Below are 57671 nucleotides of genomic sequence, written 5' to 3' on the forward strand. Positions count from 1 at the left end.
TTCTTTTCAATGGCGCGGGCAATGCGGCCGGGCTGCTTCTCTTCACCGAGAAACCCGAAGATGCGGATCAGATCGCTGACTTTGGCGCGATTGACGACATCGGCCGCCGAGACGCCGGAAGCGGACATGCGCATATCGAGGGGGCCGTTCTTCTGGAAGGAAAAACCGCGCTCGGCCTCGTCGATCTGCATGGAAGACACGCCGATATCAAGAACGACGCCATCAAGCCCGCCTTCAGGCGCATGCTTCGCGAGCTCGGAAAACTGAGACTGAATAAGCGAGAGCCGGCCGCCATTGGCGGCAACCATGGCCTGGCCGCCGGCGATCGCAGTCGGATCGCGGTCGAGTGCGATGACATTGGCGCCCTGATCGAGAATTGCCTGGCTATAACCGCCGGCGCCGAAAGTACCATCGAGAATGATCTTGCCGGGCGCAGGCTCCAGCGCGGCAATGACTTCGCGAAGCAGGACAGGGATGTGACGCTGAGGTCCGCCATCGGCATCAGAAGATCGTCCGCCAGAATTCGCCGCCATCCCGTGTCCCCGTCCTAGGCGGGGCGAGCAGCCGAAAAACCGCGCCCCGCTCTTGCTTCCGCCTGCGCCGCCAAAAACGCATCCGGTTGCCAAAGCTGAAAATGATCCGCCCGCCCAACGAAGGTGACCTCGGTGGATATGCCGGTGAATTCCCGCACAAAATCCGTCACCATCAATCGACCTTCCTGGTCGAGCTTCATGAAAACGCCGCCGCCGTGAACCAGCAGCGACATTGCGTTCGCCTCTGGCGAGAAAGCATCCATGGACGCAATCTGCCGCTCGTAGCGCTCCAGCAAATCCGGACCGCCGACACTGATTGCCGGAAACGCAAAATCCTGGAGACAATAAAGCTCCTGAATGCCGCGCTTCGCCAGCACCGAACGAAACGGAGACGGAACCGAGACGCGCCCCTTGGCGTCGATCCTGTTCGTCACGTTCGATAAAAAGCGGTCCATTACTCAACTCGCCAAAACCGCATGCCGCAAAGCGATCCATCCGCTCCGCAGCCGACACCGGTACGCACGACACATCGCCAAGCGCCAGGGCAACATGCCCTGCAGCAGCCCCTCGTAGGCTCCTCACTCGTTTCAGCGATTGCGGGTCAAAAACACGACCCAATGTGGTGTGCATTTGGGATATCATGGGACACTATGGGCGTCAATGGGAGAAGCCGGCACGATACCGACTTCGCATCGGAAATTCATAAGCCGTTAAGTTTAACGAATGGTTTACTTTGCGAACTCATGTGCCAGCAAAAACAATTAAAGCTTGGGCCGACATGCCTATTTTTCGCTTGAGAAACAGACGCTTGCCGATCCTCGTCGGACACGCGCCATTTAAATCGCAAAAGGCGCTCTGATGCCGCCGCGGCAACGGCAGCCTGGCTGGTATCACGGCCATCTGTATGATTTAGCGATAGACCAGTTGCAGCGGCTCGATGTGATGCCGAAGCACTGCACATCTTGCGTCTCAGCCAGAACCGTCATTCTCAGCAAACAACAACGCCGCCACGGCTTGACTTTTTAAACTTTCAATTGATTTTGATTTCTGAAGTTGTGTTTTTCATTGTGAGATAATAATGCCGAATTACGTGGCGGGCTTACCTGCCTTCTTAAGTTATTTTTTGATTGGCCTGGTCTGCCTGGCAGCTTTTTCCGCCATCTACACCCGCCTTACTCCCCACAGCGAAGGGGAGTTGATCAAGGCCGGCAACATCGCCGCCGTCGTCGCTTTTTTAGGGGCGTTGATCGGCTTCAGCCTGCCTCTGGCCTCGGCTGCGGCCAACTCCGTAAGCCTTCCCGATTATGTGGTCTGGGCGGTAATCGGCCTGCTGGTTCAGATTTTTGCATTCTACCTCGCCAAACTCAGCATGACCGACCTGCACCTGAAAATCATCGAGGATAATGTCGCGGCCGGGCTCTGGAGCGGCGGCATCGCTGTGGTCATCGGGATTCTGAACGCCGCCTGCATGGCGTATTGAGGAACAGACATGTATTTGGACGTGACAGAACATCCGCGTCTCGCCCTCGGTACGATTGCCGCAATAGGCCTTTTTATAGCTTTTTCACCGGAGGAAGAGGTCCTTTACACCTCGGTTGACAAATGCCTCGCCTCCGGTGTCTATCCCAAGGCTTGCCAGGCGGCATCCGAAGACGCCAGCCAGCACCACCTTGCCACTGCACCGAAATTTCGCAACATGGTCGCATGTGAAATGGAATACGGCGCGGGAAACTGTTCTGAGCTAAGGCAAAATCTCAATTCCAATAACGCCACCGGCACGAGCGTATTCGCACCTTCACCGGCAGGATTTGTCATGCCTCGGTCCATCGAAAACTTTGCAGACTATAGCGAATATCGTCGCCGTCAGCAAAACAGCAAGTCGGGCTCCTCTGGCGCGATGTCCGCCTATCGAAAACGCAACGGTGACCTCGTCACACCGGATGTGAGTGCCAGCGAACAGAACGGCGGCTCATTCGGAGGCGGCCCAGGCGGCGCGCTGGTGAGTGACGTGAAGACGCTCAACGCCAAAACGAACGTCAAGGGCCGTGGCGGATTCGGCGGCCACTCCTTTTCCGGAAGCTGACATGCGCCGCATCACAGTCCCACCGCGTCCAGATTGGCGTGAGAAGGCCAATGCTGTCGGTTTCTCCTTCCATGAAATGCACGGCGAACCTTACTGGGTGGACGATGCGGCCTATTGCTTCAGCCTTGATGAAATCGAACGCGATATCGAAGAACCGAGCCAAATCCTGCACGACATGTGCATGGATCTCGTCTCCGACATCGTAAACAGCGAGGAGGCGCTAACCCGTCTTGCCATCCCGCGCGATTATCACAACGTGATCCGAAATTCCTGGCAGCGGGGCGACCGCCACCTGTATGGCCGCTTCGATCTTGCCTATGACGGACATGGCCCCGCAAAGCTGCTCGAATATAACGCCGACACGCCCACTTCCGTCTTCGAAACGGGATATTTCCAATATAACTGGCTGACGGATCAGGTCGCCCTTGGGACGCTCCCGGCGCAAACCGACCAATTCAACTCGGTTCAGGAAGCCTTGATCGAAGCCTTTGGGCAATTCTCGCGAGACAGGATTTTCCATTTCGCGGCGGTCAGCGACAGCGCCGAAGATTGCGGCACGACGATTTACCTCATGGACTGTGCCATTCAGGCTGGCCACCGCGCCCAATTTCTCGATATCAGAGACATCGGCATCGATGCGAGCGGGCGTTATGCTGACCTCCAAAGTCGCGTCATCGAGCGCTGCTTCAAGCTTTATCCGTGGGAATTCATGTTACGGGAATCCTTTGCCGCCCATCTGCCTGCGCAGGACAGCATTTTCGTGGAGCCGGCCTGGAAAGCCGTACTATCGAACAAGGGCCTACTGCCCATGCTTTGGCAGCGGCATCCCAATCACCCGAATCTGCTGCCGAGTTTCTTTCCCGACGATCCGGCAATATATGAATTACGCGATTACGTGGTGAAGCCGCTTCTCTCGCGTGAGGGCGAAAATGTCAGCCTTTACCGAAACCGGCGCGAGATTTTATCGGCCCCGGGCAGTTACGGCAAAGAGGGGTATGTTTTTCAGGCCTACGCGCCATTGTTCAAGAGCGAGTTCGGATACGCCGTGCTCGGAAGCTGGATCGTCGCCGACCGACCCTGCGGGCTAGGCATTCGCGAGGACGTGTCGCCCATCACGGCAAATCTCTCCCGCTACGTTCCCCATATCATCGAGGGCTGATCCCCGCCGAAAAAGTCGGCAGGAAAATTCGCCAGTTGGCCTGTAAGCCGGGTTCTGTATGGCCCCGGTTTGACCCGGAACGTGGCAGCCATTCATCTGGGACGGCATTTGCATGCCGCCTCGCGCAACCCACCCGGATGACGGGCCTGGAAACCGGCTGTGAACGGGCTTTCGCCCATCCCGTGTCATCCCTATTCGGTCTTGCTCCCGGTGGGGTTTACCTTGCCGCCGCTGTTACCAGAAGCGCGGTGGGCTCTTACCCCACCCTTTCACCCTTACCATGCGATGCATGGCGGTTTGCTCTCTGTGGCACTTTCCCTGGGGTCGCCCCCGCCGGACGTTATCCGGCACCGTATTTCCGTGGAGCCCGGACTTTCCTCACCTTACCGTCTTTCGACATTGGTAAAGCGCGGCTGCCCGGCCAACTGGCATGGGCTCCATAACCATGTTCCGGGGCGAAAGCCACCGAAAAGCGCAGGCAAGGACTAAAGAAATGCGGGTTTGAAATCCGTTGAGAAGGCCCCGTCGGCGATTTCTCCGTCCCGCAGCAGCACAGCGCCAAGCCGACCGATCTCATCGGAGCTCTTGGCCGCCGTGCCGTTACCGCCGGTCAGAACCGCGATGCGCGACGAGGCGGTGAAACCGATGGCCGGATAACTGCTCCGCGTTTTGGAGACGACGCAGGCGGCCATCGAGACACGCGAGAGATCAATGGAAGGCACGAGCGTTCCGACGATGTCAGAGAGATGATCCCGCACGCTTTCGCGTCCACCGGAGCGAAACCATTCCCGGATTTCCGGATCACTGCCGAGCCTCTTGTCATCGGGATCGCCGCCGATCTTCAGGTAGAATTTGCCATCGGGATAGCGCACCGGCGGCAGCAGATAGATATGTTTTGTCGGCTCTCGCGGCTCATAGATCAGCGACGGCATGTCCGCATATTGCCCAAGGTCACCCTCGCCTATCTCGAAGAAAGCGACGGTGCGTGCATAGACATCAAGAGCCACCGGCTGCGGCAGCAGATCTTTGGTGATCGAGAAGCCGCCGGCCGCCACCAGCACCCGGTCTGCGGTATAAACCGCACCTGAAGCCGTCTGAACCGATGCCCGGCCATCCTCTTCCCGCGTCGAGACGACGATATCGTCGATAAGCGAGACACCTGCCTTTTCAGCGAGAATAGCCTGCGCCTTCACCAGCGCACGTGGATTGACGTATCCGGCATTCTTCCTCTCGAATACTCCCTCGCAACCCGGCTCGAAGGAGAAATAGGGAAAGCGGTTTTCGAGGCTTTGACCGTCCAGCAGTTCCGTCGAAACGTCGAGCCGCGCCGCCGCCTTGCGGACATCGTCAACAAAGGAATTGTCACCGCCCCGCTGAGGCCCCACCATCAGGCAGCCGACCGGAGCATAAAATTCAACGCCGCTTCTGGCCGCAATATCGGCATAACGCGCGATCGAGCGGTTGGCGAGCAGCGCCCAGTCTGCGTCACCATCGATGGTGCGGGTAATCCGCGCTTCGTCATAGTGGCTGGCGAAAACACCCTGATGCGATTCGATGTCGGCAGGTTCACCGGGACCGATCAGCGCGACGCCATCCACCGTTTCCGCCAGATGGCGGGCGGCGGCCGCACCCATCATGCCGCGACCCACGACGATATATTTGAAATGCTCCGACATGCCGCCCTCTTTACCCGCTCACTTCCGTCGCAACCTTTTAGCCGCTTCGTCCGTAAATGTCAGACGAAAACCGGCGACATTTCAGCGGCGAATTCATCCTCGGTCAGCTGGCCGTTCAGAAGCAGCACAGCACCCAGCCGTCCGATCTCGTCCGAAGACTTGGCGGAGACGAAATTGCCGCCGGTCAGAACCGCGATATTGGAGGATTGCGTAGAGCCGATATAGGGATAGCCGCTACGGGTAATGGAGGCGACACAGGAGCCGGAGGTCACGGGGCAGCCGGCAAGCGCCGGCATCAGGGATAGCGCCCGCTTTTTCAAAAATTCCACCTCACCCGGCGTACCGTCCGAGTGGAACCAGTCTACCGCTTCGGTGAGCGTTTCAAGCCTGCCCTTCTCGCTTTCTCCGCCGATCTTCAGATAGACCTTGCCATCGGGATAACGCACCGGCGGCAGGATATAGACGATGTCGTCCTCGGTTTCCGCGAGCACGATGGTGGAAGGCATCGCACCGAACAGGGCCTGCCTCGCCTCATCCAGCTCGAAAAACACGATGGTGCGGCCCGTTGCCGCCATATCGACCGGCGATGGAAGAAGTTCCGCCATGTTGGTAAAACCGCCCGCCGCGACAATGACCTTTTCGGCGGTATGGACGGCCCCTTCGCGGGTCGAAACCTCCACGCCATGGGAGGTGTCGCGAATATGCGCCGCCGTCTCACGCAGCAGTTTCGCGCCCTGCACCTCGGCAACGGCGCACTGCGCTTTCACCAGGGCGCGTGGATTGACGTGACCGGCATTCTGCGCCTCGAAATAACCGTCGTGATCGGCCGGCAGGGAGAACATCGGAAACCGGTCTACCAGCACATCACGGCCCAGCGTCTCTACGCCGAGACCAAGACGGTCGGCCGAGGAAAGGGCGCGCGAGACATAATCTCCCGCAAGACCCTTGCCGTTGCCGGTGAAGAGGCAGCCTGCTTCGGTGAAAAAGCGGATGCCGCTTTTGGCCTCAATTTCCCCATAACGGCGGATGGAGCGCTGCGCCAGATCCGCCCAGACCGGATCGCCGTCAAACCCACGGGTGATGCGCGCCTCATCGTAATGACTTGAAAACACACCTCGATGGGTCTTGCGATCGGCGGGCTCGCCCGGTCCGATCAGCGCCACGCCATCCGTTTGTGCTGAGAGATGCCGCGCCGCGGCGGCTCCCATCATCCCGGCCCCGACGACGATATATTTGAAATCCGGCATGTCATGCTCCGTATCAGCTTTGCTTCTGACTACAGCATGCTAGGCCGAACCGGAATCGCTTTTCGCAATTTAACAGACAATACAAACCGGCCTCAGCCGGCCAGCAGCGCCTGCACCTTGCCGCAATAACGCTTGGAGACCGGGTTCATGCGGGTGGCGCCGTGGCCGGCATTGTAACGCAGGATCGTGCTGCAGACCTGGCCCCCGCCCAGCTGATGCGCCGTCGCCAGATATTGCATGCCCCAGCGAATATTGGTCTCGGGATCGTAGAGCGCCTTGGTGGTGCCGCGATAGCCCATCATCCGCGCCGTTGCCGGCTTGATCTGCATCAGCCCGACCTCGCCTGCGCTGCCGCGGGCCTTCGGATTGAACTTGCTTTCGACCGAAACCACGGCATGCGCCAGATTGGTGGGAACGCCGTAACGCTTGGCATATTTGACGATCAGATCGGAATAATCGTTCCTGAGCGAGGAAGGCAGGCTCTTTTCGGGGATGGGATAACCGGGCTTGCGGAAGAAGGTCTCCAGCGTCACGGTTTTGGTCTTGACGTCCTCGTCTTTGGCAAAAGCAATCCCCGCCTGCGAAGCGAGCATAACAACGCCCGCCACGACAGCAACAACAACCCTGTTCATATGTAGAAAAATTCTCCAGATCGGATGACCGAAACAATGAAGCGACACAAATAGTCTGCGCCCGGAAAGTCGATAACGACCTTCCGCTGTCCAGTCTCCTTGATTGATATTGACGGTAAGTTCCCCTGAAGAACGACACCGCATGCAGTGACGTTCTTAAACTTCCTCAATGCGGATTAACTGTGGCACAAGAAAAAAAGCGACTTGAACACGCTGGAAAAGCGGGAATGCTTTTCCAGAATCGGCGGTTAAGCGCCCGAAAATCTCGGCAGGCTGGCGATCAGCCGGTGCAGCGTGTCAATGGTGGAGAAATCCGCGATGCCATCCACCAGAGCGGGGCGGAAATGCCGCTGGAAAGCAGCCACGGCGCCTTCGGTTTTTTCGCAATAAGCGCCTGTTATTTCAACGCCATAACCATAAATGGACAGCATCGACTGCAGCGCTTCGACCGGCTGGCCATGGTCCCCGCGCTGAAAAAAGCGCCCGCCACGGATCGGCGCAGGCTCCACCCAATGGCCGACACCCTGCTGCGACAGGATGTCCCACGGGAATTTTTCACCCGGATCGACCTTGCGGATCGGGGCGACATCCGAATGCGCCAACACCCTTTCAGGGGCGATATTCCAGCGCTGGCCGCAATCGCGACACAATTCGATGACGGCTTCGATCTGCTTTTTCGGAAATTCCGGCAGGCCGCCTGGATGGCCCTGGTTGGCGATCTCGATACCAATAGAGCGGGAATTGATGTCTTCGTCCCCCGCCCAGGTACTTTTGCCCGCATGCCAGGCACGGCGGGTTTCCGGCACGAGCTGGATGACGCGCCCGTCCTCGAAGACGAAATAATGGCTGGAGACCTGGCTTTCGGGATTGCAGAGCCATGACAGCGCACCATCGGCCGTCGTCATGCCGGTATAGTGCAGAAGAATGATATCAGGACCGGCTACACCCAGCCTTTCGCCATGATTAGGCGAAGGCGCAACGGCCGCGCCCCCGAAATCCGGGGTAAAATCCGGCAGACATTCACTCATGCGACGCGGCGTTCTTTCTCAATGGCCGCATAAGCGGCGTTGAGAGCCGCCATACGCTCATTCGCGGCCGCATGCAATTCCATGGGAACGCCGCGGGCGATGAGCTTGTCGGGATGGTGTTCGGCAACCAGCGTGCGGTACCGCTTGCGGATATCCAGAAAATCGTCCGAAGGTGAAACACCGAGTACGCGGTAAGGGTCGCGCCCGTCCATGTGGACGTGCCGCGCCATGATCGTTTCGAAATGATCTTCGGTGATACGGAAGATTTCCGCGATCCGGCCGAGGAAGGCCAACTCCCGCTCGTGGATCAGCCCGTCGGCCTTGGCGATGTGGAACAGGCCGTCGATGACACTTTCCAGCATCTCGCAATTGGCGTGCCCGGAACCACAAAGACCCGCCAGCCGCTCCGCATAGGCTTCGTAACCGGCAACGTCCTGACGCGCGAGGTTATAAAGACGAGCGACGTTCTTGGCTTCTTCTTCCGGGAAATCGAAAATCTGCCGGAAAGCGCGAACCTCGGCATCGTTGACGACCCCATCGGCCTTCGCCATCTTGGCGGAAAGTGCAATGATGGCCACGGAAAAGGAAACCTTGCGGCGGGTTTCCGGATCACCTTCGAAAAGGGTGCGGATGGCTTCCACCACGCGCCCGAGTGCACCGCCTGCCGCGTCGCCGATTGCGCCGAGCAGCCGTTCCCACAGGGATGAAATTTGCAGACACGCGAAATCGAACATCATGCGACAAGCATGACGGGATATTGCCGCGAATGCAATATGTCCAGCGGTCCGGCGGCATTAACTTTTATTCATCTTTGCGACAGTTTTGCTTCAGGAACAAGAGTGCGGCAGACGATGGGACCACGGTTTTCCACAGACGGCGGATAGCCGGCCACCGGCTATGCCGATTGAAACGATTATATTCCACCACTTTGCTCAAGCCGCTGAAAAACCGCGAGAAATCCGCGTTTTTCTTCATAAATTCACTTTACACCTACACGCGGCTGTCGCATCCATTTGCCAGACATGTCTTTGGGTATATGTGAAAAGGAGAGCCATGATGGCCAAACAGAAAGTCGCAATGCTGACCGCGGGTGGCCTTGCGCCCTGTCTCTCTTCGGCCGTGGGCGGCCTGATCGAGCGTTACAGCGACATTGCGCCCGAGATCGACATCATCGCTTACCGCTCGGGTTATCAGGGCGTGCTTCTGGGTGACCGTATCGAAATCAACAAAGACATGCGGGAAAAGGCGCATCTGCTGCACCGTTACGGCGGCTCGCCGATCGGCAACAGCCGCGTCAAGCTCACCAATGCCGCCGATTGCGCCAAGCGCGGTCTGGTCAAGGAAGGCGACAATCCGCTGCGCGTCGCCGCTGACCGGCTGGCGGCCGACGGCATCACCATTCTCCACACCATCGGCGGTGACGACACCAACACGACGGCTGCGGACCTTGCCGCCTATCTCGGCGCGAACGGCTATAACCTCACCGTCGTCGGCCTGCCGAAGACGGTGGATAATGACGTGGTGCCGATCAAGCAGTCGCTCGGCGCCTGGACGGCCGCCGAAGTCGGCGCCTCCTTCTTTGACAATGTCAGCAACGAGCAGAGTGCGGCACCGAAGACCTTCGTCATCCACGAAGTCATGGGCCGCCATTGCGGCTGGCTGACGGCCGCCACCGCCCGCGCCTATATCCAGAAGACCAGCGGCAATGAATATGTCGAAGGCCTGATGATGAACACGCAGATGAAGAACATCGACGGCATCTACCTGCCGGAAATGGCCTTCGACATCGAGGCGGAAGCCGAGCGCCTGAAGGAAATCATGGACAAAAACGGCTACGTCACGCTGTTCGTCTCGGAAGGCGCCGGCCTTGATTCGATCGTTGCCGAACGCGAAGCGTCCGGAGAGGCCGTCAAGCGCGACGCCTTTGGTCACGTCAAGATCGACACCATCAATGTTGGCGGCTGGTTCCAGAAGCAGTTCGCCAGCCTCATCGGTGCTGAACGCTCCATGGTGCAGAAATCAGGCTATTTCGCCCGCTCCGCCGCCGCCAATGGGGACGATCTGCGCCTCATCCAGGGCATGGTCGATCTCGCGGTCGAAAGCGCGCTCAACAAGGTCTCCGGCGTCACCGGCCATGACGAAGACCAGAATGGCAAATTGCGGACGATCGAGTTTCCGCGTATCAAGGGCGGAAAGCATTTCGACCTCTCTGCAAAATGGTTTACCGAAGTGATGGAACACGTCGGTCAGCCGTTCACAGCGGCCTGATTTTACGATAGTCTAAAATAAGACGGCGACAGGGAGGGCAAGGAGGAAGAGAATGTCTGGACAGGCCTGGCTGATTTTTTGTGCAGCATGTGCCGTTGTGTTCGCACTCCCCTCTCCCCTTGTATTCTCTGTTGCCTCCTATGCCGCCATCCGCGGCAAAAAGACGGTCTTCGCCTCCGCTGTCGGCGGCGCGCTCGGCATCGTCACGGCCATGACGATTTCGGCCATTCCGGTGGCCGGTCTCGCCTACCTGCCGCAATCCTTCGTGGAAATCGTGCAATGGGCCGGCATCGGCTGGCTGATGCTGTTTCTGTTGTGGACCTTCGCCACGCCGGCCGCCCAGGCGGCCAATGCCGATAATGACAATCTGCCGGGCAAATCCTGGAGCGGCATTTTCCGCGATTGTTACGCCATTGCCGCTTTGCGCCCGCGCTACTTCACTTTCTTTCTGGCGCTGTTGCCACAATTCGTTTCCACGTCAGGCAACACAATTGAAACGCTCGCCATGGCGCAGGCCGCCATCCTGCTTCTGGCGCTTGTGATTCTGACCGCGCAGGCGCTGTTTGCCGGCCCGACGCTCGCGCTGGTGCGCCGCATGTCGGGCGACAAGAAAATCCGGCCGAAATACCGCACTCACTTCATTTCCGGCCGCGCTGTCAGCGCCGGATACAGGCGCATCGCAGCCTGAAAAACCGGGCCGCCACGTCCCGGCTTGCCGCTATCCTTACAATAGGTTAATGAAGGCTCGACGGGACACTGCCTGCTTCGCTCGACGCGGGGGTATCGAAAGACAGGCATAACGAAGGCGGCAACATGCGAAATTCGGGCAAATTCCGCGGAAGAAGTGCACTTCTTCTGTCTTCCACCGTGGGTCTGGCACTGGCATTGAGCGCATGCACAAGCGTCGAATATACTGCGAAGGAAGGGCCTAACGGCCCGAAGATCGCGACGGTCAATCCCGCGACCACTCCTGCGCAAACATCGACGCAGCCGGCAACGGCCGAAGCCGCAGCGGGCGCAACCTCGGCAGCATCAGCGGTGCAGACCGCCGAAACCGCAACCTCTTCCCAGCCAGCAGCACTTCCCACTGCCGTCGCCGTCAAGGGCGGACGCGTGGCCCTGCCGCCGGCGTCCGAAATCGCAGCCGCCGCAGCCATCACCGCCCAGATGCAGCCGCACCAGACGGAAGTGGCTCAGGCCGCAGGGGCGACATCCGCACCCACCGCCGTTGCAGCACTCGCGCCGACAGGCGCCGCTCCCGCGGCAGCAGCCATCGAAACGGCGGCCAAGCCGGCTGCCCACAATGCCGCCGCCGATCTGCCGCAGGTGGTTGCCATCAAGGGCAGCTTCCCTCCCGCACCGCCGCCGCCCGGCTCGCCCTCCATCGGCACCGAACTGACGGCGGAACGCAAAGTCATTCCGCTACCGAAGCCGGACAGCACGGTTCTGGCCTATGCCGCCGGCCCCACCAATGCCGCACTTGCCGCCATCCGGCAGAACGAATCAATGACGGCGCCGCTCAATTCCGCGCCGGCTGGACGCGAAAAGCTGAGCGGCCTTATTACCAAATACGCCACCATGTATGATGTGCCGGAAGATCTGGTTCACCGCGTGGTGCAGCGCGAGAGCCGATACAATCCCGGCGCCTATAGCAGCGGCAATTTCGGCCTGATGCAGATCCGGCACGCCACGGCCCGCTCCATGGGCTTCGATGGCCCCGCCTCCGGCCTCTTCGATGCCGAAACCAATCTCAAATACGCCGTGAAATATCTGCGCGGCGCATGGGTTGTGGCTGGTAACGACCGCGACAATGCCGTCCGGCTTTACGCACGCGGTTATTATTACGATGCCAAGCGCAAGGGCATGCTGCACGTTCTGCGCAAGTGATGGCCTCTGGCGGCGCTGGGAGCGCCGTGCAGCTAAGCAGCCTTTCCAAATAAACGCCGCGACGTTTTTTTCGTCATCCTCGGGACCAGCCCGAGGATGACGCCGTATCCAATGGAAGCTTATCGGCAATCCGAGATACGGGCTGGTTTTCCACCGTCTCCTTTATTCCCCGTCTTTGCCCACAGCCCCTGTCATCAAATTGTAGTGTCACGGCTGTAGACGCCTCTCAATCGACTGAGAGGTGAACATATGACGAGTGCGGCACCCAAGACCGGCTTCAGCAAGAACACAAAACTGAAGTCCGCATTGCTCCAGCACAAGGCGCTCTCAAAAAGCGGATTGTCCGAGCGCTTCTTCGGCGTCCTCTTTTCCGGCCTCGTCTATCCACAGATCTGGGAAGACCCTGAGATCGACATGGAAGCGATGGAGCTTGGCGAAGGCCACCGCATCGTCACCATCGGCTCAGGCGGCTGCAACATGCTGGCCTATCTCTCCCGCAACCCTGCCAGCATCGATGTGGTTGATCTCAACCCGCATCACATTGCGCTGAACAAGCTGAAGCTTGCCGCGTTCCGCCATCTGCCGGCCCATCAGGATGTGGTGCGCCATTTCGGCCGCGCCAACACCCGCAGCAACAGCCACGGTTACGACCGCTTCATCGCCGAGCACCTTGACGCCACGACCAAGGCTTACTGGTCGAAGCGCACCCTTTCCGGCCGCCGCCGCATCTCGGTGTTCGACAGGAACATCTACCGCACCGGCCTGCTCGGCCGCTTCATCGGCGCCGGCCATCTCATGGCCCGGCTGCACGGCGTGAAACTCACCGAAATGGCCAAGACCCGGACGCTGGATGAACAGCGCCAGTTCTTCGACAGCAAGGTCGCACCGCTGTTCGACAAGCCGGTGGTGCGCTGGCTGACGAAGCGCAAAAGCTCGCTTTTCGGCCTCGGTATTCCGCCGCGCCAATATGACGAGCTGGCCAGCCTTTCCGATAACGGCACGGTTGCCTCGGTTCTCAAGCAGCGCCTGGAAAAGCTCGCCTGCAACTTCCCGCTCAGCGACAATTATTTCGCCTGGCAGGCCTTCGCGCGCCGTTACCCCGAGCCGCATGAAGGCGCACTGCCTGCCTATCTCAAGCCGGAATATTATGAGACGATCCGCAACAACACGGCGCGCGTCGCAGTGCACCACGCCACCTATACCGAGCTTCTCTCGCGCAAGCCGGCAAGCGCCGTCGACCGCTACATCCTCCTCGACGCACAGGACTGGATGACGGACGTGCAGCTCAACGAATTGTGGTCGCAGATCAGCCGCACCGCCGCCTCGGGCGCACGCATCATCTTCCGTACTGCCGCCGAAAAGAGCGTCATCGAAGGTCGGCTTTCCCCTGATATCCGCAACCAGTGGGTCTATCTCGAAGAGCGCTCCAACGAGCTCAACGCCATGGACCGCTCGGCCATCTACGGCGGCTTCCATATTTACGAGAGGGCTATGGCATGAAAACCATCGGCGAAAATGTGGGTCTTGCAGACAGCGCGCATGCGAGCCTGATGGACCGCATGTATCGCCACCAGCGGCATATCTACGATATTACCCGCAAATATTACCTTCTCGGTCGCGACAGAACCATTTCCGGCCTCAACGTGCCGAAGGGCGGCACCTTGCTGGAAGTCGGCTGCGGCACCGGCCGCAACCTGCTGCTGGCCAGCCGCAAGTTTCCGGACGCGAAACTGTTTGGCCTCGACATTTCCGCCGAAATGCTGCTGACCGCATCCGAGAATTTCGCCGGCAAGGCGGAACGCCCCATTCTGCGCGTGGCCGATGCCACCGCCTTCCGTGCTTCGGAATTCGGCCAGTCCGAGGGCTTCGACCGCGTCATGATCCCCTATGCGCTGTCGATGATACCGGACTGGGAAAAGGCGATCGAACAGGCGCTCACGGCGGTAAAACCAGGCGGTTCGCTGCATATTGTCGATTTCGGCCAGCAGGAACAGTTGCCGAATTGGTTCCGCACGCTTCTGCAAGCCTGGCTCACCCGCTTTCACGTTACGCCCCGCGCCAATCTCCGCTATGTTCTGGCCAATATGGCCGGCCGTTTTGACGGTAACCTCGAATTCGAGGAAATCGCCCGGGGCTATGCGTGGCGGGCTGTCATCACACTTCCGGTCGTTGAAGCGCAGCAGCCGAAAATCCACCGCATATTGGCCGACGCCTGATTCCCGGGGGCGGTGCGAATCTTTGGGGGCCAAAGGGGGGTCGACCTCAAGGCTCCTGCCGGGCCAGATTTCGGCGTTAAAACCGCAAACCGCTTCGAATCCAGCGACTTGCGGGGTGCAAAAAGCACGTTGCCCCTTGCCATATCAGTTTGTTTACCATGTTATGCGTAAATCGGGAGATACGGCGCACCATTTTGCGGCCGTGGGATGGGCAACATTTTCATCAGGATTCCAATGCGGCTGCGTTTATCGGCACTATTGTCGGCTTTGCTGTTGATCGGCGGCTGCACCTCCACCAGCTATGACCTGCTGGAAACCGCATCCGTTTCCAAACCGAAATTTTCCGATACCGATCCGCAGGATTTCGGCATGAACAACCCGCACCGTCATGAGGTGCACGGCATCGACGTGTCCAAATGGAATGGTGATGTCGACTGGCAGACCGTCCGCAAGTCAGGTGTTTCCTTCGTCTTCATCAAGGCGACAGAGGGATCGGACCGCATCGATCCGAAGTTCGGCGACCATTGGCGCAGCGCGGCAGCTGCGGATATTCTGCACGCGCCCTATCATTTCTATTATTTCTGCTCGACAGCGGATGCCCAGGCGGACTGGTTCATTCGCAACGTGCCAAAGGATGCCGTCACCCTGCCGCCGGTTCTCGACGTGGAGTGGAACCCCTCCTCGCCCACCTGCAAGACGCGCCCGGCGCCGGGCGTCGTTCGCACCGAGATGCAGCGTTTCCTTGATCGTATCGAGGCCCATTATGGCAAGCGCCCGATCATCTATACCTCCGTTGATTTCCACCGCGACAACCTCGTCGGTCAGTTCAAGGATTACCATTTCTGGGTGCGTTCCGTTGCCGCCCATCCGGCCAAGATCTACGAAGATCGCAAATGGGCCTTCTGGCAATATACGGCAACCGGCGTCGTGCCCGGCGTAAACGGTCCAACCGACATCAATGTCTTTGCCGGCACGGAGAAAAACTGGCGGAAATGGATTGCTTCGGCCAAATAAGACGGCCAAGAAGCAACACTTTCGAAAAATCGGCGTTGTTCTGCAACGTCAGATCGCACGGTCCGTTTTTTTGTCGCAAACATATGGGTAAAGCGGGCTAACAACCTATCGAGGAAATTCCCATGCCCACGTTCCGGTCGCGCAGCATCGTTTTTGCCGCCGCTTTGTCGCTTCTTTCCACCGCCTCCGCCTTTGCCACCCCGCCCGTTGCCTCGCCTGAGGATCCCAAGCAGGTTGCCTGCGGCGGCGATCTCGGCGCATTCCTTGAAGGCGTGAAAGCCGATGCGCTCGCCAAGGGCATTCCGGCCGATGCTATTCAGAAGGCGCTTGCGGGCGCGCAGATCGATCCGAAAGTGCTCTCGCGTGACCGCGCCCAGGGCGTCTTCCGCCAGACCTTCCTGGAATTCTCCCAGCGCACCGTCAGCCAGGCCCGTCTGGATATCGGCCGCAAGAAGCTGCAGGAACTCTCCTCCACCTTCGCCCGCGCCGAAGGTGAATATGGTGTACCGGCCGGCGTCATCGCCGCCTTCTGGGCCATGGAGACGGATTTTGGCGCCGTTCAGGGTGATTTCAACACCCGTAACGCGCTGGTGACCCTTTCGCATGATTGCCGCCGCCCGGAACTCTTCCGCCCGCAGCTGCTGGCATTGATCGAAATGGTCCAGCATGGCGATCTCGATCCCGCTGCCAACACCGGTGCGTGGGCCGGTGAAATCGGCCAGGTGCAGATGCTGCCCAAGGACATCATCGCCTTCGGCGTCGATGGTGATGGCGACGGCCACATCAACGTCAAGAGCAGCGCTCCGGATGCGATCCTGACGGCTGCGAAATTCATCCAGCATCTCGGTTTCAAGAAGGGCGAACCCTGGATCCAGGAAGTGTCGCTGCCGGAAAACCTGCCTTGGGAAAAGTCCGGCCTTGGCGGCCCGCTGACCGCCGGTGACTGGTTCGCGCTGGGCGTGACCCCGCGCGACGGCAACAAGAACTTCGCCACCCTGCCCGCGGCCCTCATCATGCCGCAGGGGCGCAAGGGACCAACCTTCATCACCTATCCGAACTTCAACATCTATCTGGAATGGAACCAGTCGTTCATCTACACGACCTCGGCCGCGTATTTCGCCACCCGCCTGATGGGCTCCCCCGTTTACAACAAGGGCAATCCGGAGCCCGGTTTCGATGACGCGACGATGAAGGAGCTTCAGACCAAGCTCGAAGCGCGCGGACACAATGTCGGCAAGGTGGATGGCATTCTCGGTTCCGGCACCCGCGTCGCCATCCAGAAGGAGCAGCAGCGTCTCGGACTGCCCGCCGATGGCTGGCCGTCTACCGCACTTCTGCAGGCGCTTTAAGCAATCTTAACGGCGCCTTCCGGCCTTTAATCTATCGGCCGGAATCAAGGCATAAAGTGTTAATCTCGACCTGATGACTGGGGATAACACCCCGGTCATTTACTTTTTTTAAACATATGAAGCACTGCGTGATAGGAAAATAATCTTTTATTTTCAATTAATTACAGAAAATCCCTTTTTATATCGCCTGGCGACGTGCTGCACTGCATCACAAAAACCGCTTTTCAACTGCCACAAAACGGTCATATTATCGAACCTGTCAACAAGAGGAGGCACCCATGGGACTTACAAAATCTCTCAATGCCTTGGCAGTCGGTTTGGCGTTTTTGTTCGTAGCGATGATGCTTTTCATCTGACGCGACGTGAAGACCAAACGCAGATAAGAACCGTAGATGACACGAGTTTAAAAAGCGCAGGCCCCGAGGGACCTGCGCTTTTTTCATGTCGGTAATCTGCTGCTTTAAATCAGGCGGCGCTGCGGCGCAGACGCTCCAGCCCGAGATTTTCAAGCACCGCGTCGACCAGCGGGGCGCGGTTCATGGTGTAGAGGTGGAACTCATTGACGCCGCGCCGCTGAAGATCGGCGATCTGTTCGGCGGCAACCTCTGCAGCCACGCGGGCACGACCTTCCAGATCGTCGTCATAGCCTTCAAAACGCTCATCCAGGAAACCGGGAACGCTGGTGCCGCAACGGCCGGCGAAACGCTTGAGCTGGGTGAGGTTCTGGATCGGCATGATGCCCGGAACCACCGGTATGGTGATCCCCGCCGCCGTCACCCGCTCCATATAGCACTCGAACACGTCGTTATCGAAGAAGAACTGCGTCAGCGCACGCGTCGCGCCATTATCCGCCTTGCGCTTCAGCATATCGATATCAACGGCATCGCTCGCGCTCTCGGGATGTTTTTCCGGATAGGCCGAAACGGAAATCTCGAAATCGCCGATCTCGCGCAGTCCTTTCACCAGAGCCGCCGCGTTCTCGTAACCTTCCGGATGCGGCTGGTAAGCCGTGCCGATGCCGGTGGAGGGATCGCCACGCAGCGCCACGAAATGGCGAACGCCGGCGTTACGGAACTCTTCTATGACCTGATGCACGTCCTCACGGCTGGCATCCACGCAGGTCAGATGTGCTGCGGTCGACAGATGGCTGTCACCGATCATGCGGCGCACCGCATCCAGCGTCGGCGCTTTGGTGGATCCACCGGCGCCATAGGTGACGGACACGAAATCCGGATTCCACTTCTTCAGCTCGGCAACCGTTTCCCAGAGCTGGGTTTCCATCTCGGCATTCTTGGGCGGGAAAAATTCGAAAGACAACCGGATATCGCCATCACGGCGTGCGGTTTCCGACCTCAACATATCATGCCCTCCCGGCAGCAAGTAAAACGGCCTCTTGCACCACATCGTCTGCCATCAGCAGCCGCTGGTCTCGGGCAACCCAGATCGTCACGTCCAGAGCTTCGTCGGACGCTTTTTCAGAATGAAGATCGACGGCGCGGTCCGGAGCAAGTCCGGCCTTTTTCAGCCATTCTTCCATCAGCGGATGCGAGAAACCGAGCCGCACATGCGCATGTTCATCGCGCAGATATTCGAAGGAATGCGGCGCAAGGTCGATGACGATCAGCCGCCCACCGGGACGCAGCATGCGCGCGGCTTCCGAAAGCGCGATTTCCGGCTGGTCGAGGAAATGCAGGACCTGATGGATAACAATCAGATCGAAATCCTGTCCCTCCAGCGGCAGATTGAGAATATCGCCATGACGGACCGAGGCATTGACCACGCCCGCCTTGTCGAGATTGGCACGCGCCACCGACAGCATGTCACGGCTGGCATCGACGCCGATCGCGCGGCGATAGATGCCGCTCAGAAGCTGCAGGATACGGCCGGTGCCGGTGCCCAGATCGAGAAGCGAATCGACAGGCGTGGTGCCCACCAGCTTCAGGAGCGCGCCTTCCACGGCCTCGTCACTGACATGCAGGCGACGCAGCTCGTCCCAGGCGGAAGCATTGCGGCTGAAATAATCCTGCGCCCGCTCCGCCCGCACCCGCTTGACAGTGGCAAGCCGTTCACTGTCACGCTGGAGAACGGCGTCAGACGGCGACGCGGCGCCAAGCAGCTGCCGAACGACGCCTGCGGGCTCGCCATCCTGCCGCAAACGGAAATAGGCCCATGCGCCTTCCTGATAACGCTCGATCAGCCCCTCTTCCGTCAAAAGCTTGAGGTGACGGGAGATACGCGGCTGCGACTGGCCGAGGATTTCGGTAAGATCGGTAACCGTCAGATCGCCTGCCGCCAGAAGCGCAAGCAAGCGAAAGCGTGTCGTCTCACCCGCCGCTTTCAACAGATCCACCAATTTGTCCAGACCGAACGTCACTCTGCCGTGCCTCGCAAGCTAATCAAGATATAAAGATATCTTTATGTCGATGTGGCGTTCGATGCAAGCGTAAAGTGTCGTGCGAGACGATCATGTCCACTTATTGCACGGAAAAAGGCCCGCTTTACGGCGGGCCTTTCTTGAAGAGATGATGAAAGGATCAGCGTGTCAGGCGCTTGTAGCTCACGCGGCCGGGCTTGATGCTTTCCGGGCCGAGGCGGCGGACCTTATCCTTTTCGTAGTCTTCGAAGTTGCCTTCGAACCATTCCACGTGGCTGTCACCCTCGAAAGCGAGGATGTGTGTGGCCAGGCGGTCGAGGAACATGCGGTCGTGGCTGATGATAACGGCGCAGCCGGCGAAGGCTTCCAGCGCTTCTTCGAGCGCTGCCAGCGTTTCCGTATCAAGGTCGTTGGTCGGTTCGTCGAGCAGCAGCACGTTGCCGCCGGCCTTCAGCATCTTGGCGAGGTGCACGCGGTTACGCTGACCACCCGAGAGGTTACCGACCTTCTGCTGCTGATCGCCGCCCTTGAAGTTGAAGGCGCCGCAATAGGCGCGCGAGTTCACTTCGAACTTGCCGAGCTTGATGATGTCGTTGCCGCCGGAGATTTCCTCCCAGACGGTCTTGTCACCCGCCAGCGTATCGCGGCTCTGGTCGACATAACCGAGCTGAACCGTCTCGCCGACAGTTACCGAACCGCTATCCGGCTGTTCCTGACCGGTGATCATCTTGAACAGCGTGGACTTACCCGCACCGTTCGGACCGATGACGCCGACGATGCCGCCGGGCGGCAGCTTGAAGGAAAGGTTTTCGATCAGCACGCGGTCGCCATAGGACTTGGTGAGGTTCTCGGCCTCGATGACAACGCGGCCAAGACGCTCGGCAACCGGAATAACGATCTGCGCGTCGCCGGGACGGCGGTTTTCAGCTGCTTCCACCAGTTCGTCATAGGCCTTGATACGGGCCTTGGATTTCGTCTGGCGTGCCTTGGGGCTGGAGGCGATCCACTCGCTTTCGCGGCTGATGGCCTTCTGGCGCGATGCATCTTCGCGGGCTTCCTGCTGCATGCGCTTGGCTTTCGCCTGCAGGTAAGCGGAGTAGTTGCCTTCATAGGGAATGCCGCGGCCACGGTCGAGCTCGAGAATCCAGCCCGTGACGTTGTCGAGGAAGTAGCGGTCGTGGGTGATCATCATCACGGCGCCGGGATAGTCGCGCAGGTGCTTTTCAAGCCACGCAATGGTTTCCGCATCAAGGTGGTTGGTCGGTTCGTCGAGCAGCAGCAGGTCCGGCTGCGACAGCAGCAGGCGGCACAGCGCCACGCGGCGGCGTTCACCACCGGAAAGGCCTGTTACGGCTGAGTCACCGGGCGGGCAACGCAGGGCGTCCATCGCCATTTCGACCTGGTTTTCGAGGTCCCACAGGTTCTGGCTGTCGATGATGTCCTGGAGCTTCGCGCCCTCATCCGCCGTTTCGTCGGAATAGTTCATCATCAATTCGTTGTAGCGGTCGACGATTGCCGTCTTGCTCGCCACGCCTTCCATGACGTTTTCCATCACGGTCTTGTTTTCGTCGAGCTTCGGCTCCTGCTCGAGATAACCAAGCGTCGCGCCTTCGGCCAGCCATGCCTCGCCGGTATATTCCTTGTCGAGACCGGCCATGATCTTCAAAACAGTCGACTTACCGGCGCCGTTCGGGCCGAGGATACCGATCTTGGCGTCGGGGTAGAAGGAGAGATGAACGTTCTCCAGAACCTTCTTCGCGCCATAGGCCTTGTTCAGCCCGGCCATGTGATAGATGAATTGACGTGCCATTGTAGCGAATGCTCCACATCGGATTTTTAAGAGTACGTATCGGGAAATTTGCCGCTATGTAGGGTAATTAGGACCTTGGGGCAACCTCTGGCACGATTATGACCCCATGATTATGACAAGGGATGTTATGGCAGGACAGGCGCGATCATGAATGAAACGACCGACGACTTGGCCTTCAGCCGTATTGAGAGACTGGAAGCCCCCTCCGGCGCATCCATCGCCTTTCGCCACCAGCCCTCCGCCCTTTCCCCGGCGCGCGGCGTGCTGATGATCTGCCACGGGCTGGTTGACCATGCAGGCCGCTATCGCCGGTTCGCGGATGTGATGTCGAAGCAGGGTTTCGAAGTCTATGCACACGACCATCGCGGCCATGGCCGCACGAGAGCGGCAGATGCGCCTCTCGGCCGTTTTGGCTGGAAGGACGGCGCGGAAAAGGTCGTTGCCGATGTCATGGCGATGCGCCGGATGGTTGGCGAAAGGCACCCCGGCCTGCCGGTGATCCTGTTCGGCCATTCCATGGGTGGCCTCGTGGCGCTTAACACCGCCGTCAGCCATCCGGATGCCTTCGACGGCCTGTCGATCTGGAATTCCAATCTCAATCCCGGCCTCATGGGCCGTGTCGCACAGGTTCTGCTGCGGCTGGAAAAAATGCTGAAAGGCTCTGATGTGCCGAGCGCCATTCTGCCGAAGGCAACCTTCCGCGCATGGAATGCCCGAATGCCGGAAAGGCGCACCCATGCCGACTGGCTGAGCCACGACAGGGCGGCGGTGGACGCCTATGTGGAAGACCCGCTCTGCCAGTTCGAGGCCAGTGTTTCCCTGTGGCAGGATGTTTTCCAAATGTCCTATCGCGCACCGAAACTCATCGAGCGCCTGCCAAAAGCCTTGCCGCTTCTGCTTGTCAGCGGCGATCAGGACGCCGCCACCAATGACGGCCAAGAGATCGTCTGGCTGGCGGAGCATTTCCGGGAGGCAGGCTTCAGCCATGTCGAGCACACGATCTACAAGGGCATGCGGCACGAGACCTTGAACGAGATCGGCTGGCAGGCCGTGGCGGTGGATTTCGCCGCCTGGTGCGGGCGCGTCGTCGGCGATTGAGGCGGCCTTTGCCGAAACGGAATAAGTCCATGAGATAAAATCACATGCGACGCGGCAAGCAGCGGTCTATAAACCGGCAGACACAAATACCGGGGGACAGATGACCGACATGCCGAACAGGAAACCGCCGCTATCAGGCATTCGCGTCATCGAGCTGGCGCGTGTTCTGGCCGGTCCCTGGGCGGGGCAGATGCTGGCCGATATGGGCGCTGATGTCATCAAGGTGGAAAACCCCGAGGGCGGCGACGATACCCGCGCATGGGGCCCGCCCTTCGTCGAAGATGCCGATGGAGAAAACCTCTCCGCCGCCTACTATCACGCCACCAATCGCGGCAAACGCTCCATCGTTGCCGATCTGAAGACGCCCGAGGGTTGCGAGCTGGTGCGCCGGCTGGTGCGCACCGCCGATGTCGTCATCGAGAATTTCAAGCGCGGCGGGCTTGCCAAATATGGCCTCGACTACGAGAGCCTGCGGGCGCTCAATCCGAAGCTGATCTATTGCTCCATCACCGGCTTCGGCCAGACCGGGCCTTATGCCGATCTCGCCGGATACGACTATATCGTGCAGGGCATGTCCGGCTTCATGTCGATCACGGGCGAAGCGGATGGCCAGCCGATGAAGGCGGGTGTTGCGGTGGCCGATATCTTTACCGGCATCTATTCCGTGTCAGCCATTCAGGCGGCCCTGATCCACGCCATTCGATCAGGCGAAGGCCAGCATATCGACATGGCGCTTCTCGATGTGCAATCGGCCGTGCTCGCCAACCAGAACATGAATTACCTGATTTCCGGCAAGCCTCCCGTCCGACTCGGCAACGCCCACCCGAATATTTCCCCCTATGAGGTGGTGCCGACGGCCGATGGCTTCCTCATCCTTGCGGTCGGCAATGACGGCCAGTTCCGCCGCCTCTGCAATATTCTCGGCATCGGTGCGATTGCCGATGACGAGCGTTACGCGACGAACAAGGCCCGCGTGGCCCATAAGGTCGAGGTGCGGCAGATCGTGTCCACGGAAACCTTGAAATGGCAGAAGCGCGATCTTCTGACCGCCTGCGAAAAGAACGCCGTCCCGGCCGGGCCGATCAACTCCATCGAGGAAATGTTCGCCGATCCACAGGTTCAGGCACGTGGCCTTCGCATCGATCTGGAGGCCGAAGACGGCACCGTCATCCCCGGTGTCCGCACACCGATTATCATGTCGCAAACGCCGCTGCGCTATGAACGCCCGAGCCCGAAGCTCGGCGAACATCAGGCGCAGGTGCTGGCCGAACTGGAAAACATCGAAAGGACCACGACGCCATGACTGCAGCCGGAATGAAAAGAACAGGCGGGCAATTGATCGTCGAAGCGCTGAAGGCCAATGGCGTCTCCCGCGTTTCCTGCGTTCCGGGGGAAAGCTATCTCGCCGTGCTGGATGCGCTTTATGAAAGCGGCATCGAAACCGTGGTCTGCCGCCAGGAAGGCGGTGCCGCCATGATGGCCGACACCTGGGGCCGGCTGACCGGCGAACCAGGCATCTGCATGGTGACCCGTGGTCCGGGCGCAACCAACGCCTCGGCCGGCCTGCATATCGCAAGGCAGGATTCCATTCCGATGATCCTCTTCATCGGCCAGGTGCAGCGCGAAGCGCGTGAGCGCGAGGCCTTTCAGGAAGTGGAATATCGCCGCGCCTTCACCGAATTCGCCAAATGGGTGGGCGAGATCGACGACGCCCGCCGCATTCCCGAATTCGTCACCCGCGCCTTTGCCGTAGCAACCTCCGGCCGTCCCGGCCCGGTGGTGCTGACGCTGCCCGAAGACATGCTGGTGGAAGAGGTCGAAGCGCCCCAGGCGAAGCCCTACACACCCGTCGAGGCACATCCTGGCCCGTCGCAGATGGCCGCCTTCGCAAAAATGCTTGATGAGGCAAAGCGCCCGGTCTTCATCATCGGCGGTACGCGCTGGTCCGAGGAAAGCGTCGCAGGCTTCAAGGCTTTTGCGGAAAAGCACAAACTTCCCGTCGGCTGTTCCTTCCGCCGCCAGATGCTGTTCGATCATCTGAGCCCCTCCTATGCGGGCGATGTCGGCATCGGCATCAACCCGGCGCTGGCCAAGGAGATCAAGGAATCCGACCTCGTGGTTCTGCTCGGCGGCCGCCTCTCCGAAATGCCGTCTTCCGGCTATACGCTGCTCGACATCCCCTACCCGTCGCAGAAACTCGTCCATATCTATCCGGAAGCGGAAGAACTTGGCCGCGTCTATCGACCGGATCTGGCAATCTGCGCCGCGCCGGATGATTTCGTTAGCGCCCTCTCCTCACTCACGCTTTCTGCAAATGCCGCATGGGCGGACCGCACCGCCGCCATGCATGCGGCCTATCTGAATTGGTCCACGCCACCGCAGACCGGCCCCGGCGCGGTGCAGATGGGTCCGATCATGGACTGGATCGAGGCCAATGTGCCCGAGGATGCGATCTTCACCAATGGCGCGGGCAACTATGCTACCTGGGTGCATCGCTTCCACCGCTTCCGTCGCTACAACACGCAATCGGCGCCAACATCAGGCTCGATGGGTTACGGTCTGCCAGCGGCGGTTGCCGCCAAGCATCTGTTCCCCGAGCGTGAGGTGATCTGCTTTGCAGGTGACGGCTGTTTCATGATGCACGGACAGGAATTCATCACCGCCGTGCGTTACGGGCTGCCGATCATCACCGTGCTGGTCAATAACGGCACCTATGGCACCATCCGCATGCATCAGGAGCGGGAATATCCCGGCCGTGTCAGCGGCACCGATCTCGTCAATCCGGATTTCAACGCCTTTGCCAAGGCCTATGGCGGCCACGGCGAAACGGTGGAAAAGACCGAAGACTTCGCCGCCGCCTTCGAACGGGCCCGTGCAAGCGGCAAGCCGGCCATCATCGAAGTAAAGCTGGATGCGGAAGCGATCACGCCGACACGTACCCTGACGCAGATCAGGACCCGCACCTGACATTGCCCTCCGATATTGGTGATAGACACGGCTCCGGCATGGTGTAAATCCTGACTGAGACTCACAGCTTAGGATACGACATGCCGGACGCAGCCCCTCCCGTCATTACTCCACGCGGCGCGAAGATCGAACCCTCGGCCGGCGCGCCTTTCGAGGCGGTGCGCGTAGCCCGCGACGTGCTGCACACATCCCGCACGGCAGCGCTCGCCACTCTCGATCCCGTCAGCGGTTATCCCTATACGACCGCAACCAATATCGGCATCGAGCCGGATGGCACGCCGTTCTTCTTCGCGGCCGGGCTGACGCTGCACGCCCGCAACATGGAGGCCGACCCGCGCATCTCGCTGACACTCGCCCCCTTCGGCAAAGGCGATGCGCTGACGCTGCCACGGCTGACACTGGTGGGCAAGGCGGAACAAATCGGCCCGGATGAAGTTCCACTCGCCATCGGGCGCTACATTGCCCGTTATCCCAAGGCCAAGCTCTATCTCTCCCTGCCCGATACGCGGCTTTACCGGCTGCGGACAGAGGGCGTGCAGATCAATGGCGGCCCGGCCCGCAACGCCAGCAACATCACGCCAGCCGATCTGCGCACCGATCTATCAGGTGCGGAAGAGTTGATGGCGGCGGCGGAAAGCGAAGCGACCCGCCTCAACGCCATCAAGGGCGAAGCGGCCCGGCTTGCCGTTCTGGCCGGCGCAAAATCAGGCCGCTGGACGATCACCTCCATCGACCCGGATGGCATCGATCTCGCCTCGGCCAGCGATCTGGCGCGGCTGTGGTTTGCTGAGCGGGTGACGACGTTGAAGCAATTTGAGAAGGCGCTTGCTTAGCCGGTGAGGTGACAGGCGCAAGCGATTCAAAAACCATGAAATTGCTTCTACTTGGCATTTTGTGGCCATGTCGCCCCGTCGCCCCGGACTGGATCCGGGTCCAGCGCGATCAAGTCTTTGATCGCAAAAGACTCTTTTTACGGCGCAGGCGCGGCGTGGCTGGATGCCGGGTCAAGCCCGGTATGACGGGGAGAGTTTTTTGACCCCATCCCATCAAAAAAGGCCGGGCTGCAATCCGCAACCCGGCCTTTTCTCAGAAATCAAACCGTTGCTCAGAGAGCAGCGGTCACGATGAACTCGACCTTGTAGTCCGGCGTTGCCAATGGTGCACCGCTGGTGGCGCGGGCCGGCGGGTTTGCCGGGTCGATCCAGCCTTCCCAGACGGCGTTCATTTCGCCGAAGGTGGACATGTCGGAGAGATAGATGATCGTCTGCAGGATCTTCGACTTGTCGGAACCGGCAGCGGCCAGCAGGCGGTCGACTTCAGCGAGAGCAGACTTGCTCTGTTCCGTAACGCTCGTGCCTTCGCCAACCTGGCCGGCCAGATAAACGATGTTGCCGTGAACGACGGCGCCGCTCATGCGCTTGCCCGGCTCGATACGCTTGATGGTCATGAAAAACTCCTGTTGATTGGCATTAAAAATCTAGATGCGCGGAAAATCAGCCGCGCAGGTGATGGGTCTTTTCGTAGATGGCCGTTGAGCGCGCGCCGGAGCGGCAATAACCAAGCATCGGGCGCTGCAATTCGTCCAGCGCATCCACCATGCCCGTAACGGCATCGGCGTCGACGCCGTAACGTCCAACCGGCACATGCATGATGGTGAGGCCAAGCTGCTCGGCACGCTCGGCAATATCGGCAAAAAGCGGCTGGCCCTCTTCTTCGCCGTCAGGGCGGTGGCAGACAATCGACTTGAAGCCGAGCGCCTTGATCTCGTCCAGATCAGCAACGCTGATCTGTCCCGTTACCGAATATTCGTCGTCTATGCGCCTGATATCCATGTCATACCTCCGCTGAAACCGGCGTCCGCGCCGCTGGCTGTCATCCTTAAATCCGCATCCGATGTAAGCGGTCAAACCCCATGCGTCAATGATGCGCGGCCTTCATTCGGTACGGCTCAGAGGATGGAAAAGCGCAGGCCGAAGGAACGGCTTTCGCCCGGCTGAAGAATATTGAACTCGCCCGCCGCCTCAAGCTCGCTACGCCCCACCCAGCGATGCGAAACCGGCTCGATGCCGAGCACATTGGCAGGCTCCTGCTGGTTACGCCACATTTGCAGATAGGGCAGCGTCTCCGTGCGAAAACGCACGGTCAGCGTCTTCCCGCCGATGGCCGCAATCGGGCCAAGCTTCAATTCCGCCCATTCGTCCTTGCCGGCGGAAACACAGAAAACATTGCCCGGCTCCTCGCCAAAACGCCAGCCATGGCCGCCGCCCTCCAGCATCGCGCCTTCGAGCCGCACGGCATCATCAAACAGGCGGGCGCCGACATTCATGTGATACATCAGGAACACCGGGATCGGCCGGTCTGACGTATTGACGATCCTGTCATCAAGGCTGACTTCGCCGCTTTCGCCATCGATGCTCCATGTCCGTTCCAGCAGCGCTGTGCCGCCATCGGCAAGCTTCACGGGAACCTCGACACGCGCCAGCGCATTGGACTCTTGAACATCGAAGACGATGATCGTCGCGGGATGCGAGGAGATGGAGCCATGCAGCGGATATCGACGCCCCTCACCGTCGCCATCGATCGGTTCGGGATGGCGGATATGGTCGGGACCGCAGGTGAACAGAAAGCCTTCCAGCGAATGGTCGATACGCGCATCGCCATCATCGGGAATGGCGCGGCCGGGCGCGATATCAATGCCATCGACGACGCAGGCGCCGATATCGAAAACGGAGGTTTCATCGAGGAAAATGCGTGGCGACCTGCCAGCCTGAAACGAACGCAAGATAACCTCCCTGTGGCACTAAAAACGCATGGTTCACGGAAACGCTACTAACCGTGACGGAAATTAAGATTGCATTAACCGCGAATTCACCTTTTTCACAATAGGGTCAAGATTGCGGTGTGTTTATCGGTGAACAAGCAAGGGATAGCAGAATCGTGAAACAGTTTCTTAACGCAGCTCTGGGTCTGACGGTCGCGCTGGTGGCGGTTTTCGCCCCGCTGCAGGCTGGTGCGCAGCAGCGTTATGGCGACCAACAGCAGACAATGCTGGTCACTCCGGACGGTCGTGTGCTCGACTTCATGCCGGAGCGCGGTGATATCGTCATCAGCCGTGATGCGATGGGTCGCACGGTGTTTTACGACCAGTACGGCAATCTCCTGGCCACCGAAATGCCCTCCGGTTATCAGCAGCGTCAGCAGGCACGCCAGCGCGACACCACCTATTATCCGCCCGCCCCCGGCGGCCAGTATCGCGAGCCGCAGCGCGACTATGGCTATCAGGACAATGGCAGCGTGCGCGATTACCGCGAATATCGCGGCGACGGCTCCGACGACAATTTCTATACCGGTTCTGTTCCCGCGCCCGGCGCGGTTGAAAGCGGCCCACTCGGTCAACCGATGCCCGGCGAGAGCACCACGGCCGCCGTTCCGCAGCCGGATCACCTGATTGAGCGGCATACGCCGGTGACCACACCGGTCAACCGCTCGCGTCAGGAAATCGTCGCGCTGCAGACCTTCCTCGATCGCGAGGGCATCTCGCCCGGCGTTATCGACGGCAAGATGGGCGACAACGTCAACAAGGCGATTGCCGCCTGGCAGGACATGACAGGTGAAAAGCTCGATCCGAACAATTCCGATGATATTCTGGAGCGGCTGCGCGCCTCCGGCGGCATGCCGATCGTGGATTATACGATTACCGCCGCCGACGCCGCCGGTCCCTATGTCGCCTCCATTCCGGACGACTATGCCGCAAAATCACAATTGCCGGCCCTCTCCTTCACCTCCACGTCCGAGGCGCTGGCCGAACGCTTCCACATGGATGAGAACTACCTGAAGGAACTGAACCCCGGCATCGATTTCTCCGTGCCCGGCACCATCATCAAGGTGGTTAATCCCGGCGAGACGAAGAAGGGGCAGGTCGCCCGTATCGTTGCGCACAAGGGCATCAAACAGGTCTTCGCTTATGGTCAGGACGGCAATCTGATCGCCGCCTACCCCGCCACCATCGGCTCCACGGATACGCCGTCGCCGAGCGGCACGCATACGGTGGAGCGCATCGCGCTCAATCCGGGCTACACCTATAATCCGAAGATCAACTTCAAGCAGGGCCAGAACGACAAGATCCTGCAGATCCCGCCGGGTCCGAACGGCCCGGTCGGCACGGTCTGGATTGCCCTGTCGAAGCCGACCTACGGCATTCACGGCACGCCGGAACCGTCCAAGATCGGCAAGACCAACAGCCACGGCTGTATCCGCCTGACCAACTGGGATGCGACCGAACTGGCGAAAATGGTCCGTCCCGGCGTGGTGGTCGAATTCGCGGAATAGATTGACTGGAACAAAAAAAGAAAAAGCCCGGCGGTTTGGTCCGCCGGGCTTTTTTCGTTGATGGAGTTTCAGTCGCGCTTTTCCGTCAGGAAATATAGAAGGGCCGCCACCGGCAAGGCGAAGCCGATCCACGAGGCGGCCTGCCATTCGCCGACAGCATAGGCCCAGCCGCCCACGGCGGAACCGATCGCACCGCCCATGAAGAACGTCGCCATGTAGATGCCGTTCAGGCGGCTGCGGAATTCCGCTCCGAGCGTAAAGATCGCCCGCTGGCCGAGCACCAGATTGGTGGTGACGCCGAAATCCAGAACGATGGCCGCGACGACCAGAATGGCGAGCGCCAGATGTGAGCCTTCAGGCGCCAGATGGGTGACGACGAAGGAGAGCGCCACCGCCACCAGTGCAAAGAAGGTGGCCGCACGCGTCCAGCCGCGATCGGCCATCCGCCCGGCAATCGGGGCGGCCACGGTGCCGGCCGCACCGGCCAGTGCAAAGAGCGCAATCTCGCCCTGACTCAGATTAAAATGCGGCCCGCTCAGATAAAGCGGCGTCGTGGTCCAGAACAGGCTGAAAGCCGCAAACAGGAAGGCGTGATAGATCGCCCGCCGCCGCAGGATCGGCGTGTGAAGCGCCAGCCGGCCCATCGAGGCCATCAAGGCCCCATAGCTCAGCCGCGCATCGGGCATGCGGGTGGGCAGAAGCCGGAAAAGCACCACGGCAAGAAGCGCCATGACTGCCGCAGACGTCAGAAAAACACCGCGCCATGACACCACTTCCGACAGGAGGCTGGATACCGGCCGCGCCAGCATGATGCCGGCCATCAGCCCGCTCATGACATTGCCGACGACCCTGCCGCGAATGGCGTGCGGCGCCATATGGGCGGCATAGGGAACGATGACCTGTACCGCGACCGAACTGACGCCGACCAGGAAGGCCGCAATCAGAAACGGGGCCGCATGCGGCGCGAATGCCGCTCCCACGAGGGAAAGCACCGCCATCGCGACGGAACTGACGACCAGCTTGCGGTTTTCAACGAGATCGCCAAGCGGCACGACAAACAGCAGACCGATACCGTAACCGATCTGAGTCAGGGTTACGATAAGGCCGGTAGCGCCGACGGAAAGACCAAGTTCCGCCCCGATAATGCCGGCAAGCGGCTGGCCATAATAAAGATTGGCGGCAATCAGTCCGCAGGCTGTCGCCAGGAGGAAAGTCAAAGCCGGGGAAATGGATGTTGCCTCAACATCATCCCCTTCAATTACACGCGTCGTCATCATTTTCTCCAATATGGAAACAATCGTTTCCTAAATAATCACAAAAATCACTCGGCAAGCTTCATGGCGATATCCACCACGGCCACCATGTCTTTGAGGCTGCGCCCCGTCTTTCCCACCACGCGCATGCCGTACATCATGCACAACATCGCCCGGGCGAGATCATCGGGATCAGCCTTTGAACCTACGGAACCATCCTTCTGCCCTTCGGCAACGAGACGGGCGACGATGCGCTCCCTCGCCTTCACAGCCCGCTCGACCACAACTGCAATGTCGTCATCCAGAGCCGCCAGATCGGCAGCAGCACCAACCACCAGACATCCGTCAGAACCGACACCGCCATGCGACCGTTCCGCATAGAACATCAGGCCTGCCCTAAGGCGCTCGTAACCGGTATCGAAACCGGCCACCGCTGCCTCGAAACGCTCGGTCTGTACGGTCCTGTAGCGCTCCATCGTGGCGATGAACACGGCCTTCTTGTCCTTGAAGGCCTTGTAAAGACTGCCCTGCGCCAGTTCCATCGCATCGGTGAGATCGCCAACGGAGGTGGCGTGGTAACCGCGTCTGGAAAAGACACGGATCGCGCCATCAAGCGCATGATCGAGATCGAACTCGCGTGGCCTGCCGCGATGGCGCTGTTCCTGAGAATTGGGTTGGGCGATATTGGTCATGGCCGCAATATAGGAAACGATCATTTCCAAATCAAGCAGATAATTTGTCGCCTGCGCCCGGTTAGTCGGATGAAGCCGGGCGTCTCGCTATTTCCCGATACAACGCCTCGGCAGAAACGCCTATTTCAGCTGCGAGGCCCTTCCATTGACCCTTGGGCGGAAGCCTGCCTTCGTTGACGGTGATCCATGCATCGAGCCGCGCGCTGACCGAGCGCAGCGCCAATATTTCCGCACGCGTTCTGACATTTTTCAACTCGACGGAAATGTGACTTATCCATTCCAGCGCGAATGCTGGCTCGCGTTCAAGCAATTGCCGCAGCGTGCCGATTGGCACGAACAATGCGCGCCCTGCTGTCATCGCGATGGCGTCGCAGTGATATTGCTTCGAGAAGACCGAGGCTTCGGCAAGAATCGTCAGGGGTCCCGCGCGCTGCAACACTGCACTATGTCCATCCGCCTGAAACCGCATCAGGTGGACGTAACCCTTGGCGACCAGCGCCAGCATGTGAATGGGATCGCCCTGATGAAAAAGGTATTCACCTTTTTCAAAGGATCGGGAGATGGACGCCCTCGGGCGAAGCTGGTCAAAAATCGAACTCGACATGATTTCTATCATGTCCGGCAAACCGGCCGGCTGGCAAGCTCAGGGGATCGCAACAGCTCGGACAGCACCCATGAAATTCACGGTTCCTGTATTCCTCACCGCCCTTATCCCCCTCTCCGCCATGGCGGAAGAGCAGCATCGCCACCAGTCTCCCTATGCGGGCCAGCAGAGCCGAACCATCAAAAGCCTGTCGGCCGAGGATATGGCCGAACTGGAACAGGGAGGCGGATGGGGCTTTGCGAAGGCCGCCGATCTCAACGGCATGCCGGGTCCCTCACATGTCGGAAAGATGGCGACCGAACTGGCGCTGACGGTGGAGCAGAACACCGCCGTCGAGCAGCTGTTTCAAACCATGCGAAAAGATGCCGCGACAGAAGGCAGGCAAATGATCGCCGGCGAAGCGGCGCTGGATGCGAGCTTCCGTAACGGCGCAATCGATGCGGATCAACTGCGCGCGCAGCTCGACCGTATTGAAGAAAGCCGCGCCAGGCTGAGATACATCCACCTTGCCGCTCATCTCGAAACGGTGAAGCTGCTGACCAAGGAACAGATCGCACGTTACAACAAGCTGCGCGGCTATGCGCCTTAACGAGCCGGAAAATGTCCTCTGGCCTTAAGCAGGCGGATGGAGCCGCCCTGCCCTGGGGGCAGCTCTCAGGCGGCCTGGTGGGTGAAAAGGCGCGCAGGTTGCGTGCCGAGCCGCAGAAGCCGTTGCGGCAGAAGGCCGACGACCTCCGTCGCGAAGGCTTTCGCATTCTCCACGGCCTTGTCGATATTGCTGACCTTGTCCTTGTCGAGACAGAGAAGCGTGCCGCCGTAATCGAAAATATCGCGATAGGCCGCTCTCTCGACAATCGGTGTATTGAGAACCGAGACGTTCTTTTCCGCGAGCAGCATCTTGACGAGCAGTAGGGAGCGTGTCGCCACCATGGCATTGACCCGCGTCAGCACGATGGAATGGGCTATCGCCTTGCCCATCTTGCGGTTCAGGAATTCGATATGATCGAGAACCTCGGCGGCGCCGCGCGCATCCATGGCTGAGCCCTGTACCGGGATCAGTACATGATCGGAAATACCGAGCGCCATCGTCAGAAGCGGCGTTTTCGCTCCCGGAAGGTCGATGATGAAACAGTCGGTGTTGGCCTTGTTTTCGCGAATATGGCCCTCGAGCGAGGCCATCGTCACATGCGAAATCACCGAAAGATTTTCGATCTCGCCTGATAATTCGTGCCAGCGGGAAATCCACAATTGCGGATCGGCATCCAGCACCGTCACACGGTGGCCGCTGCGGGCCAGTTCGGTTGCCAGAAGCAGTACGGCGGTGGTTTTTCCCGCGCCGCCCTTGGTGTTGGCAAAAGTAATGACAGGCATGATATCCCCGATTGATCAGAGCCGTTTCATGCTCATTCACGCACCGAAGCAATTCATGGTGCTTTCCGTAATCTTAACGAACAGGGTTAATAAAAGGCTAAGAACGGTTATGCCGCGTAACGAAAAGCCCGCGATGGAGTATTGCGGGCTGTCGATAAATAGCGGCGTCCTCTTCGAGCTTACCTCGCACGGCGTGAAGGCGCGGCATGTTTCTTCTCCCCGCCGGGGAGAAGCCTCTCGACCTCTCACAAGCCTGACGAATAAAGGTTATCTCTAAAAGCAGTCCTCGAACAGCTTCCTGGTATTCTCAAGCGTCATCGGCACCGGATTGCCACCGCAGCTCGGATCCTTGATCGCTTCCGCCGCCAGCTCATCGATGCGATCAGGCTTGATGCCCATGGCGGTCAGGTTATCAGGCACGCCGAGCTCCTTGCGAAGCTCCAGCACATAGTCATAAAAGCCGTCAAAGCCGCCGGAAATGCCGAGATAGGCGGCCGCACGCGCAATCTTGTCTTCGATGGCCGGGCGGTTGAAGCGCAGTACTGCCGGCATCACGACGGCATTGGTCATGCCGTGATGGGTGTTGTAGACCGCGCCGATCGGATGCGAGAGCGAGTGAATGGCGCCGAGGCCCTTCTGGAAGGCAACCGCGCCCATCGCCGCCGCCGCCATCATATTGGTGCGTGCCTCGATATCCGTGCCATCCTTATAGGCGCGCGGGAGGAATTCCTTGACAAGACGCAGACCCTCAAGCGCCACGCCGGCGCTCATCGGATGGAAGAACGGCGACGAATAGGCCTCCAGGCAATGGGCGAAGGCATCCATGCCCGTTCCCGCCGTGATGACCTTCGGCATGCCGACCGTCAGCTCCGGATCGCAGATGACGACGCCGGGCAAGAGCTTCGGATGGAAGATGATCTTCTTCACATGGGTCTGCGAATTGGTGATGACGCTGGCGCGGCCAACTTCCGAACCGGTGCCGGCAGTCGTCGGAACGGCGACGATTGGGGCGATCTTCGAGGCGTCCGCCCGCGTCCACCAGTCACCGATATCCTCGAAATCCCAGACCGGGCGCGTCTGCCCGGCCATGAAGGCGATGGTCTTGCCGAGATCGAGACCTGAACCGCCGCCAAAGGCGACAACGCCGTCATGGCCGCCATCGCGATAGGCTTTGACGCCCGCTTCCATGTTTATCTCGTTGGGGTTCGGATCGACATCGGCGAAGATCGCCCGGCCGAGGCCAGCCTCTTCCAACACGTCGAGCGCGTGGGCGGTGATCGCCATATTTGCTAGGCCGCGATCCGTGACGAGCAGCGGTTTCCTGATGCCAAGCGTCTTGCAGGCTTCCGCCAGTTCCTTGATCCGGCCACGTCCAAGCTTGACGGCGGTGGGATAGCTCCAGTTGGCGACGATATTCATTTCGTGACTTTCTTCAGATGGTAGGATTTCGGTCGGGTCAGGTTCTGGAAACCAAGCACGGAAAGCGAGCCGCCACGGCCGGTTTCCTTCACGCCGGTCCAGCAAAGGGCGGGGTCGAGATAATCGGCGCGGTTCATGAACACGGTGCCGGTTTCGATTTCGCGGCCGATGCGCCCGGCGCGTGCCGCATCCTGCGTCCAGAGCGAAGCGGTCAGCCCATATTTGCTGTCATTCATCAGTGTGATGGCTTCATCGTCATTCTTGACTTTCATGATGCCAAGAGCTGGGCCGAAAGTTTCTTCGGTCATGAATTCCATGGAATGATCGACATTAACGAGGATTTGCGGCGCGACATACGCGCTCTCGCCGTCATCGGCAGGGAACAGCTTCGGATCGACCAGAGCCTTGGCACCCTTTGCGACGGCGTCTGCGATCTGCGCGCGCACCACCTTGGCGAAACGTTTGTTGGCCATCGGCCCGAGCGTCGTTTCCTGTTCCAGCGGATTGCCGAGCTTGTAGTTGGACACCCAGGCGACGGACTTCTCGACGAATTCGTCATAGAGGTTTTCGTTGACGTAGATGCGCTCGATGCCGCAGCAGCATTGCCCGGAATTATAGGTCGCGCCGTCCATCAGCGTATCGACGGCGGCGTCGAGATCGGCATCCTCCATCACATAGCCGGGGTCCTTGCCGCCGAGTTCAAGCCCGAGGCCGGTGAAAGTGCCGGCGGCGGCGCGCTCGATGGCACGACCGCCTTCCACCGAACCGGTGAAGTTGACGAAATTGAACAGACCTTCGGAAATCAGCGCCGAAGTCGTGCCGTGGTCGAGGAAGACGTTGATGAAGACATCTTCCGGCACGCCGGCCTCTACGAAGGCCCGCACCATCCGCTCGCCCACCAGCAGCGTCTGCGCCGCATGTTTGATGACAACCGTATTTCCGGCCATCAGGGCGGGGGCAACGGTGTTGATCGCCGTCATGTAAGGATAGTTCCACGGCGCGATGACGAAGACCACGCCATGCGCCTCACGCTCGATGCGGCGTTCGAAATTGCCGCTCTCCTCGATGACGAGCGGTGCCAGTGCATCTGCCGCGATGGAAGCGACATAGTTGGAGCGCTCGTTGAAACCCTTGAACTCGCCGCCATAACGAACCGGACGGCCCATCATATGCGCCAGTTCCGGCACGACTTCCGCCACCATTTCATTGAGGCGCGCAACACCCTTCAGAACCAGCTGAACGCGGTCCTCAAGCGGACGTCGCGCCCAATCCTTTTGCGCCTTGCGCGCCTTCGAAACGGCGGCGCGCGCCGCTTCCAGCGACATCGCCTCCCGCTCGGCATAAACCGAGCCGTCGATGGGCGAGATATTCTGGATCATGGTCATGATGTTTTCCCGTAATGATTAGGCTCGTTCGAAACCGCGCGCCACTTCCCAGTCGGTCACGCGGCGGTCGTATTCTTCCTGTTCCCACCGTCCGGCATGGACATAATGGTCGATCACGTCGTCGCCGAAGGCCTTTCGCAGCATTTTCGATCCGTCCAGAAACGCGGTGGCGTCACGCAGGGTCTTGGGTATCTCGCGCACGTCCTTGCCGCCATAGGCATCGCCGACAAAAGCGGGCTCAAGTTCGAGTTTATTTTCGATGCCGTCAATGCCTGCCGCAAGCAAAGCCGCCATGGCGAGATAGGGATTGAGATCGGAGCCGCCGACGCGGCATTCGATGCGGATGCCCTTGGTGCCTTCGCCGCAGAGGCGATATCCCGCCGTGCGGTTGTCGAGGCTCCAGATCGCCTTGGTGGGCGCAAACGTGCCGGCCATGAACCGCTTGTAGGAATTGATATAGGGGGCGAGGAAATAGGTGATCTCGCTGGCATGAGCGAGAAGCCCGGCAACATAATGCCGCATCAGCTCCGACATGCCGTGCTTGGCGTCCTTGTCGAGGAAAGCAGGCGTCTTGCCGTCGACGCTCCACAGCGACTGATGAATATGCGAGGAACTGCCGGCGGCATTGTAGTTCCACTTCGCAAGGAAGGTCACAGCCTTGCCCTTCGACCAGGCGATCTCCTTGGTGGCGTTCTTGATGATGGCGTGCCGGTCGGCCATGGTCAGCGCATCGGCGTAACGAACGTTGATTTCCGCCTGGCCGGCGGATGCCTCACCCTTGGAATTTTCGACCGGAATACCCGCACCCTGCAGGCCCTTGCGCAGCGCCCGCATGACGTCCTCTTCCTTGGTCGTCTGGAAGATATGATAGTCTTCATTATAACCGCTGGCGAGGTTCAGCCCCTTGTAGCCGTTGGCACGCGCCGCATCGAAGGTCTGGTCGAACAGGAAGAATTCCAGCTCGGTCGCCATATAGGCTTTCAGCCCCATGGCCTCCAGCCGCGCCACCTGCTTTTTGAGAAGCGCGCGCGGCGAATGCGGCACTTCCTCATGGGTGTGATGGTCAAGCACGTCGCACAGCACCAGCGCCGTGCCTTCCAGCCAGGGCACACGCCTCAGCGTCGAAAGATCGGGCTTCAGCACATAATCGCCGTATCCCTTTTCCCAGCTTGAGGATTTGTAACCGGGAACGGTTTCCATCTCCATGTCGGTGGCAAGCACATAGTTGCAGCTATGGGTTTCCTCAAAGGCGCTTTCGACGAAGAACTCCGCCTGGAACCGCTTGCCCATCAGACGCCCCTGCATGTCGACAAGGCAGGCCAGAACCGTGTCGATGCGCCCCTCGGCGACATCCATTTTAAGCGCGTCGAATGTGTAGCTCGTCATTTTTGTCCGTTCCCTTTTATTGTGGCGATCGGGCGGCCGGGATGCGGCCGCCCGTTTGTTTGTGCATCAGGCCTTTGCAGCCGCTGCGGTAACCGCAGCCTGCTTGTGCTCCATCGCGAATTCCTCTTCCGGCGACAGGATGAGGCGATGGCGTCCGACAAAGGCAAAATAGGCGATCGCCACGGCAAACCAGACGGCGACCCAGAGCACGCCCTTGGTGAAGTTTGGATCCTGGATCTGGTAAAGCAGCGTGACGATGGCGATGATAACAGTCAGCACCGCGCCCGGAATGCCGAAGGGCGAGCGGAACGGCCGCTCGATATGCGGCAGGTTTTTCCGCAGCAGAATGAAGGAAATCGCCTGCATGATGTAGGAGAACATCGCGCCGAACACTGCCATGTTCAAAAGCACGCTGCCGATGATGCTGCCACCCTGTTCCGCACCCAGCGAGAACCAGATGACAAGCATGACAGCGAGGCCGACAATTGCGCCGGAGATATTGGCAACATACGGTGTGCGGTATTTGGAGTGTGTGATCGACAGAACGGTCGGGAAATAACCCGCACGCGACAGCGAATAGATCTGCCGGCCCTGCGCATAAAGGATCGTATGGAAGCTGGCGATCAGGCCGGTCAAGGCAACGAGACCCAGTACCACCACGCCGCCATCGCCGTAGATCGCCTTGAAACCATCAAGCAGCGGCTCGAGCGAGGAGCTGAGATGGAAAGCGCCAACGCCCGGCAGGGATGGGTTGAGCAGCACGATCATGAAGGCCGAGACCATCAGCGTCACCATGCCGAGAATGATGCCCTTGGGCATGTCTCGTTTGGGATCGACCGATTCTTCAGCCGCCAGCGGCAGCTGCTCGATGGCGAGGAACAGCCAGACCGCGAAAGGCAGCGTGGCGAGAACGCCCGAGAAACCGAAGGGGAAGAAGGAACCGCCACCTTCCGGCAGCTCCACCGCCTTGCCATCAGGTCCGACACCGATATTGAGCGCGAAACGCGAAAAATCGATATTGGGAATGGCGCTGATCCAGAAGAACACCAGAACGGCGAGCGAAATCAGCGTGATAACAAGGGTGACCTTGAAGGAAAGCTCAAGTCCGAAAACATTAAGCGCGAGGAAGATCAGATAGAACGCTATCCACACGAAGGGTGAATAGGCCGGATCAAGGCCGAGAATGGAGTTCACATAGGCCGTGATGAAGGTGACGACGACCGCCGGCGTCAGCACATATTCGACATTCTCGCAAAGTCCGGTGATGAACCCGCCCCATGGACCCATTGCCGTGCGGGCGAAGGAATAGGCCGCACCCGTATGCGGCAAGGCCGGGCTCATTTCCGCGATCGAAAATGTCAGCCCGAGATACATGATGGCGATGATGATGCCCGCCACCAGCATGCCGCCCCAGCCGCCGGTGGAAAAGCCGAAATTCCATCCGGAAAAATGCCCTGATATGACCGCGCCGACGCCGAGTGACCACAGCGACCACACGCCCGCATAACGGGATAGTCCGCGTTTTTCGAAATAGGATGCATCAGCCTTCTTGTAGCTGACGCCTGATGATGAACTGTCCATGCCCTTCTCTCCTGATAAGAAAAAAACAAGCCAGTCAGCCGTTATTGGCCGATTGTGCCCCAGTTTCCGGCTTCACGCGGGTGCTTCCCTCGCTCTGCCGCACGCACTTGCTGTTCCCTTGCCGCTTCGCGCCTTTCCGGCTTTATTGAATGGCGGCAGTCTCGTCTCAATGGCCGGCCCCGGTGCTTTCACCATCGGCCAGCCCTTGCTCCCTCACCCGTCAATCGATGAGAGCGCCTTCTCCATGAGCTCATGGAGAAAACCGGCAATGGCCGCCTGATCTCCTTCATTGGCGATGAGATCGTTGCGGATTTCGATCATGACGTTCAAAAGCCCGTCCGGCAGCGCATGCAGCCGTAGCGTATGCGTCACACCGTCTTCCGGGCCATAAGGATCATTGCGATTGACCCTGAGCGAAGATCCTTCGGCGCCCGCCAGCATCGCATCCGCCAGGCGGCTGTCGCTATCGTGCAGGATGCCGATCTCAACCTCGCGGAACCGGCCGTGATAAACGGGCGTGAAACTGTGAATGGTTACCACAACCGCCTTGCGGCCATCCGCCTGCCGCTTAGCGATGATCTCGCTCACCCGATCATGAAACGGCACATAAAGCGCTGACGTGCGGGCGAACCGCTCCGCTTCGCTGAGCTCGAAATTGCCGGGAATATCGTAAATCTCGCTTTTCACCGGCATGGCGGAAGGCGATTCGGGCGGCCGGTTGCAATCATAAACGAGACGCGAAAACCGCTGGTAGACGAGCGTGGCGTCAAATTTTTCAGAAAGCAGCCGGGCAACGGCGAGAGCGCCCGGATCCCAGGCCGCATGGCTCGAAAGCACCTCCGGCGAAAGACCCAACGTGCCGTATTTCTGCGGGATGGTGGCGGAGGCATGCTCGCAGACGAGAAGGACATCGCCTTTCGCCGCCGCATTCTCAACGCCGACGGCCTGCCCTTCCGCTTCTGTGAAAAACCGTGAACGCACCGTCATGCACGAACCCCACCCGGAAACCCCGTGTTCCGCCAATGACGAAAAGAATTCTTCACATTATTGCGAGTGTCAAATGGAATTTTGAAATTTTCTCTTCATTTTCCCCATTGACTCGATAGCTGGCACAGATGTTTATTTTAGCCATGCACCGGCAGAAGACCGGAAAGGGGAAAAATTTGCGCAGCACGACGGCGACCGTGTCGGATGTCATCCATGCCCATTACGGCGCGCTGACCCGTTCGGAAAAACGGCTGGCGGAAAGCCTGCTCGGCAACTACCCCGTCTCCGGCCTCGGCAGCATCACCACGATCGCGGAAAATGCCGGCGTTTCGACGCCAACGGTGGCGCGCATGGTGCAGAAACTCGGTTATAAGGGCTATCCGGAATTTCAGGCGCATCTGCATCAGGAACTGGAAGCAACGATCTCCGGACCCGTCGCCAAACACGACCGCTGGGCCACCAATGCGCCCGGCCTGCACATTCTCAACCGCTTCGCCGACGCCATTACCGGCAATCTGCGCGATACGCTGAGTGACCTCGACACCGCTGTCTTCGACAATGCCGCCGCGCTGCTTTCCGACCGCAAGCGCAGCATCTATTTCGTGGGTGGGCGCATCACCGGCGCGATTGCAGAATATTTCTTCACCCATATGCAGGTGATCCGCCCGAAGACGACGCTGATGTCGTCCAATTCCAGCGCCTGGCCGCAATATATGCTGAACATGAGCGCCGGCGACGTGCTCGTCATATTCGACATCCGCCGTTACGAGCACGACATGACGACGCTCGCCGAGGTGGCCAAGGCCAACGGCGTGCAGATCATCCTCTTCACCGATCAATGGACATCGCCGGTGGCGCGCCATGCGCTGCACATTTTCCGCGTCAGGATCGAGGCTCCCTCGGCATGGGATTCCTCCGTGGTGACCCTGTTCGTGGTCGAAGCCCTGATCGAGGCGGTGCAGAGCGGCACCTGGGATGAAACCAAGGAACGCATGAACGCGCTGGAAGGCCTGTTTGAACAGACACGGCTGTTCCGCAGGCCGGAAAGAACATGAATTTGCATAGCCGGCATACGACTTGACGCGGATGCCGCACGCTGATTGGATACCTGTCATCACCACCAGCACGATAAAACAGGGGAAAACACCAAGCTGGGGAACGCATCTGGTCTAACGGACGACAACGGGCAACTCCCGCAATTACAGGCATACAATCCTGATAATGGCGGAAAACGAGTGTAAAGTGGCGGAATCCGGATAAATAATTTGTAATCTGGCCGTCACATTAGCTTCATCGAGAATCCGTATCAGCGTCCGCAATATGAGAACACGAAGAGGAGAAAAAAGTGATCTCTCACTGCCGCCGACTGCTTGCTACGACCACCGCGCTGGTCATCGCCTCCACCGCGATTGCCGCCGCTGAACCGAGCGCCGAACTGATCGCCGCCGCCAAGAAGGAAGGCATGTTGACCACCGTCGCGCTGCCGCACGACTGGTGTGGTTACGGCGACGTGATTGCCGCTTTCAAGGCAAAATACCCGGAAATCACCGTCAACGAGCTGAACCCCGACGCCGGCTCCGCCGATGAAGTCGAAGCCATCAAGGCGAACAAGGACAACAAGGGCCCGCAGGCTCCTGACGTCGTTGACGTCGGTCTCGCCTTCGGCCCGCAGATGAAGGCCGAAGGCCTTCTGCAGCCTTACAAGGTCTCCACCTGGGACGAAATTCCTGACAATGTGAAGGATCCGGAAGGCTACTGGTACGGCGACTATTACGGCGTCATGTCGATGTTCGTGAACAAGGACCTCGTCAAGAACACGCCGAAGGACTGGGCAGACCTGCAGAAGCCGGAATATTCCGGTCAGGTAGCGCTTGCCGGCGATCCGCGCGCCTCCAACCAGGCGATCCTCGGCGTTCTCGCCGCCGGTCTTTCCACCGGTGCGAAGTCTGGCAAGGAAGCCGGTGAAGCCGGCCTGAAGTATTTCGCCGACCTCAACAAGGCGGGCAATTTCCTTCCGGTCATCGGCAAGGCCGGCACGCTGGCCCAGGGTGCGACCCCTATCATCATCGCCTGGGACTATAACGCCCTTTCCTGGAAGAAGACGCTGAACGACAACCCGCCGACGGAAGTTGTCGTTCCTGAGAAGGGCGTTCTCGCCGGCGTGTACGTTCAGGGCATTTCCGCCTACGCACCGCATCCGAACGCTGCAAAGCTCTGGATGGAGCATCTCTACTCCGACGACGGTCAGCTTGGCTGGCTGAAGGGCTATTGCCACCCGATCCGCTTCAACGCCATGGTCAAGGCCGGCAAGGTTCCGCAGGAACTGATCGACAGCCTGCCGCCGGCAGCAGCCTATGAAAAGGCGATCTTCCCGACGCTCGAGGAAGTGGACGCCAACAAGGCTGCCGTCACAGGCGGCTGGGACAAAGTCGTCGGCGCGAACGTGAAGTAAACTGTTGAAAAAGCACCCCGGCCGATCAAAGCCGGGGTGCTTCTTTTATAATGAATACCTTAATAGACAGACCGTTTTGAAAGCGGCGTTTGGGGACAAGGCATGTCATCGACCAACACCGGCGGACCATCCGATGCGGGCAGGAAACTGCCTCTTCACTGGATAGGGATCGTACCTTTTGCCGTTTTTGTTCTGCTGTTTCTGATCCTGCCGACGATGAAGATCGTCATCGGCGCGTTTCAGCAGACGGATGGCAGCTTCACGCTGGAAAACATTGCCGGGCTTTTCACCTCATCGATCCTTGCCGCTTACTGGATTTCGATCAAGATCAGCCTTGCCTCGGCAGCGCTCGGCTGCCTGATCGGCTTTGCCGTGGCCGCAGCCGTGGTGCTGGGTGGCCTGCCGCAGCGCATTCGTGGCCCGCTTCTCACCTTTTCCGGCGTCGCTTCGCAATTTGCCGGCGTGCCGCTCGCCTTTGCCTTCATCGCCACGCTCGGTCCGGTCGGCCTGCTTACCGTTTTTCTGAAGACGCAGGTCGGCGTTGATCTCAGGCTTTTGGGCTTCAACATCCTGTCTTTCTGGGGCCTCACCGTCACCTATCTGTTCTTCCAGATACCGCTGATGATCCTCATCATCACGCCGGCACTTGATGGCCTGAAGCGCGAATGGCGCGAAGCGGCGGAAATTCTCGGTGCAACCGGCCTGCAATATTGGCGCATGGTTGCCTTCCCCATCCTTTTGCCGTCGTTGCTTGGCACCATGTCGCTGCTGTTTGCCAACGCCTTCGGCGCGGTGGCAACCGCGATCGCGCTCACCGGTTCCTCGCTCAATATCGTTCCGATCCTGCTTTTCGCGCAGATCCGTGGCGACGTTCTCGGCAATCCGCATCTCGGTTATGCGCTTGCCTTCGGCATGATCGTCGTCACAGGCATCGCCAATGCACTTTATATCTGGCTGCGCGCCCGCAGCGAAAGGTGGCTGAAATGAAGCGTTTCTTCGCCTGGGGCGCGCTGATTTTCGGCCTGCTCTATTTCGCCCTGCCGCTGATCGGCATGACCAACTTCTCGCTGAAAATGCGGCGCGGCGAATATTCCTTCGACGCCTATGCCAAGGTGCTTACCGATCCGCGTTTTCAGGAAACCTTCAGCTATTCCGTCGTGATGGCGCTGTTCACCATCGTCTTCGGCGTTCTGCTTGTTGTGCCCACCGCCTATTGGGTGCGGCTGAAACTGCCGGGCCTGCGGCCCTATATCGAATTCATTACTCTTCTGCCGCTGGTTATCCCGGCCATCGTCATCGTGTTCGGTTACATCCGTCTCTACAACACCTCGAGCTGGCTGCCGCTGACCGGCACGACCTTCGGCACAAACCTTCTTCTGATGTTCGGATATGCCACGCTTGCCCTGCCCTATATGTACCGCGCCGTCGACACCGGCCTCAGAACCATCGACGTCTCGACGCTGACGGAAGCAGCCCAAAGCCTTGGCGCGGGCTGGACGACGATCCTGTCGCGCATCATCCTGCCCAATGTTCTGGTCGCCGTGCTCTCGGGCGCGTTCTTGACCTTCGCCATCGTCATCGGTGAATTCACCATGGCGGCCCTTTTGAACCGCCCGGCCTTCGGCCCCTATATGCAGCTGCTCGGCGCCAACCGCGCCTATGAACCGGCGGCCCTTGCCGTGATTTCCTTCGGCATCACCTGGGGTTGCCTGGGTCTGATCCAACTCGTTTCACGCTACCAGAAGGGCGCGCCTCCCAAGGCCTGAGGACAAGATTTTCATGAGCTTTTTGACACTTAGCAATATCAAGAAATCCTTCGGCTCCGTGCAAGTCGTGCATGATTTCAACATGGCCATCGAAAAGGGCGAATTCGTCTCCTTTCTCGGACCATCGGGCTGCGGCAAGACCACCGTGCTGCGCATGATCGCCGGTTTTGAAATTCCGACCGGCGGATCGATCGTCATCAACGGGAAGGACCAGACGGCGCTCCGCCCCAATCAGCGCAATATCGGCATGGTGTTCCAGGCCTACGCGCTTTTCCCCAACATGAACGTCTATGAAAACGTCGCCTTCGGGCTCAAAGTCGCCGGCAAGCCGAAAGCCGAGATCGATGCGCGCGTGAAGGAAATGCTCCAGCTTATCCATCTGGAACATCTGGCGGACCGCTACCCCTATCAGATGTCGGGCGGCCAGCAGCAGCGCGTGGCGCTTGCCCGCGCTCTGGCCCCGAAGCCGGAAGTCCTTCTGCTCGACGAACCGCTTTCGGCGCTCGACGCCAAGATCCGCGTCTCGCTGCGGGAGGAAATCCGCCAGATCCAGCAGAAACTCGGCATCACCACCATTTTCGTGACCCACGATCAGGAAGAGGCCCTGTCGATTTCCGACCGGATCGTTGTCATGAATGGCGGCCGCGCCGACCAGATCGGCTCGCCCTTCGATATTTACAACAAGCCCGCGACCCGCTTCGTCGCCTCCTTCGTCGGTACGCTCAACCTCATCGACGCGACCATCGTGGATTCCTCCTCCAACACCATCCGTGTCGGAGAGCAGCAGATCACCCTCCACAAGCCGGTCGATGCGGCGAACGGCGAAAAAATTACTCTTGCCCTGCGACCGGAAGCGGGCTCGCTCGGCAGTGATGCGAAAGGCGATGTCGCCATTTCCGGCACGGTCACCTCCAGCCAGTTCCTCGGCTCCGTCATCCGCACCCGCCTCGATCTTGGCGGCTCGACCCTGTCTTTCGACATGTTCAACGATCCCGGCACAGCGCCCCCCGCCGTCGGTGAGCCGGTGACGCTGAAATTCGCGGCCGGCGACCTGATGGTCATCAAGGACTGAACCACCTTTCCGGATGCAAAACCGCTCCGCCCCCTTGCTGGAAATGGTAGAGCAGGTATCACTTCGAACCTGCATACCAACGATGTGAGGCCATGATGCGCGCGCTTTATTACGAACGATTCGGCGAAACCCCGGTAGTCGCATCCCTGCCCGATCCGGAACCGACCGATGGCGGCGTCGTCATCGCGGTGAAAGCGACGGGCCTGTGCCGGAGCGACTGGCACGGCTGGATGGGGCATGACCCGGATATTCGCCTGCCGCACGTTCCCGGCCACGAATTTGCCGGCGTCATCGCCGCGGTCGGCAGACACGTCACCCGCTTCAAGACCGGCGACCGCGTTACCGTTCCTTTCGTCTCCGGCTGCGGCCATTGCCATGAATGCCGTTCCGGCAACCAGCAGGTCTGCGAAGCGCAGTTCCAGCCCGGCTTCACCCATTGGGGTTCCTTCGCCGAATATGTCGCGATCGATTATGCCGACCAGAACCTCGTGCACCTGCCTCAATCGATGAGCTACGCCACCGCCGCCGGCCTCGGCTGCCGTTTCGCCACCTCCTTCCGTGCCGTGACCGATCAGGGACGCCTGAAGGGCGGCGAATGGCTGGCGGTTCATGGCTGCGGCGGCGTCGGCCTCTCCGCCATCATGATCGGCGCTGGTCTTGGCGCGCAGGTCGTCGCCATCGACATCGCCGAAGACAAGCTTGAGATGGCCCGGCAGCTCGGCGCGACCGCGACAATCAACAGCCGCACGGTTGCCGATGTTGCCGAAGCCGTGCGCGAGGTGACAGGCGGCGGTGCGCATGTCTCGGTCGATGCCCTTGGCCACCCGCAGACCTGCTGCAACTCCATCAGCAACCTGCGCCGGCGTGGACGTCATGTACAGGTGGGCCTCATGCTCGCTGACCATGCCATGCCCGCCATTCCCATGGCCCGGGTGATCGCCCATGAGCTGGAAATCTACGGCAGCCACGGCATGCAGGCGTGGCGTTACGAGGACATGCTGGCCATGATCGAAAGTGGCAAGCTCGCGCCGGAAAAACTGATCGGCCGCCACATCACGCTTTCAGAGGCCGCAACCGCCCTGCCCGCCATGGATAGCTTCAGGGAAAGCGGCATCAGCATCATAGACCGGTTCGAATAGTCCGGGTCCTGCGGCAGTTCGCGGTCGGAGCCGGGTCAGTCTCAGGCGTTCCTGCGCCCGAAAGCCCGGACAGGAGCGCTGGCCCGGGAAGGCGCCTGCCCTGAAGAAGGTGCAGGCACACGTGCGCCGGGATTCGCCTCGCTGTCGCTCCATTGGCGGTTCAACAGTTGTTTCTTGCGAATTTCCAGCGGGTCGGACACGGCGTCCGCCGAGCCACTGTCAGTGACGGCTGGTGTCGTCAGTGACCGCGCAAACCACCGTATGATCTGTAGCCCCTTGTGGATGAACACAAAAAAGCCGACCACGAGCACGGCGATGAAAATCACGAAGCCCCAGCGGCTGTTCTGCTCGTCACGGGCTGCCCGTTCCATGCGGTGTTTGGTCGTTGGATCAAAACCAAGCGTCGCCTTCAGGCTCGCAATATCCGCATGGCTGAGCTTGGTATAACGGTCGCCGTTATACAGAACATAGCCGCTCGTGCTACCGTTCAGATAACCGAGATCGAGGGCATTCCCGTCCCGAAGGAAAGCTGGAGTGTTCGGCAGATCATAGACGAGATCGATCGTCTCACCGCCGCCAAATCCGGGTATGGCAAATAATCGAACCTTCCGCGCCTCTGCCCCACTCGCGAATATCGCGGAAAAAAGGGTCACGGCGGAAAATAGTGCAATGTAATTCATCCATTCCCCACAACAGCAATGAGAATGCATGACGATTGACATCACTGTATTAATACGGAGTATATATCTGGTTTAGTCTTTTAATTACACAATAGTTATTATGTCCAATCGTATATACGAAATCATACTATATTACAAGTTATGAATTATTATTTTATAATACACTAAGAAATATAGCCCTGCAAAGCCGAATTGAGACCGAACAGTCCGGCGCCATTGGCGCAGGCCGCAGACCACGTTAAACTGCAGTCCTACTGACACACCTCGGGTCTCCAAGACGCGCCGAGGCTCACCACCTCCGCACAGGATGGATATTGGCAAGGACTGCGACATGCTGTTTCTCGACAGCGTAACCATGAAGGAAAGCACGGGCGGGAGGGATGATTACCCTTTCTCGGTTCCGGCGCTGCGCCATCTGGAACGCCTCGAATTCAAGACGCCAATCACCTTTTTTGCCGGCAATAACGGCTCCGGCAAATCGACGCTGCTGGAGGGGCTGGCGGCGGGGATGACGGCTTATGCCATCGGCAATCACGGCCAGGTGGCCGGCGACCTCTATCTCCAGCATGCCGAGACCGTGGCGAAGTCTTTCTATTTCGCCCGTAAGAAATATCCGAAGATTCGCATGTTCCTGCGCGCGGAAGATGTCCTCGGTTATGTCCGTCGCCAGAATGAGGAGGCGCTGGACGATTTTCGCTGGGAGCGGGAGAAGGCTCTGAAAAAAGGCGAAGACTTTCCCGAGGAAACTCCGGAGACGTTTCGCGGGATCATCAGGAACAATGCCATAGACCGGCGGTCGCATGGCGAGGGTTTTCTCGACATTCTGCACCGGCGGGTCCATGGCGCCGGCCTCTATTTTCTCGACGAATCGGAAAGCCCGCTTTCGCCGCAAAAACAGCTCGAACTGGCGGCCCTCATCCGTGACGCCGCCGATAGTGGCGGCCAGTTGATCATCGCCACCCATTCACCGGTGCTCTTGGCCATTCCCGAGGCGACGATTTATTGTTTCGATGAGGATGGCGTCACCGAGCGCCTCTATGACGAGCTGGAGAACATCAGCTTCCTGCGACGCTTCCTCGACCGTCCCTCGAAATACCTGAGCGATTGAACATCGATAAGGCTTGAAATCGCGCTGCGCTTGCCGCATGCCCATAAGTAATACGTAATTTAGAAAAGAAGCAGCTTCATGTCTCCCACCACCACACCGGCAGCAGCCCGGCCACTCAACAGCCAGGATTACAAAACTCTCGGTCTTTCGGCCCTGGGCGGTGCGCTCGAATTTTACGACTTCATCATTTTCGTATTTTTCGCGACTGTCATCGGCCATCTGTTTTTCCCGCCGGAAATGCCCGACTGGCTGGTGATGATCCAGACCTTCGGCATCTTCGCCGCCGGTTATCTGGTGCGGCCGCTGGGCGGCATCGTTCTCGCGCATTATGGCGACCGTTATGGCCGCAAGCGCGTCTTTGCCTTCTCGATCCTGCTGATGGCCCTCTCCACGCTGGGCATGGCGCTGATGCCGACCTACGCCACCATCGGCGTCGCCGCCCCCATCCTGCTCATCATCCTGCGCATGCTGCAGGGTGCTGCCATCGGCGGTGAAGTACCGGGGGCCTGGACCTTCGTTGCCGAACACGTGCCGTTCCGCCGCGTCGGGCTTGCCTGCGGTTTTCTCACATCCGGCCTCTCTTTCGGCATCATGCTGGGCTCGCTAATCGCTTTCGCCATCAACTCGCTCTTCACACCGGAAGACGTGGCCGGTTACGCCTGGCGCATTCCCTTCCTGCTCGGCGGCATTTTCGGCCTGATCGCTGTTTATCTGCGCCGCTGGCTGGAAGAAACGCCGATCTTCATGGAGATGAAGAAGTCAAAATCGCTGACGGACAAGCTGCCGCTCGGGCTGGTACTGAAGCACCATATGCGTGGCGTGATCATCTCCGCTCTGCTGACATGGGTTCTGTCGGCCGCCATCGTCGTCACGACGCTGATGACCGCCACCTTCCTGCAGAAGCTCTATGGCTACACCCCGACGCAGGCGCTCGCCGGCACCAGCTTCGGCACGCTGTTCCTGATCTTCGGCGTCATCATCGCCGGCGCCCTGATCGACCGTATCGGCTCCGGCCTCTTCTTCATGGGCGCGAGCATCTTTTTCGGCATCGCCACCTTCACCTTCTACAGCTACGCCGGCACCTCGCTTCAGACCATGTTCGTGCTTTATGGCGTGATGGGCCTCTCGGTCGGCATGGCGGGTGCGGTGCCCTATGTCATGGTTCGCGCCTTCCCGGCATCGGTCCGGTTCTCTGGCCTCTCCTTCGCCTACAACGTCTCCTATGCCGTCTTTGGCGGGCTGACGCCGATCGGCGTGACGACGGCGCTTGCGATCAATCCGATGGCCCATGCCTGGTATCTGGTCTTCATCGCCATCCTCGCCTTCGCGATCGGCCTCTACCTCTATCTGCGCGGCAGCGAGATCGAGAGCCATGTCGGCATCGAGGAACTGGCGGCGTTAAGGTCGTAAGTTCAACAGTTAACAAAAAAAGCGCGGGCAAAACCCGCGCTTTTTTATTTCAACGACGATGAGTGAAACCTCACGCAGCGCTGTCGATTTCCTCGGCAGCATTCGTCGGCACGTAGTTGAGAACAGGCCCGAGCCAGCGCTCCACCTCTTCCACCGGCATATCCTTGCGGCGGGCATAATCCAGCACCTGGTCGCGCTCCACCTTGGCGACACCGAAATAATAGCTCTCGGGGTGGCCGATATAGAGGCCTGACACCGACGAGCCGGGCCACATGGCATAGCTCTCCGTCAGTTCCACGCCCGCCGCATTGGTGGCGTCGAGCAGGGCAAACAGCGTCTTCTTTTCGGTGTGATCGGGCTGGGCCGGATAGCCGGGCGCGGGGCGGATACCGGCATAGGCCTCGCCGATCAGCTCGTCGCCGGCAAACGCTTCGTCCGGCGCATAACCCCAGAACTCCTTGCGGACGCGCTCATGCATGCGCTCGGCAAAAGCTTCCGCAAAGCGGTCGGCCAGCGCCTTGACGAGGATGGACGAATAATCGTCATTCGCCCGCTCGAAACGCTCGGCAATCGCCACTTCCTCGATACCCGCCGTCACCACGAAACCACCGACATAATCGGCAACGCCGCTATCGACAGGCGCCACGAAGTCGGACAGCGCCACATTGGGACGACCGTCGCGCTTGGAAAGCTGCTGGCGCAGCGTGAAGAAGGTCGCAAGCTCTTCCTTGCGGCTCTCATCCGTGAACAGCCTGATATCGTCGCCCACCGCATTGGCGGGCCAGAACCCGATTACCGCGCGTGGCCGGAACCAGTTCTCCTCGATGATCTTCTTCAGCATGGCCTGCGCATCGCTATAAAGCTGACGCGCCGCTTCACCCTGCTTTTCATCCTCGAGGATCGCCGGGAAACGGCCCTTCAACTCCCAGGTCTGGAAGAACGGCGTCCAGTCGATGTAACGGGAAAGCTCCTCAAGATCGTAGGTTTCGAACACCTTGGTGCCGAAGAACTGCGGCTTGACGGCGCTATAGCTCGACCAGTCGATCTTGTGCGCATTCTCCCGGGCACGGGAAAGCGGCAGGCGCAGCTTTTCGCGCTCGTTGCGGGCATGGGCCTCCGCCACCTTGGCATATTCGCTGCGAATGCCATCGATATAAGCGGGCTTCTGCTCGGCGGAGAGAAGTGCCGACACGACGCCGACCGCGCGCGAAGCATCGGTGACGTAGATCGCCTGACCCTGCTCGTAGCGCGGATGAATTTTCACGGCCGTATGCACGCGGCTCGTCGTTGCGCCGCCGATCAGAAGCGGAATGTCGAAACCCTGCCGCTCCATTTCGGCCGCCACATGCACCATCTCATCCAGCGATGGCGTGATGAGGCCCGAAAGGCCGATCACGTCAACCTTTTCGGCAATAGCCGTTTCAAGGATTTTCGTCGTCGGCACCATCACGCCAAGATCGATGATCTCGTAATTGTTGCAGGCGAGGACGACGCCGACGATGTTCTTGCCGATATCGTGCACGTCGCCCTTCACGGTTGCCATCAGCACCTTGCCGGCAGCACTACGCTCAGACCCGCCATTGAGGCGTTTTTCCTCTTCCATGTAAGGAAGCAGCACGGCCACGGCCTGTTTCATCACGCGGGCGGATTTCACCACCTGCGGCAGGAACATCTTGCCCGAACCGAAGAGGTCGCCGACCACATTCATGCCGGCCATCAGCGGCCCTTCGATGACGTGCAGCGGACGCTCCGCCTTCTGGCGCGCCTCTTCCGTATCGGCCTCGATGAAATCGGTGATACCGTTGACCAGCGCATGTTCCAGACGCTTCTCGACGGGAAGTTCGCGCCAGGAGAGGTCCTGCACCTTGGTGTCCTTGGCGCCTGTGCCGCGGAAACGCTCAGCCACCTCGAGCAGACGCTCCGTCGCGTCGTCGCGGCGGTTCAGCACCACGTCCTCGCAGGCCTCGCGCAGTTCCGCATCGATATTGTCGTAAACCGCAAGCTGCCCGGCATTGACGATGCCCATATCCATGCCGACCTGAATGGCGTGGTAGAGGAACACGGCATGCATCGCCTCACGCACCGGCTCGTTGCCGCGGAAGGAGAAGGACAGGTTGGAAACACCGCCGGAAATATGCGTGAGCGGCATGGTTTCGCGGATGGTCTTGGTGGCCTCGATGAAATCAACGCCGTAATTATTGTGCTCTTCGATACCCGTCGCCACCGCAAAAACGTTCGGATCGAAGATGATGTCCTCAGGCGACAGGCCGGCCTTTTCGGTCAGCAGCTTATAGGCGCGCGAGCAGATTTCCACCTTGCGCTGATAGGTATCGGCCTGTCCGACCTCGTCAAAGGCCATGACGACGACCGCCGCACCGTAATTGTGAACGAGCCGCGCCTGCTGGAGAAACTTCTCCTCGCCTTCCTTCAGCGAAATCGAGTTGACGATGGGCTTGCCCTGAACGCATTTCAGGCCGGCTTCGATGATCTCGAACTTCGAGCTATCGATCATGACAGGCACGCGGGCGATGTCAGGCTCGGCGGCGATGAGGTTCAAAAACTCCACCATCGCCTTTTCGGAATCGATCAGGCCTTCATCCATGTTGATGTCGATGATCTGTGCACCGTTTTCCACCTGGTCACGGGCAACGGCGAGAGCCGCCGTATAGTCGCCAGCGGTGATGAGCTTACGGAACTTGGCCGAGCCGGTGACGTTGGTGCGTTCGCCGACATTGACGAAGGGAATGTCCTTGGTCAGCACGAAGGGCTCAAGGCCGGAAAGCGACATGAAGGGCTTGTGCTCGGGAATCGGGCGCGGCTTGTAATCCTTGACCGCTTCGGCAATCGCCCGGATATGCTCGGGCGTCGAACCGCAGCAGCCGCCGACGATGTTGACGAGACCGTCGCGCACGAAGCCTTCCACCTGCCGCGCCATCATCTCAGGCGTTTCGTCATACTGACCGAATTCGTTCGGCAGGCCGGCATTGGGATAGGCGCAGACGAAGGTATCGGCGACGTCAGACAGTTCCTGCAGATGCGGACGCATCGCATCCGCACCAAGCGCACAGTTCAGGCCGATGGTGAAGGGGTTGGCGTGACGCACCGAATTCCAGAACGCCGAAGGCGTCTGACCGGAAAGCGTGCGGCCGGAGAGGTCGGTAATCGTGCCTGAGATCATCACCGGCAGGCGGATGCCCTTGGCCTCGAAACGCTCCTCGCAGGCGAATATCGCCGCCTTGGCGTTCAGCGTATCGAAAATCGTCTCGATGAGGATGATATCGGCACCGCCGTCGATCAGGCCGTCGATCTGCTCGCCATAGGCAATGCGCAGATCGTCGAAGGTGACGGCGCGGTAACCGGGATTGTTCACGTCAGGCGAAATAGAGGCCGTGCGGTTGGTCGGGCCGATGGCGCCGGCCACGAAACGGCGGCGGCCGTCTTCCCGCTCGGCGCGCTGGGCGGCGCGGCGGACAATCTGCGCCCCTTCGCGGTTGAGATCGTAGACCGCATTTTCCATCTCGTAATCGGCCTGCGCGATGCGTGTGGACGAAAACGTGTTGGTCTCGAGAATATCCGCACCCGCCATGGCGTAGCGGTAGTGAATTTCTTCGATGGCGTCGGGCTGGGTCAGGATCAGAAGGTCGTTATTGCCCTTCTGGTGACAGGCGCAGCCGATGAAACGGTCGCCGCGAAAATGGTCTTCGTCAAAACCCAGACCCTGGATCTGCGTGCCCATGGCACCGTCGAGAATGAGGATGCGTTCGCTGGCAGCCTCGCGCAGCGCCTTGAAAATTTCCGCGCCGTCGCGCTTTGCCCCTTCAGGGCCAAACAGATCGTCAAACACGGGCACACTCCTCATTTCGATTTGCAAGATCGCAAGTCGTCAAGTCACATAAAGATATGTTTATGTCAATATATCTTCAAGGGACAGGCATGGCTTTGCGTCGTTGCGTCACGTTACGAAATATCGCTGACAGATGACAGGTTTATACGGCAAGGATATAAGCCGAAGCAGCAAACGCATGGAGGACGCAATGCCCGAAGACGATCACAACAGCCGCAACTGGAATACCCTGCCCTGGCACCGCCAGTGGCTGGTGAAACAGGCCGAGGGACTTTTCGACTTCTTCCAGTATCGCGCCCTCAATCCCGCCGGCGGTTTCTTCGATCTCGACGCCAAGGGCGCGCCGCTGCAGGCAAACGATCCCGTGCGCGGCATCCATGCCTCTGCGCGCATGGTGCATTGCTTCTCCATCGGCCACCTGCTCGGCCGGCCGGGCTGCGGCGATATCGTCGACCACGGCATGACCTATCTCTGGAACAAACACCGCGATGGCGAACATGGCGGTTATTTCTGGCAGGTGAACGATGCCGGCCCAGTGGACGCCACCAAGCAGGGTTATGGCCACGCCTTCGTGCTTCTGGCCGCCTCTTCCGCCAAGACCGTCGGCCACCCGCTGGCCGACCGGATGCTGGCTGATATTACCGAAGTGCTGGAAAGTCGTTTCTGGGAAGAAAAACATGGCGCCATCGCCGAGGAATTCAATCGCGACTGGTCGCCCATCGACAATTATCGCGGCCAGAACTCCAATATGCACCTCACCGAAGCGCTGATGGCCGCCTATGAGGTGACCGGCGACAATAACTATCTCAGCAAGGCCGAACGCATCGCCGATCTCGTCATCCGTCGCCGCGCCGGCGAGCTGGATTTCCGCGTGCCCGAGCATTTCGACGACAACTGGACGCTGGACAAGGACTATCGCGGCAACGAAATGTTCCGCCCCTCCGGCTCCACCCCCGGCCACTGGCTGGAATGGGCGCGCCTCATCCTGCAATTGTGGATACTGGGCGAACGCCGCCACGACTGGATGCCGGTCGCGGCCAAATCCCTCTTCGTGCAGTCCATGGCGCTGGGCTGGGACCGGGAAAAGGGCGGCTTCTTTTATACGCTGGACTGGAATGACAATCCCGACAAGCGGGCAAAGCTCTGGTGGCCCATGTCCGAGGCGGCGGGTGCGGCCCATTTCCTCAACGAGAACCTGCCGGCGGATGGCTTCTACGAAGACAGCTATCGTCGCATCTGGAGCACCATCGCCAACAACTTCATCGACCATGCCAATGGCGGCTGGCATGAAGAACTGACGGAAGATCTGGTTCCCGCCCACACGCTATTCCCAGGCAAGGGCGATATCTATCATGCGCTCCAGGCCTGCCTCATCCCGCTTTTCCCGGCGACGGGCAGCCTGACGAAGGTGATCAAGGAAAGCGGCGGGGATTATTAAGGCGCTCTGCGGCCAATAGCCCCTCTGCCGTCATGCTCGGGCTTGTCCCGAGCATCTGCGGCCTATGTATCGGACGCAAAGTGGCTGGATCCTCGGCACAGGGCCGAGGATGACGTCGAGCATAAAGCAACCCTCAAAACCCGATGGTTTCCTCGAAATCATCCCAGGACTGGTACATTTCATAGCGCCCGATTCCGGGGATCGGCACATGCCCGTAATAGGGCGAAAGCTGAAACTCGGCTGCCGCTTCGCCCTTGCCAGCCACAGCAGCCACATAGATGGCGGAGGCAAGCCCGGTGCGGTTGGCGCCATGTTCACAGTGGATGAGAACAGGCTTTTCCGCATTGCGCAGCACGGCCGCCAGCGTTTCCGAATCCTCCACCGAGACCTTTTCGCTTGAACTCAGCGGATAATCGACAAGCCGGATGCCATTGTTTTTCGCCGCGCGGCTTTCGGCTTCATACCAGCCTTCACGCTTTTCATCGCGCAGGTTGATGATCGTCTTGATGCCATAGGCCTTGGCATAGGCCGCGATGTCCTTGCCGCTCGGCTGGGCCGAACGATAGAGTTCGCCGGGAATGACTTCGTGGAAATTTCCGGTCAGCTGGCCGATGCCCATATGCGCACCCGCCAGAACCGGCAGGGCGACAAGGCCAATGGCCGTTATTTTCAGAAACTTCAAAACAATACGCAAAACATCAACCCGCGACATCAATCGAATGAAGGGGGAAGTGGCATCGCAAATGGACGAAAACAAGTCAGCGACCATCCCGACCCGTTCCGGCGCGGACGATAGAAGTTGACCTTTCCGCCCGAAGCAACTGTGATGCAAGGGTTTTACGACGGCCGCTCACCGGAGTGAAAATTCTCAAAATACCGTGATCGCCGGAAGCAGTCGAACCGTTCAGTCGAATTCTGCGGATATGACGGTAACGCGCCATTCCAGACGTTGCGGCTCTACCCTTTCATTGTTGCGCAGCCGGAAGGACCGGCAGGCCGCGAACGTCTCCCCGGCCTCGATCCGTCTTTCGCTCACCTGATAGGGATCGAAGGTGACCGAGGCGCGGAAGGCCGGTTCGAACCCTTCGAGCGTATAGGTCAGCCGCTGCACCGCGACATTGTTGTCGTTGCGGAAGCTGAGGCGGATTGGCAATGCCGCATCCGGGCAGGCCGCGTCGAAGCCGGCGGTCGCGACGATATGGTCGAGCCGCTGGTTGCCGCGTCGCCAGTCATAAATCACAAAGGCGGCGGTGGTCGTCCAGATCAGCAACAGGCAGATGACAACGGATTTGAGATGCCGCGGAAACGCAATGAGGGTGAGGAGAAGAATGGCGCTGAGAACGGCTCCGACAATCACGTCGTCCCTCCTCCGCTAAAATAAAGCCTCATGTGAACTCATCCTCCCATGCCCTTTCCGCCCGCAACGATCCTCCTCACCGGGAGGTCGCGACGGTGTACTCTCAGCCGCAGCTTATGCCGCTTCTGGCGCAGCGCAAAGCACCGGCCCGCCGTGGTCAACCACAACTCTATGGTCGCGTCCCCCGCTGTCAAGACAACCAAGCGTGACACCCGCCCACCACTTTTCCGAACCTTTGACGAAACACCAAAGGGAACCAAACGCGGCTGAAGGCGTTCGCAGCATCAGAACAGCATGGCGGGGCGATAAAACGCCGCGAACCGGGGCAAAGGCGGCAGCAAGGCCGGGAGGACACGAGCGCCTCTTGGAACCGCCGAACCCCGCCCCATATTAAAAGCAGCTAATCTATGCTATGGATGTCAGTCAGCTCAGGGAGAAAAACGATGAAAACGCTGATCGTAACGTCACTCCTGGCCCTGTCGGCCAGCACCGCAATGGCCGCGGATGCCGTCTACGAAACGCCCGCACCTCCGGTCGCGCAGGAAACCCTGCCGGTCTTCACCTGGTCTGGCCCCTATCTTGGTATTCAAGGCGGCGCGGGCTGGGCAAATGGCGATTTTTCGGCCGGCGGCCCGGTCGCCTCGGATAATTTCGATGGCGGCATTCTCGGCGCCTTCGTTGGTTACAATTACCAGTTCGACAATAATCTGGTGCTCGGCATCGAAGGTGATGTCGATTATAACTGGAACGACAATGACTATGCCGGCGTGCAGATCGGTACCGACTGGCAGGGTTCCGTTCGCGGCCGCGTCGGCTATGCCTTCGACCACGCCCTGCTCTATGCCACCGCTGGCTGGACCGCGACACGCGGCTTCATCGAAACGCCCGGAGCCGGCAAGGACAGCACCACGTTCAACGGCTATACCGTCGGCGCGGGTCTGGACTATGCCTTCACCGACAACGTGTTCGGCAGGCTGGAATATCGATACAACGACTATAGCGACAAGGACATCTTCGGTATCAACACCGATGTCGACCAGCACACGGTTAAAGTGGG

52 protein-coding genes and 1 other RNA gene (2 of these 53 cut by a window edge) are annotated in these 57671 nt (G+C 59.6%); 26 read left to right on the forward strand and 27 right to left on the reverse strand.

From position 1 onward, the window contains the following. Both rsmH and mraZ read right to left on the reverse strand, forming a co-directional pair. Window positions 1-533: the 5' portion of a 16S rRNA (cytosine(1402)-N(4))-methyltransferase RsmH gene (gene rsmH, locus QRN60_RS10375; protein ID WP_065695166.1), read on the reverse strand. Its footprint begins 493 nt before the window's first position; only the first 533 of its 1026 coding nucleotides appear in the window; the start codon lies at window positions 531-533; its stop codon lies beyond the left edge, outside the window. 14 nt (window positions 534-547) lie between these two features. Beyond that, window positions 548-988: a division/cell wall cluster transcriptional repressor MraZ gene (gene mraZ / locus QRN60_RS10380; protein ID WP_004430734.1), complete on the reverse strand. Its 441-nt coding sequence runs from the start codon at window positions 986-988 to the stop codon at window positions 548-550. 623 nt (window positions 989-1611) lie between these two features. Here mraZ and QRN60_RS10385 point away from each other — a divergent pair. Genes QRN60_RS10385 through QRN60_RS10395 form a run of 3 tightly spaced genes read left to right on the forward strand, consistent with a single transcriptional unit; the run spans window position 1612 to window position 3775 of the window. Next, complete coding sequence (locus tag QRN60_RS10385) at window positions 1612-2013, forward strand: DUF350 domain-containing protein (RefSeq protein WP_020811016.1); 402 nt, start codon at window positions 1612-1614, stop codon at window positions 2011-2013. 9 nt (window positions 2014-2022) lie between these two features. Further along, window positions 2023-2616: a DUF1190 domain-containing protein gene (locus QRN60_RS10390; protein ID WP_004430730.1), complete on the forward strand. Its 594-nt coding sequence runs from the start codon at window positions 2023-2025 to the stop codon at window positions 2614-2616. Window position 2617: 1 nt separating this feature from the next. Beyond that, window positions 2618-3775 (forward strand): glutathionylspermidine synthase family protein, encoded by a 1158-nt coding sequence (locus QRN60_RS10395; RefSeq protein ID WP_129564901.1) that lies wholly within the window; start codon window positions 2618-2620, stop codon window positions 3773-3775. Window positions 3776-3802: 27 nt separating this feature from the next. Here the strand turns inward: QRN60_RS10395 and rnpB are convergent. The 6 genes from rnpB to QRN60_RS10425 form a co-directional block, all read right to left on the reverse strand. Beyond that, window positions 3803-4204, reverse strand: an RNA gene (rnpB, locus tag QRN60_RS10400) — RNase P RNA component class A. Window positions 4205-4260: 56 nt separating this feature from the next. Beyond that, complete coding sequence (locus tag QRN60_RS10405; protein ID WP_129564902.1) at window positions 4261-5451, reverse strand: FAD-dependent oxidoreductase; 1191 nt, start codon at window positions 5449-5451, stop codon at window positions 4261-4263. Window positions 5452-5510: 59 nt separating this feature from the next. Continuing rightward, window positions 5511-6698, reverse strand: a complete 1188-nt coding sequence (locus tag QRN60_RS10410) for an FAD-dependent oxidoreductase (RefSeq protein ID WP_129567255.1) — start codon at window positions 6696-6698, stop codon at window positions 5511-5513. A 92-nt stretch (window positions 6699-6790) separates the two neighbouring features. Next, complete coding sequence (locus tag QRN60_RS10415) at window positions 6791-7330, reverse strand: lytic transglycosylase domain-containing protein (protein WP_003522187.1); 540 nt, start codon at window positions 7328-7330, stop codon at window positions 6791-6793. 248 nt (window positions 7331-7578) lie between these two features. Further along, window positions 7579-8358, reverse strand: a complete 780-nt coding sequence (locus QRN60_RS10420; protein ID WP_129564904.1) for an N-acetylmuramoyl-L-alanine amidase — start codon at window positions 8356-8358, stop codon at window positions 7579-7581. Then, window positions 8355-9095: a J domain-containing protein gene (locus QRN60_RS10425; RefSeq protein ID WP_004430712.1), complete on the reverse strand. Its 741-nt coding sequence runs from the start codon at window positions 9093-9095 to the stop codon at window positions 8355-8357. Before QRN60_RS10425 ends, QRN60_RS10420 begins: the two co-directional genes overlap by 4 nt. 319 nt (window positions 9096-9414) lie before the next feature. On the opposite strand from QRN60_RS10425, the gene QRN60_RS10430 reads away from it, so the two are divergent. The 7 genes from QRN60_RS10430 to QRN60_RS10460 all read left to right on the forward strand — a co-directional run bounded on the left by QRN60_RS10430 (window position 9415) and on the right by QRN60_RS10460 (window position 17092). Then, a complete protein-coding gene (locus QRN60_RS10430) occupies window positions 9415-10626 on the forward strand; it encodes a pyrophosphate--fructose-6-phosphate 1-phosphotransferase (protein WP_004430709.1) in 1212 nt (403 codons plus the stop codon). A gap of 52 nt (window positions 10627-10678) precedes the next feature. Next, window positions 10679-11314: a LysE family translocator gene (locus tag QRN60_RS10435; protein ID WP_004430707.1), complete on the forward strand. Its 636-nt coding sequence runs from the start codon at window positions 10679-10681 to the stop codon at window positions 11312-11314. A gap of 125 nt (window positions 11315-11439) precedes the next feature. After that, window positions 11440-12513 carry a lytic transglycosylase domain-containing protein gene (locus tag QRN60_RS10440; RefSeq protein ID WP_020009278.1) on the forward strand — a complete coding sequence of 358 codons (1074 nt, stop codon included), beginning with the start codon at window positions 11440-11442 and terminating at the stop codon, window positions 12511-12513. Between the two features lie 249 nt (window positions 12514-12762). Continuing rightward, entirely contained in the window at window positions 12763-14013 is a 1251-nt protein-coding gene (locus tag QRN60_RS10445; protein ID WP_111792672.1) for a BtaA family protein, read from the forward strand. Next, on the forward strand, window positions 14010-14729 hold the full coding sequence (locus QRN60_RS10450; RefSeq protein ID WP_004430702.1) for a class I SAM-dependent methyltransferase: 720 nt from the start codon (window positions 14010-14012) through the stop codon (window positions 14727-14729). Before QRN60_RS10445 ends, QRN60_RS10450 begins: the two co-directional genes overlap by 4 nt. 234 nt (window positions 14730-14963) lie before the next feature. After that, window positions 14964-15743 (forward strand): glycoside hydrolase family 25 protein, encoded by a 780-nt coding sequence (locus QRN60_RS10455; RefSeq protein WP_060725255.1) that lies wholly within the window; start codon window positions 14964-14966, stop codon window positions 15741-15743. 122 nt (window positions 15744-15865) lie between these two features. Further along, complete coding sequence (locus QRN60_RS10460; protein WP_004430698.1) at window positions 15866-17092, forward strand: lytic murein transglycosylase; 1227 nt, start codon at window positions 15866-15868, stop codon at window positions 17090-17092. 465 nt (window positions 17093-17557) lie between these two features. On the opposite strand, the gene metF is transcribed toward QRN60_RS10460, so the two are convergent. The 3 genes from metF to ettA form a co-directional block, all read right to left on the reverse strand. Beyond that, window positions 17558-18451: a methylenetetrahydrofolate reductase [NAD(P)H] gene (metF, locus tag QRN60_RS10465; protein ID WP_162690288.1), complete on the reverse strand. Its 894-nt coding sequence runs from the start codon at window positions 18449-18451 to the stop codon at window positions 17558-17560. A 1-nt stretch (window position 18452) separates the two neighbouring features. Then, window positions 18453-19466, reverse strand: coding sequence for an ArsR/SmtB family transcription factor (locus QRN60_RS10470; protein ID WP_004430694.1), 1014 nt, complete (start codon window positions 19464-19466; stop codon window positions 18453-18455). Between the two features lie 160 nt (window positions 19467-19626). Beyond that, the gene (ettA, locus tag QRN60_RS10475) at window positions 19627-21276 is read right to left on the reverse strand and encodes an energy-dependent translational throttle protein EttA (protein WP_004430692.1); all 1650 of its coding nucleotides are present in this window, start codon (window positions 21274-21276) and stop codon (window positions 19627-19629) included. Window positions 21277-21423: 147 nt separating this feature from the next. Here ettA and QRN60_RS10480 point away from each other — a divergent pair, with 147 nt between their 5' ends. The 4 genes from QRN60_RS10480 (at window position 21424) to QRN60_RS10495 (ending at window position 26174) form a co-directional block, all read left to right on the forward strand. Next, entirely contained in the window at window positions 21424-22374 is a 951-nt protein-coding gene (locus QRN60_RS10480; protein WP_129564905.1) for an alpha/beta fold hydrolase, read from the forward strand. Window positions 22375-22474: 100 nt separating this feature from the next. Continuing rightward, window positions 22475-23677 carry a succinate--glutarate CoA-transferase gene (caiB, locus tag QRN60_RS10485; protein ID WP_004430689.1) on the forward strand — a complete coding sequence of 401 codons (1203 nt, stop codon included), beginning with the start codon at window positions 22475-22477 and terminating at the stop codon, window positions 23675-23677. Continuing rightward, complete coding sequence (locus tag QRN60_RS10490) at window positions 23674-25341, forward strand: thiamine pyrophosphate-binding protein (RefSeq protein WP_165000634.1); 1668 nt, start codon at window positions 23674-23676, stop codon at window positions 25339-25341. Before caiB ends, QRN60_RS10490 begins: the two co-directional genes overlap by 4 nt. A gap of 80 nt (window positions 25342-25421) precedes the next feature. Then, window positions 25422-26174 carry a HugZ family pyridoxamine 5'-phosphate oxidase gene (locus tag QRN60_RS10495; RefSeq protein WP_099086048.1) on the forward strand — a complete coding sequence of 251 codons (753 nt, stop codon included), beginning with the start codon at window positions 25422-25424 and terminating at the stop codon, window positions 26172-26174. A 272-nt stretch (window positions 26175-26446) separates the two neighbouring features. On the opposite strand, the gene QRN60_RS10500 is transcribed toward QRN60_RS10495, so the two are convergent. The 3 genes from QRN60_RS10500 to QRN60_RS10510 all read right to left on the reverse strand — a co-directional run bounded on the left by QRN60_RS10500 (window position 26447) and on the right by QRN60_RS10510 (window position 28123). Beyond that, window positions 26447-26788, reverse strand: coding sequence for a RidA family protein (locus QRN60_RS10500; RefSeq protein WP_020813574.1), 342 nt, complete (start codon window positions 26786-26788; stop codon window positions 26447-26449). Window positions 26789-26834: 46 nt separating this feature from the next. Beyond that, window positions 26835-27173, reverse strand: a complete 339-nt coding sequence (locus QRN60_RS10505; protein ID WP_004430682.1) for a protein tyrosine phosphatase family protein — start codon at window positions 27171-27173, stop codon at window positions 26835-26837. 116 nt (window positions 27174-27289) lie between these two features. After that, window positions 27290-28123 (reverse strand): aldose 1-epimerase family protein, encoded by an 834-nt coding sequence (locus tag QRN60_RS10510; RefSeq protein ID WP_284765448.1) that lies wholly within the window; start codon window positions 28121-28123, stop codon window positions 27290-27292. Window positions 28124-28278: 155 nt separating this feature from the next. Here QRN60_RS10510 and QRN60_RS10515 point away from each other — a divergent pair, with 155 nt between their 5' ends. After that, window positions 28279-29670 carry a L,D-transpeptidase family protein gene (locus QRN60_RS10515; RefSeq protein ID WP_004430680.1) on the forward strand — a complete coding sequence of 464 codons (1392 nt, stop codon included), beginning with the start codon at window positions 28279-28281 and terminating at the stop codon, window positions 29668-29670. A 68-nt stretch (window positions 29671-29738) separates the two neighbouring features. On the opposite strand, the gene QRN60_RS10520 is transcribed toward QRN60_RS10515, so the two are convergent. From QRN60_RS10520 to QRN60_RS10530, 3 genes are read right to left on the reverse strand one after another with little or no spacing between them, the layout of a single operon-like run. Further along, complete coding sequence (locus tag QRN60_RS10520; RefSeq protein WP_174069797.1) at window positions 29739-30944, reverse strand: MFS transporter; 1206 nt, start codon at window positions 30942-30944, stop codon at window positions 29739-29741. A gap of 47 nt (window positions 30945-30991) precedes the next feature. Beyond that, on the reverse strand, window positions 30992-31639 hold the full coding sequence (locus QRN60_RS10525; protein ID WP_004430676.1) for a TetR/AcrR family transcriptional regulator: 648 nt from the start codon (window positions 31637-31639) through the stop codon (window positions 30992-30994). A 37-nt stretch (window positions 31640-31676) separates the two neighbouring features. Then, window positions 31677-32231, reverse strand: coding sequence for a Crp/Fnr family transcriptional regulator (locus QRN60_RS10530; protein ID WP_087744600.1), 555 nt, complete (start codon window positions 32229-32231; stop codon window positions 31677-31679). Between the two features lie 58 nt (window positions 32232-32289). Here QRN60_RS10530 and QRN60_RS10535 point away from each other — a divergent pair, with 58 nt between their 5' ends. Then, complete coding sequence (locus QRN60_RS10535; RefSeq protein ID WP_004430673.1) at window positions 32290-32808, forward strand: Spy/CpxP family protein refolding chaperone; 519 nt, start codon at window positions 32290-32292, stop codon at window positions 32806-32808. 65 nt (window positions 32809-32873) lie between these two features. On the opposite strand, the gene QRN60_RS10540 is transcribed toward QRN60_RS10535, so the two are convergent. From QRN60_RS10540 to QRN60_RS10565, 6 genes are all read right to left on the reverse strand, one after another. Then, the gene (locus tag QRN60_RS10540; RefSeq protein WP_113076563.1) at window positions 32874-33590 is read right to left on the reverse strand and encodes an AAA family ATPase; all 717 of its coding nucleotides are present in this window, start codon (window positions 33588-33590) and stop codon (window positions 32874-32876) included. A gap of 273 nt (window positions 33591-33863) precedes the next feature. Further along, window positions 33864-35009 carry an iron-containing alcohol dehydrogenase gene (locus QRN60_RS10545; protein WP_004430666.1) on the reverse strand — a complete coding sequence of 382 codons (1146 nt, stop codon included), beginning with the start codon at window positions 35007-35009 and terminating at the stop codon, window positions 33864-33866. Further along, window positions 35006-36394, reverse strand: a complete 1389-nt coding sequence (locus tag QRN60_RS10550) for an aldehyde dehydrogenase family protein (protein ID WP_087744605.1) — start codon at window positions 36392-36394, stop codon at window positions 35006-35008. The genes QRN60_RS10545 and QRN60_RS10550 overlap by 4 nt, the downstream gene beginning before the upstream one ends. Window positions 36395-36412: 18 nt before the next feature. After that, window positions 36413-37780: a glutamine synthetase family protein gene (locus QRN60_RS10555; RefSeq protein WP_004430664.1), complete on the reverse strand. Its 1368-nt coding sequence runs from the start codon at window positions 37778-37780 to the stop codon at window positions 36413-36415. A 66-nt stretch (window positions 37781-37846) separates the two neighbouring features. Further along, window positions 37847-39361, reverse strand: coding sequence for an amino acid permease (locus QRN60_RS10560; protein ID WP_004430663.1), 1515 nt, complete (start codon window positions 39359-39361; stop codon window positions 37847-37849). A gap of 213 nt (window positions 39362-39574) precedes the next feature. After that, the gene (locus tag QRN60_RS10565) at window positions 39575-40348 is read right to left on the reverse strand and encodes an N-formylglutamate amidohydrolase (protein WP_020813584.1); all 774 of its coding nucleotides are present in this window, start codon (window positions 40346-40348) and stop codon (window positions 39575-39577) included. Between the two features lie 176 nt (window positions 40349-40524). Between QRN60_RS10565 and QRN60_RS10570 the strand changes: the two genes are divergently transcribed. The 6 genes from QRN60_RS10570 (at window position 40525) to QRN60_RS10595 (ending at window position 46777) form a co-directional block, all read left to right on the forward strand. Next, the gene (locus QRN60_RS10570; RefSeq protein WP_026363416.1) at window positions 40525-41403 is read left to right on the forward strand and encodes a MurR/RpiR family transcriptional regulator; all 879 of its coding nucleotides are present in this window, start codon (window positions 40525-40527) and stop codon (window positions 41401-41403) included. 290 nt (window positions 41404-41693) lie between these two features. Next, window positions 41694-42800: an ABC transporter substrate-binding protein gene (locus tag QRN60_RS10575; RefSeq protein WP_004430660.1), complete on the forward strand. Its 1107-nt coding sequence runs from the start codon at window positions 41694-41696 to the stop codon at window positions 42798-42800. Between the two features lie 102 nt (window positions 42801-42902). Beyond that, the gene (locus QRN60_RS10580) at window positions 42903-43787 is read left to right on the forward strand and encodes an ABC transporter permease (protein ID WP_004430658.1); all 885 of its coding nucleotides are present in this window, start codon (window positions 42903-42905) and stop codon (window positions 43785-43787) included. Next, window positions 43784-44566, forward strand: coding sequence for an ABC transporter permease (locus QRN60_RS10585; protein WP_004430656.1), 783 nt, complete (start codon window positions 43784-43786; stop codon window positions 44564-44566). The genes QRN60_RS10580 and QRN60_RS10585 overlap by 4 nt, the downstream gene beginning before the upstream one ends. Window positions 44567-44579: 13 nt before the next feature. Then, window positions 44580-45638: an ABC transporter ATP-binding protein gene (locus tag QRN60_RS10590; RefSeq protein ID WP_060725118.1), complete on the forward strand. Its 1059-nt coding sequence runs from the start codon at window positions 44580-44582 to the stop codon at window positions 45636-45638. A 95-nt stretch (window positions 45639-45733) separates the two neighbouring features. Beyond that, entirely contained in the window at window positions 45734-46777 is a 1044-nt protein-coding gene (locus tag QRN60_RS10595) for a zinc-dependent alcohol dehydrogenase family protein (protein ID WP_004430649.1), read from the forward strand. A gap of 41 nt (window positions 46778-46818) precedes the next feature. Here QRN60_RS10595 and QRN60_RS10600 read toward each other — a convergent pair whose 3' ends face one another. Beyond that, a complete protein-coding gene (locus QRN60_RS10600; RefSeq protein WP_233282900.1) occupies window positions 46819-47499 on the reverse strand; it encodes a hypothetical protein in 681 nt (226 codons plus the stop codon). Between the two features lie 289 nt (window positions 47500-47788). Between QRN60_RS10600 and QRN60_RS10605 the strand changes: the two genes are divergently transcribed. Further along, on the forward strand, window positions 47789-48565 hold the full coding sequence (locus QRN60_RS10605) for an AAA family ATPase (protein WP_129564908.1): 777 nt from the start codon (window positions 47789-47791) through the stop codon (window positions 48563-48565). 78 nt (window positions 48566-48643) lie between these two features. After that, entirely contained in the window at window positions 48644-49975 is a 1332-nt protein-coding gene (locus QRN60_RS10610; RefSeq protein WP_060727421.1) for an MFS transporter, read from the forward strand. 70 nt (window positions 49976-50045) lie between these two features. Here the strand turns inward: QRN60_RS10610 and metH are convergent, their stop codons facing one another. Further along, window positions 50046-53819: a methionine synthase gene (gene metH, locus QRN60_RS10615; protein ID WP_004430640.1), complete on the reverse strand. Its 3774-nt coding sequence runs from the start codon at window positions 53817-53819 to the stop codon at window positions 50046-50048. Window positions 53820-53997: 178 nt separating this feature from the next. Between metH and QRN60_RS10620 the strand changes: the two genes are divergently transcribed. Then, entirely contained in the window at window positions 53998-55257 is a 1260-nt protein-coding gene (locus QRN60_RS10620; protein ID WP_162686237.1) for an AGE family epimerase/isomerase, read from the forward strand. 133 nt (window positions 55258-55390) lie between these two features. On the opposite strand, the gene QRN60_RS10625 is transcribed toward QRN60_RS10620, so the two are convergent. After that, window positions 55391-55951: a dual specificity protein phosphatase family protein gene (locus QRN60_RS10625; protein WP_035212709.1), complete on the reverse strand. Its 561-nt coding sequence runs from the start codon at window positions 55949-55951 to the stop codon at window positions 55391-55393. Between the two features lie 210 nt (window positions 55952-56161). Then, window positions 56162-56614 carry a hypothetical protein gene (locus tag QRN60_RS10630; protein ID WP_080866314.1) on the reverse strand — a complete coding sequence of 151 codons (453 nt, stop codon included), beginning with the start codon at window positions 56612-56614 and terminating at the stop codon, window positions 56162-56164. Between the two features lie 443 nt (window positions 56615-57057). Between QRN60_RS10630 and QRN60_RS10635 the strand changes: the two genes are divergently transcribed. Next, window positions 57058-57671: the 5' portion of an outer membrane protein gene (locus tag QRN60_RS10635; protein WP_004430633.1), read on the forward strand. The gene runs 19 nt beyond the window's last position; only the first 614 of its 633 coding nucleotides appear in the window; it begins with the start codon at window positions 57058-57060; the stop codon falls past the right edge of the window.

The organism is Agrobacterium sp. CFBP2214, assembly GCF_030209895.1.
GTDB lineage: Bacteria > Pseudomonadota > Alphaproteobacteria > Rhizobiales > Rhizobiaceae > Agrobacterium > Agrobacterium radiobacter.

What these genes read in the sequence shown, in the direction of transcription:
- mraZ (WP_004430734.1), bottom strand. Translation starts at nt 988, where the DNA reads ATGGACCGCTTTTTATCGAACGTGACGAACAGGATCGACGCCAAGGGG.
- QRN60_RS10385 (WP_020811016.1), top strand. Translation starts at nt 1,612, where the DNA reads ATGCCGAATTACGTGGCGGGCTTACCTGCCTTCTTAAGTTATTTTTTG.
- QRN60_RS10390 (WP_004430730.1), top strand. Translation starts at nt 2,023, where the DNA reads ATGTATTTGGACGTGACAGAACATCCGCGTCTCGCCCTCGGTACGATT.
- QRN60_RS10395 (WP_129564901.1), top strand. Translation starts at nt 2,618, where the DNA reads ATGCGCCGCATCACAGTCCCACCGCGTCCAGATTGGCGTGAGAAGGCC.
- QRN60_RS10405 (WP_129564902.1), bottom strand. Translation starts at nt 5,451, where the DNA reads ATGTCGGAGCATTTCAAATATATCGTCGTGGGTCGCGGCATGATGGGT.
- QRN60_RS10410 (WP_129567255.1), bottom strand. Translation starts at nt 6,698, where the DNA reads ATGCCGGATTTCAAATATATCGTCGTCGGGGCCGGGATGATGGGAGCC.
- QRN60_RS10415 (WP_003522187.1), bottom strand. Translation starts at nt 7,330, where the DNA reads ATGAACAGGGTTGTTGTTGCTGTCGTGGCGGGCGTTGTTATGCTCGCT.
- QRN60_RS10420 (WP_129564904.1), bottom strand. Translation starts at nt 8,358, where the DNA reads ATGAGTGAATGTCTGCCGGATTTTACCCCGGATTTCGGGGGCGCGGCC.
- QRN60_RS10425 (WP_004430712.1), bottom strand. Translation starts at nt 9,095, where the DNA reads ATGATGTTCGATTTCGCGTGTCTGCAAATTTCATCCCTGTGGGAACGG.
- QRN60_RS10430 (WP_004430709.1), top strand. Translation starts at nt 9,415, where the DNA reads ATGGCCAAACAGAAAGTCGCAATGCTGACCGCGGGTGGCCTTGCGCCC.
- QRN60_RS10435 (WP_004430707.1), top strand. Translation starts at nt 10,679, where the DNA reads ATGTCTGGACAGGCCTGGCTGATTTTTTGTGCAGCATGTGCCGTTGTG.
- QRN60_RS10440 (WP_020009278.1), top strand. Translation starts at nt 11,440, where the DNA reads ATGCGAAATTCGGGCAAATTCCGCGGAAGAAGTGCACTTCTTCTGTCT.
- QRN60_RS10445 (WP_111792672.1), top strand. Translation starts at nt 12,763, where the DNA reads ATGACGAGTGCGGCACCCAAGACCGGCTTCAGCAAGAACACAAAACTG.
- QRN60_RS10450 (WP_004430702.1), top strand. Translation starts at nt 14,010, where the DNA reads ATGAAAACCATCGGCGAAAATGTGGGTCTTGCAGACAGCGCGCATGCG.
- QRN60_RS10455 (WP_060725255.1), top strand. Translation starts at nt 14,964, where the DNA reads ATGCGGCTGCGTTTATCGGCACTATTGTCGGCTTTGCTGTTGATCGGC.
- QRN60_RS10460 (WP_004430698.1), top strand. Translation starts at nt 15,866, where the DNA reads ATGCCCACGTTCCGGTCGCGCAGCATCGTTTTTGCCGCCGCTTTGTCG.
- metF (WP_162690288.1), bottom strand. Translation starts at nt 18,451, where the DNA reads ATGTTGAGGTCGGAAACCGCACGCCGTGATGGCGATATCCGGTTGTCT.
- ettA (WP_004430692.1), bottom strand. Translation starts at nt 21,276, where the DNA reads ATGGCACGTCAATTCATCTATCACATGGCCGGGCTGAACAAGGCCTAT.
- QRN60_RS10480 (WP_129564905.1), top strand. Translation starts at nt 21,424, where the DNA reads ATGAATGAAACGACCGACGACTTGGCCTTCAGCCGTATTGAGAGACTG.
- caiB (WP_004430689.1), top strand. Translation starts at nt 22,475, where the DNA reads ATGACCGACATGCCGAACAGGAAACCGCCGCTATCAGGCATTCGCGTC.
- QRN60_RS10490 (WP_165000634.1), top strand. Translation starts at nt 23,674, where the DNA reads ATGACTGCAGCCGGAATGAAAAGAACAGGCGGGCAATTGATCGTCGAA.
- QRN60_RS10495 (WP_099086048.1), top strand. Translation starts at nt 25,422, where the DNA reads ATGCCGGACGCAGCCCCTCCCGTCATTACTCCACGCGGCGCGAAGATC.
- QRN60_RS10500 (WP_020813574.1), bottom strand. Translation starts at nt 26,788, where the DNA reads ATGACCATCAAGCGTATCGAGCCGGGCAAGCGCATGAGCGGCGCCGTC.
- QRN60_RS10505 (WP_004430682.1), bottom strand. Translation starts at nt 27,173, where the DNA reads ATGGATATCAGGCGCATAGACGACGAATATTCGGTAACGGGACAGATC.
- QRN60_RS10520 (WP_174069797.1), bottom strand. Translation starts at nt 30,944, where the DNA reads ATGACGACGCGTGTAATTGAAGGGGATGATGTTGAGGCAACATCCATT.
- QRN60_RS10525 (WP_004430676.1), bottom strand. Translation starts at nt 31,639, where the DNA reads ATGATCGTTTCCTATATTGCGGCCATGACCAATATCGCCCAACCCAAT.
- QRN60_RS10530 (WP_087744600.1), bottom strand. Translation starts at nt 32,231, where the DNA reads ATGATAGAAATCATGTCGAGTTCGATTTTTGACCAGCTTCGCCCGAGG.
- QRN60_RS10535 (WP_004430673.1), top strand. Translation starts at nt 32,290, where the DNA reads ATGAAATTCACGGTTCCTGTATTCCTCACCGCCCTTATCCCCCTCTCC.
- QRN60_RS10540 (WP_113076563.1), bottom strand. Translation starts at nt 33,590, where the DNA reads ATGCCTGTCATTACTTTTGCCAACACCAAGGGCGGCGCGGGAAAAACC.
- QRN60_RS10545 (WP_004430666.1), bottom strand. Translation starts at nt 35,009, where the DNA reads ATGAATATCGTCGCCAACTGGAGCTATCCCACCGCCGTCAAGCTTGGA.
- QRN60_RS10550 (WP_087744605.1), bottom strand. Translation starts at nt 36,394, where the DNA reads ATGACCATGATCCAGAATATCTCGCCCATCGACGGCTCGGTTTATGCC.
- QRN60_RS10555 (WP_004430664.1), bottom strand. Translation starts at nt 37,780, where the DNA reads ATGACGAGCTACACATTCGACGCGCTTAAAATGGATGTCGCCGAGGGG.
- QRN60_RS10560 (WP_004430663.1), bottom strand. Translation starts at nt 39,361, where the DNA reads ATGGACAGTTCATCATCAGGCGTCAGCTACAAGAAGGCTGATGCATCC.
- QRN60_RS10565 (WP_020813584.1), bottom strand. Translation starts at nt 40,348, where the DNA reads ATGACGGTGCGTTCACGGTTTTTCACAGAAGCGGAAGGGCAGGCCGTC.
- QRN60_RS10580 (WP_004430658.1), top strand. Translation starts at nt 42,903, where the DNA reads ATGTCATCGACCAACACCGGCGGACCATCCGATGCGGGCAGGAAACTG.
- QRN60_RS10585 (WP_004430656.1), top strand. Translation starts at nt 43,784, where the DNA reads ATGAAGCGTTTCTTCGCCTGGGGCGCGCTGATTTTCGGCCTGCTCTAT.
- QRN60_RS10590 (WP_060725118.1), top strand. Translation starts at nt 44,580, where the DNA reads ATGAGCTTTTTGACACTTAGCAATATCAAGAAATCCTTCGGCTCCGTG.
- QRN60_RS10595 (WP_004430649.1), top strand. Translation starts at nt 45,734, where the DNA reads ATGCGCGCGCTTTATTACGAACGATTCGGCGAAACCCCGGTAGTCGCA.
- QRN60_RS10600 (WP_233282900.1), bottom strand. Translation starts at nt 47,499, where the DNA reads ATGTCAATCGTCATGCATTCTCATTGCTGTTGTGGGGAATGGATGAAT.
- QRN60_RS10605 (WP_129564908.1), top strand. Translation starts at nt 47,789, where the DNA reads ATGCTGTTTCTCGACAGCGTAACCATGAAGGAAAGCACGGGCGGGAGG.
- QRN60_RS10610 (WP_060727421.1), top strand. Translation starts at nt 48,644, where the DNA reads ATGTCTCCCACCACCACACCGGCAGCAGCCCGGCCACTCAACAGCCAG.
- QRN60_RS10620 (WP_162686237.1), top strand. Translation starts at nt 53,998, where the DNA reads ATGGAGGACGCAATGCCCGAAGACGATCACAACAGCCGCAACTGGAAT.